The sequence below is a fragment of the Anaerotignum faecicola genome, from assembly GCA_024460105.1.
Lineage (GTDB): Bacteria > Bacillota > Clostridia > Lachnospirales > Anaerotignaceae > JANFXS01.
Genome location: JANFXS010000008.1, coordinates 1 through 57671, shown reverse-complemented (window position 1 = coordinate 57671; position 57671 = coordinate 1). Strand labels below are relative to the sequence as shown.

Genomic DNA, 57671 nt, shown 5'->3' with positions numbered 1-57671 from the left:
ATAAATCTACCCATTTCATCCGGCTCAAGCTTTTTCTGGCCGAGCAGGGCCAAATCATAAAGCTGCGCGCAGATTAAATCTATAAGCCCTTTATCGCCGGCGCCGTCTTTTAATGAAATAAGCTTCTTGACAAGGCCGTTGTTCCTGTTAAGCACAAGCGTATATTCGGGCTTAACGTCGCCGAACATTTTAAGCAGTTCAGGCTGTCCCTTATAATTTTCCATCATATCAAGCATACGCCTTGAATGTTCGCTTAAAAGCATCATTGACGATATATCGCCCGTTTTAAGGCTTTCCGCCGTAACTTTAAGTTTATCGTCGTTTACAACGCTTCTGAAAAGCGTTTCAAGCTGTGCGTTAAGCTCCGTATCGCTTTCGGCGGAAGCGTCTTTGAGCGAATCGGATATGTCCGCGTCAACGCGGGCGAATTTAATCTTGTCCATATGCTTGTATTCAAGGAACGAAACAAAATTAAGGTCTATCCTTTCGTTCAGTATAATGGCTTCCATAGACTGTTCGCGGAGCATGTTTATATATTGAACCTGCTGTTTTTCATCGGTTACATAGAAAACTTTATTTTCATGTTTTTCCTTATTGTCCTCAAGGTATTCGTCAAGGGTTTTAAACTTGCCGCCTGTAGTTTTGAAAATAAGCGAGCCTTTTATTTTGTCATAAAACTTTTCTTCCTTCATGCAGCCGAATTTGACAAACAGGCTGAGGTTTTCCCAGAAACCTTCGTATTCTTCCCTGGAATCCTTGAATATGCCGTTCAGCTTGTCGGCAACTTTTTTTGTTATATACGCCCCCATTTTTGCCGCATACCCGTCGTTTTGAAGCGCGCTTCTCGAAACGTTCAGCGGAAGATCCGGGCAGTCCATCACGCCTTTAAGAAGGAGCAGGAATTCCGGTATTACTTCCTTTATGTTGTCCGCAATATAAACCTGGTTGCTGAAAAGCTTAACCTCCCCTTCAAGGGCGTCCATTTCGGTATTAATGCGCGGGAAATAGAGTATGCCTTTAAGGTTGAACGGATAGTCCATGTTCAAATGTATCCAGAAGAGAGGATCGTTCATATCCGTAAACACTTCATGATAGAACTTTTTGTAGTCCTCGTCGGTAAGATCCTTAGGCGCCTGCACCCAAAGCGGGTTAACCTGGTTGATCGGCACAGGCTCTGTATTTTCTTCTTCAGCGTCCGCCTGTTCGTCCTTCAGCGCATCTTCATTTTTGTTTTCCTCTTCTTTTTCGATAAAATCAAAATATATTTCCACCGGCATGAAAGAGCAGTATTTCCTGAGCGCCTTATATATTTCCGCCTGATCGAGGAACTCTTCGCCGTCCTCTCCTACATGGAGTATAATATCCGTTCCCCTTTTTGTCCTGCCGCCTTCGGATATTTCATAGTCGATCCCTCCGCCGCATGTCCACCTTACGCTCTCGGCGCCTTCTTTGTACGAAAGCGAGTCTATTTCGACAACGTCGGCAACCATAAACGCCGAATAAAATCCCAGCCCGAAATGCCCTATTATTTCTCCTTTTTCGTCAAGCTTGTCTTGATATTTCGCAAGGAAATCGCTTGCGCCGCTGAAAGCTATCTGATTTATATACTGCTTTATTTCATCGGCCGTCATGCCTATTCCGTTGTCGGAAACCGTTATTGTTTTTTCCTGTGGGTCAACCGTAACGTCAATACGGAATTTTTCGTTTTCGGCCAAGTCGGCTTCTCCGATAGAAGATAATTTTTTAAGCTTCGTCACGGCGTCGCATCCGTTTGAAACAAGCTCCCTGATAAAAATATCTTTATCGGTATAGAGCCATTTTTTTATAATCGGCAAAAAATTTTCGCTGTTAATGGACAAGTTGCCTTTTTCATTTGTCATATTTATTCCCTCCAGTAAATTTATACTTCCCGAATTTGGGCGTCTATATATATTTTAGCAGGAAGAAATAAAATGTCAACAAAAAATCAGCACTCATTTAAAACGAGTGCTAACAAAATCAATATTCTTCTTCCGTAAATGAAACTTTATTTTCCGCAAGCATGTCTTTTATATATGAATCCCAACAGTATTCTTCCTTTCTGCTGAGGGAAAATTCTTTCATGGAACATCCGGTTATTAAAGTCACGCCCGTTTCGTCGAAGGTTATGTTAATAAAAAGCGAAGACGCTTTAGGGGCGACGGCGTTTACCAATTCAGGCGTTGCCGATAAAACAAGCTTTATATGTTTAGGCAGTCTGCGCCCCTTTATAACCTCGTATACATAAGGCTTTGCCTCGCTCCAAAAGCAGTATGGACGGTTTGTTTCGTTATCGTCATAGCTTTTGTTTAATATGCCGTTTATGCTGAATGTTGCGAAGGTGGTAATATCCGCATTCACAAGATAATATCCGTCGAACGTGCCCTGTTTTAAAAGGTGCGCCATAAAAAGCTTTGTATTGTTTATTTTTGCCGTAAGCAATATATATCCCCCCTGATTTTGCGCTTATTATATTTTACAGGCTTTTTTGTTGCATTACAAGGCGAAATTATAGTATCATAAAAAAGGCCGTTCAATCCGGCGGTCTGAGCTTTTTCCACAGAGAGGCATTTTGTTTTAGGAGGACGCTATGTTATTCAACAGTTTCCATTTTATAGTGTTTTTTATAGCGGTTACGTTTTTTTACTACCTGCTTCCGCACAGGTTCAGGTGGATACTGCTGCTTGCGGCAAGCTATATATTCTATATGGCATGGCGGCCGGAACTTATAATATTGATTATTTTTTCCACATTTGTAAACTATACCCTAAGCCTGAAAATATATAAAAGCAGGAACGCCGCAAATCGCCGCCGAATGCTTGCGGCAAGCGTCGTTATAAACTTCACGCTGCTGTTCGTGTTTAAATACCTTGTTTTTTTCAACGATACGTTCATTGCGCTTTTTGCGGGCTTCGGCGGCAAATGGCCAATCGAAAGCTTCGACGTCATACTGCCTATGGGCATATCGTTTTATACTTTTCAGGCCGCGGCATATACGATAGACGTATACAGGGGAGATATAAAACCGGTAAAAAACTACGGCAAATTTTCGCTGTTTATAACGTTCTTCCCCCAGCTTGTGGCAGGCCCCATAGAAAGAAGCCGCAACCTTCTGCCGCAGTTTTACAAAAAGCACAGGTTTAATATAAAAAGGGTAATACTCGGCCTTAAAATCATGATGTGGGGATTTTTCAAAAAAGTGGTTATTGCGGACAGGGCGGCGATAGCGGTAAACACGGTTTTCAACTCGGCGCAGCATTATACGGGCCTTACGCTTGTAGTTGCCACAGTGCTTTTTTCCTTCCAGCTTTACTGTGATTTCAGCGGATACAGCGACATTGCCGTCGGAAGTGCAAAAGTTTTGGGCTTTAACCTTATGAAAAACTTTGACAGGCCTTATCTTAGCAAAAGCGTCAGGGAGTTTTGGCGCCGGTGGCATATATCCCTTTCAAGCTGGTTTATGGATTACGTATATATCCCTCTCGGCGGAAGCCGCGGCTCAAAGCTCAAAACATACAGGAACCTTTTTGTCACATTCCTTGTAAGCGGCCTGTGGCACGGCGCAAACTGGACGTATGTAATCTGGGGAGGCATGCACGGCGTTTTTATAATAATCGAACGCATTACGGACGGCGCGCGTACAAAAATCAAAAATCTTTTAGGATATAAAAATAATTCATTCAGCTTCGGAATTATAAATTTATTCAGCGTTATATTTACGTTCGGGCTTGTAACTTTATCGTTTATATTTTTCAGGGCAAACAGCGTCGGCGACGCGTTTTATATATTCGACCATATACTGTGGGGCTTCAGAAGCTGGACAGATCCTCAATATATATATAATACGGCCCTTAACCTTGGCATGAGCCTGTATGAACTTAAAACCGTCATAATCGCCATACTTACGCTTATCGCCGCCGAACTTCTGCTTGGAGGCGATATACACAGGACGCTTATGAAAAAAAATTTCTTTATACGGCTTGCTTTTTATTCGTTTATAGCGGTATTCATATTAACGGCGGGGGTATTTTACAATGCGGGAGAATTCATATACTTTCAGTTTTAAACTGTTCTTAAAATTTATCATATTTGCCGTCGTTGTCCTTTTGCTGTTTGGCATGGCGGGAAAAAAGTACAAAACGGCGGCGGAAAAAAACACCGTAAACGCCTTTACCGAGCAGAGGTTCGACGAGTTTTACAAACAGCCCGAAAATTCCATTGATATGGTGTTTATAGGTTCGTCTCATTCATACTGCACTTTCGACCCTGAAATTATAGACGCGTACCTCGGCACAAACAGCTGGCAGATGGGCACCCCGTCCCAGCATGCGGATACGTCGTATTACGTTTTAAGGGAAATTTTTAATTACCAGAAACCGAAAACGGTTGTCATGGAACTTTATTGGGACTGCCTTGACGATGAATTTGAGCTTAAACAGGCGGAATCGGTTTTTGAAGTTATGGACAATAAAGAACTCGTCGACGAATATATAAACAAAGTTTTTCCGGCCGGGGATAAGGTTAAATACGCCCTTCCCGCTATACGGTATCAGCAGGACTACTTTGCATACGCCGGAACCCTTATGCAGAACGAAATAGAAGAAAAATACGGCGTTTCAAGGTCCCGTCAGGAAGCCTCCGGAGGCTCGGAATACTACCGTTCAAAAGGCTACGTCTACTGCGATATGGTCATGGCCAGCGACGAATACGACAGGACAAACCAGTTCAAATATTTTGACGGCTACGGCTGGGAAATAGACCCGACGCAAAAGGAATATCTTGAAAAAATCATAGAGCTTTGCAGTCAAAACGGCGCCCGTCTTGTATTTGTAACGGCTCCCGTCGCCCCCGTAAGCATGGAGTTCATCGAAAACTACGAGTATGTGCACAGCGCGATAAGCGGCTTTGCCGAAAAAAACGGCATCCCTTATCTGGACTTCAATACCGTCAATAAAACGGAAAACCTATTTGAAAACGCAAATTTCCGTGACGACGCGCACCTTAACCACAGCGGCGTGCAGATTGCCGACAGATATTTTTCAAAATGGATAAGAACTTCCGCCGGCTTTGAACAATAGCGGGCCGAACGCTTAAAAACATCATATTCCCCCATAATCCGGCGGAAAATAAAACCGTTATACAATTTAAAATTTAAGGTATACTAATACTATTATGTAAAAGAACGGCAATGTAATTTAATAGTAAGCCTCATGTAATAGATTTGTAACAATAGTGATGTATAATACTTCCTGTAAAAAATTAATTTTCCAAGCAAATTGAAAGGAGGCTGTGTATACCTATGAAAAAAACGCTGGTATATTTATTGACATTTATAACTGTTTTCTCATTTACTGCCATTATGTACGCAGGCTCTGCATTTGCCGGTGAAGTATCGCTGGAAATAACGGGGGGCCTCGATTTCGACAAAGAAAAATCATCTACGTTCGATTCCTCCAAAACAATTTCCGGAACGGCCGACGAAGGCACTGTCATCGAAATAACCGTTTATAAAAAGCTTTCAAACGATAAGCTTAAAGAAATGGATACCTACACTGTGGAAGTCGGCGAAAGCGGCCTTTTCAGCCAGCCTGTGGAGCTTTATATAGGCGAAAACGTCATTGATTTTTCGGCGGGGCTTGAAGACTGCGAAAATATTGAAATGGAAACCACCGTAACCCGTAAAAATAAGGAAATTAAAGCCAAGCTTGAAAGCAGTATTTATGTCCCCGGCGGGTCATCGGCATATTAAATTAAAAACAGTAAGCGGTGATAAATATGAAACTAGTTAAAATAGGCGGAATAAAAAATATTTTTATCGTTGTTTTAACTATTGCCGCCGTCTATCAAACAGCGTTGTTATGGCTTGAGAATTACTCCGGCCATAACTTTTTTTATTCTTTTTTTTCATCGGAATATAACTATAACGGTCAAGATGAACTGTTAACGGCCCCTATTGATCCAAAAAACGTCATAATCGGCTACGGCAACAAAACCTTCAGCGTAACATATCCCGGTATCGACGAAGGCGGCTTCATAGGCAAAACAAACCTTTTTATTGAAGAAATGCTTAAAAACGGCAGTCCGGAAACAGTCGAAACCGCTTTCGACGAATATATATCCCAAAAATGCATAATCCTGGACTTTTCAATAGACGTGCTTCCAAGCCAATACTTCTTGGGGTTCGGCGGCATCGACAATGAAGAAGGCTATTCGTCGCTAAACGCCATAAACCAGATAATAGCCGTGCCGTCGGCAGGCCGCACCGAAGAAAATAAGCTTTATATCGTCGACAGCGACGGCGGAAAAACATGCGCTGTAACCCTGCGCGGCAGTAAATATGCGGAAAAACTGACAACGGCAATAAATAATGCCGAAATTGCAAACATGGAAAAGCTGAAGTATATTTCTACAAAACAGAACGGCTTTAACATATTTAAGGAAAATGTTTTCGTTCCCCAGTGGTCGCAAAGCGGCTATCAGTATGCCGCCGTAACGCCTGAAAACTCAATAGACAAATTCGGCACAAATACTTTTGCGGCCCTGGAAAACGCCACAAGCGAATTTTTTAACGGCTATTCGGCCAAAACTACCGTTAAAGACAACGACGGGATATATTCCGTAAGCACTAACGATATTATAGTTAAATACTATCCGACCCATGTGCTTGAATATTATAACTATACCCGCTCTGAAAATAATACCGAGCAGAACCTCTCAAGCGCATATTACGCCTGCCGACGGTTCCTGAAAAACGATAAAAGCCTTAATACGGATGTATTTTTAACAGGCGTCGAATTCAACAGCAACGGGCTTTTATTCCGTTTTGATTACAGCGTAAACGATATGCCCGTATTTTTCAGCGATTCCCTTAAAAAAGAACTGAACATGGAGCACGCCATAGAAATTTTTGTGGAAGGCGGCGCAGTAAAACGGTACAGGCGTTATGCCCGCGATTTCGTGCTTTCGCCTTCCCGCACAAAAACTGTTTCCACCGACTTTTTAGGCGCAATGAATACGGTTATGGCCGGTCTGGAAACGCCTGCAAACGAAATAGAAAACCTTGTTTTGGGATATAACGCCGTTTCCGAGGGCGAAAGCGTCTTAATGTGGTATATGTCTGTAGACGGCGCCGAATATATAACGGAAGCGTCCGCCGCCGAATAATGGAGGGATAGCATGGATTGGGAAAAGGTTAAAAGAATATTTATCTACCTTCTTATATGGCTTAACATAGGCCTTTTTGCCGCTAACCATTTTAACGGGCACGATTATAAAATTACAAACGAGCGCGAAAGCGCAATATATAAAGTGTTGGAAAAAAACGGCGTAGGGCTTTATACGGAAATAATAAAGGAAGCCCCTCCCATGCGCGAACTTGCAATCAGCGTAAACGCCCTTGAAATAGACGATTTCCGCGAAATATTTTTTAAAGGCGAAAATCCGAAAATAACATTGGAATTTGACAAGACAATCCTCGCTTCAAACACAAAAAGCCTAATCGTGCAGGATAACAGCATAACGTACCTGAATCCGAACGGAAACGGCAAAATTGAAAATTTCGGCAAAGAAACGGCCATGGCCGCCGCCGAGGATTTCCTTGAACTTTTAAATATAGACGGCCGTTCAAGCCTAAAACTCGAAAGCGCGATACCGGATAACGGCGCCTATGTTTTTGAATATATGGAAAGTTTCCGCGGCTACAAAATATTCAGCAGCCTTAAAAAGATAACCGTATCGGAAAACGGCGTTACAATGGCGTCGGCCAGCTATTATACCGCGCAGGAATTTACGGGGGAAAAGCGCGAAATATATTCGTGCGACGAAATACTTTTAACATTCCTTGAAGAAATAAGAAAAAGCAGTCCGCACGACAGCGTATATATCGAAAAAATCGAGCTAGGCTATGATTTTAAAAACGCGAAAGATATAGACGACGGCAGTCGTCTGCGTCTTGTTCCCTGTTACAGGATATTCGTAGCCGGTTCTCCGGACGCATATACAATTAACGCATATACAAACGAATTGAAAGAGGAATAAAATTAAGCGGATAAAATCTGTCTGCATCATGGATTTTAAGAATATCATAATAAGAAGAAAGCGTTTGCCGAACGTCGTCATTACCGTTTGAATGGAAATGTGGTTTTCCACAAGCGGAACGCTGTTCACCGGCACGTTCTCCCACCGATAGTCAATGCAGGGCAGGAAACACCGGAAGGATTTAACCGACGGCAAGATTACCGTAACGGCTTTTGAGATTTGCCGCGCCGTTTTTATGAGGCGTAATTCATGCGGCATACATTGCGGCGATACACAACAGAAAACTGCGCGCCGCCGCGTCTTTTCGCTGTGAAAAATATCTATACCGCTTACTTTACCGAAATCGGCCGTCATATATACGGCGTAAAATAATCTTAATTCATTTATTCGTCGGTTTTACTGATAAATTTAAGGCGGCCGGCTGTTGGTTTAACCACGGCCGGCCGCCTTATACATTGCATTTTTTCCGTATCAGCTCAAAACCCTTGTCGGCCGGCCTTTTGCCTTCCTTCCGTTTTTTCGCTTTTCGCCGAATATTACCCGCAAAAAATCAATGTTTTTTCATATGGCTTCTAAGCTCTTTTCCAACGCTTTCGGAAAGATGTTCGCTCTGTATCCTTCTCATTGCGTTAAAATGCGGCCTGTTAGCCTGGTTTTCGAGTATCCATTCGCGGGCGAAAGTTCCGTCCTGTATGTCTTTAAGTATTCCCCTCATGGCTTTTCTCGTATCTTCCGTAATTATTTTCGAGCCTGCCGTATAGTCGCCGTATTCGGCAGTATCGCTGATGGAATGGCGCATAAACGATATGCCGTCCTGAACGGCAAGGTCAATTATAAGCTTCATTTCATGCATACATTCAAAGTATGCGCTTTCGGGAGCATATCCCGCTTCGACAAGTGTGTCAAACCCGGCTTTCATAAGCGCCACAACGCCGCCGCAGAGAACCGCCTGTTCTCCGAAAAGATCCGTTTCCGTTTCGTCTTTAAATGTAGTTTCAAGCACTCCGGCCCTTGTGCCGCCGATAGCGTCCGCATACGCAAGCGCCGTGTCCTTTGCATGGCCGCTCACATCCTGATAAACGGCAATAAGCATCGGAACGCCGAAATTGTCAAGGTACTGGCTCCTTACGGTATGCCCCGGCGCCTTAGGCGCAACCATGATAACGTCCACATCCTTAGGCGGCACAATCTGGCCGAAATGGATATTAAACCCGTGGGCAAATGCAAGGGTAGCCCCGCTTTTAAGGTTCGGTTCTATTTCTTCTTTATAAAGCTTGGCCTGTATTTCGTCGTTAACAAGTATCATAACAATATCTGCCTGTTTAACGGCCTCGCCTGTGTTCATAACGTTAAGCCCCGCTTCTTTCGCCCTTTCCTTGCTTTTTGAACCTTCGTAAAGGCCAACCGTAACGTCCGCGCCGCTGTCCTTCAAATTCAGGGAATGTGCATGCCCCTGGCTCCCGTATCCTATAACCGTTATTTTCTTCCCTTGAAGCATGTCTTTGTTTGCATCCTCTGCATAATACATTTTAGCCATTATTCTCATTCTCCTTTATATTAAAAATAATAATACTGCCGTTAATTTATGTAAATCCCGCATACGCCCTAAGCATTTTAGGTTTGAAAGGGCGCGCACGTCCCGCGGCGCAAAAGTTCCCGTTTTCTAGGCGTTGAGTATAAACATATTCCAAAACTTCACGCCTTGAGCACACTCCGGCCGTTTTGCCGCGCCGCGATTGTTAAGACAATAAAATCGCAAGCATACTGCCGCTTAAATCCTCCGCCCTGTCCGGCGCATTTTAAAAACCGTGGCCGCCGCCTTTTTTCCGCTGTCAGGCACGTTGGAAACGCGCTTGAAATATCTTTTATGCCGTAGCCTGCTTTTCGTCTTTGTAAAGGCATGTTTTGCCCCTTTCAACCGCTATAAGCCCCGTACGGCAATATTCAAGTATGCCGTAAGGCTCCACATATTTCAAAAACGCGTTAAGCTTGCTGCTTTCCCCCGTCATTTCAACGCATACGCTTCCCGGCGACATATCGACAACCTTGCTTCTGAAAACATTGGCGGCGTCAAGCACCTCCCGCAGTTTCTCGCCTTCCACGCTTATTTTAACAATCAGCAGTTCCCTTAAAATCGTATTTTCGGGCTTCATCACTTCAACTTTCCTAACGTCGTACAGCTTTGAGATCTGCTTAATAAGCTGATCTTTTTTCCTGCTGTCGCCGCTTGCCGTAATCGTTATCCTGGCATACGTAGGATTTTCCGTTTCCCCCGACGTAAACGTATCAATATTAAAATCCCTCTGGCTGAAAAGAGAAGAAATCCTCGTTAAAACCCCGGCCATATTTGTAACTATTATCGAAACAGCAAATCTATCGTCTTTCATAATATTTACCTCCTGTTATTTTAATATCATATTGTCAAGGGAACCGTTCGGCGGCACCATAGGGAACACATTTTCTTCCGGCGGTATAACGCAGTCTATAACGGCCGGCCCTTCTATGGCAAAAGCGTCGTCAATAGCTTTTTCAAGCTCCTCAACATTAAACGCCCTGAAACCTTTTGCTCCGAAAGCGTCGGCAAGCTTTACAAAATCGGTTTTTCTCTCCAGCACCGTAGCCATATAATGGTTGTTAAAAAACAGGCTTTGCCACTGGCGTATCATTCCAAGCATACCGTTATTTAACACAACAATCGTAATCGGAAGGTTTTGGCTGACAGCCGTCGCCATTTCATTCAGGTTCATTCCGAAACTTCCGTCGCCTGTAAAAAGAACCGTCCTTTTTCCCGTCGCCATACACGCCCCTATCGCCGCGCCCATGCCGTAGCCCATAGTTCCGAGGCCGCCGCTTGTTAAATGTGTCCGCGGCTTTTTAAAAACATAATACTGTGCAACCCACATCTGATGCTGCCCCACGTCCGTTGCTATAACGGTATCGGCGTCGGCCTTTTTGTTCACCGCGCTTATTATGTCCCACGGCATCATATACGGGCCTGCGGCCGTTTCGCGCCTTTTTGCCTTATATTCCTCCATAACGCCGTGCCATTTTGCATTGTCTTTCTGTTTTGTATTTTCAAGTATATACTGTAAGGCTTCTTTGAGCCCTCCTGAAATTTTGACGTTTGCGTCTATATTCTTTCCGTGCTCCGCAACGTCTATATCAATATGTATTATCTTTGCATGCTCCGCAAATTTCGTTTTGTTTCCGGTAGCCCTTTCGGTAAACCTTACGCCGGCGGCTATAATAAGATCCGCCTCCGAAAACGCCCTTGTGGCGGCATAACGCCCATGCATGCCGCTCATACCTAAATACCTCGGGCTTTCGCCGTCCATGGCCGTAAGCCCCATCATACTGAAAGACACATACGCGTCGCACTTTTCGGCAAGGGCCGATATTTCCTCGCTGCATCCGCCGTTTACAACGCCGCCGCCGCAGTAAATAAGCGGCCTTTCGCTTTTTTCAATCAATCTGACGGCTTCGTCCAACAGTTCTTTTTCCGGATGATCGAAAGGCTTTTGAACTGCTTTGCCGCCCCTCTCAAATTCCGTCGTTGCAAGCTGTACGTTTTTCGGTATGTCCACAAGCACAGGCCCCGGCCTTCCGCTTTTTGCCACCCTAAAAGCTTCCCTCAGCGTTTCCGCCAAACTTTCAACATTTTTAACAAGAAAACTGTGTTTTGTAACCGGTATCGAAAGGCCGATTGTATCAACCTCCTGAAAACTGTCCGTGCCGATAAGCTCCATAGGCACGTTGCCTGTAATAGCTATAAGCGGTATAGAATCCGCGTTTGCCGTTGCAAGCCCCGTTATAAGATTTGTAGCCCCCGGTCCCGAAGTAGCGATACATACTCCTATTTCCCCGCTTGCCCTGCCGTATCCGTCGGCGGCATGCGCGGCGCCCTGTTCGTGTGCGGTTAAAACATGTTTTATTCTGTCCCTGTATTCATAAAGCGCATCGTATATATTAAGCACTTGTCCGCCGGGATAACCGAAAACCGTTTTAACCCCCTGTTCTATAAGCACTTCTATTATTATCTGGCAACCTGTCAACTGCATATTAGACCCCCCTGTAAACATTTATCGGGCGGCGTAACTTCTTCCTACCGGCAAAAGACGCGCTTCCCCGAATAATTTTTAATAAAAAAACCCCCGCTGCGATTAGGCTGCGGGGGTTTTAAAACGGCCAGTTCCTGTAAACTAAAGCCTTGCCTCTCTTATCTTGCCGAATCGCTTTTTACCAACACAAATAGCCTCATTAATAATAATGAGGTTAATAATGCTGATAATGACGATTGATAAGAAGTTAAGGTTCATCGTTACGTTCTCTCCCGAATATTCTGTAATAAAAAACTAAATTAAAAAACTCAAACTTAATTCAGTATTATTTTTTAAGAATTTTATACCCTTGGACGTCATTTGTCAATAGTTTTTTTAATTCCAGCTTCATAAATTACAAACTGCAAAACGTTTTAAAAATATCGCGGCGTTTCATCCAAATTTTTTTTAAAAACGGCGGCAAGAAAGCCGCTTTAAATAAATCCGATTTTGTGCGGACGCGCTCCGCGGCGTTTCAGGCGCCAAAACCGTTCTTTTCCCCGTTCCCAAATACAAACTCAATTATTTTCTTCCTACATATTTTCCATTGTGCCGCTCCGCTGCCGGCATCTATGGGCGCTATACATAAAAATGCAAAAACGCTCCAAAGCCGTCCTCAGCCTGAAAATTTGATGCGTCCCGCCGCCGTACATTGTCCACATAAACTCGCCGTATTCCCCGGTTTGTCAACAGACTTATCAACATACGCACTTTTCGGTCATATTTAACTTTTAGGCCGGCTTATTCCGCCAAAACAAATTGTCTGCCGATTACATAAAAATATCTCATATACGTTTGAAGAAAATTATTCAACTTTGCTTTCCCGCGTTTCCCTTTTGTATTCACAGAACATAGTTAGTCAAAGCTTATATATATTTGAAATGGAGCATAAAAAAAGGGGCCGCCCCAAAGTTGAGATAACCCCTTTATATATTATTTGCACCTTCAGTGTATAGGTGTATATACGGTTAAGGACGGCATTATCAGCCCAATAGCGGCGTCAAAAGCATTTAATGTATCTTTAGCTGCGCCTACATGATTTTTACTTGCTCTTAAACCGCTGATACCGCCCTCAGCCTTTGACTCCACATGGGGAATTTTTTTGTTATTCAAGGTACAAATGCGCCTGCCCGGAAGTAATGGCGCGACCGCATAAGAGTCGCGGCGCATAGCGTTTTCCGAAAAAAGATTCGAGAGTTCACAGGCAAGTATTTTCAGCGCCGAAAAACATAAAAATTTACCATATGGAGCGTATATACCTTGTACACTGAGGGCGCTGTTCAGAAATACATAATCAGCTCGCTCCCGCCGCCCCAAAATCCTCCGCTTTGGCGAAACTGCCTTTTTCATGGAGATCAACGCGACATGCCTTATAGCCGACAGTTTTCCTTAAAGCAAACTGTTATACCGTTTTAGCTCTTTCGACGTTCTTTCGGAAACGCCGTCTGCATTTTCCTTTTTTTGTCAACATTAATTTGGTTTTACGTTTCTTCTCTATGTTCAAATACAATCCACTTTTCGTTCATAAAAATCTCTATGGTGTCCTCGGAGCCATATTGATATTCAAAACCTGTTCCGAAGTTGGACTGATTATCCTCTGTCGGCGTTTCTGAACCATCGACAGTTGAAGTTATTTCTCCGTCCGTTACACCGCATCGGCCGTCGACTGTACTTTCTTCCCCCGTATCATAGTAAAGTTTGCCATCTACCATTACCATAGGTATTTTATCCCACCCTAACGCTTCCGGGTCTTGTTCGGAAATATTTTCCCCATCGGTTTTATGTTCGGAAAGAGCAGTATTATTCCCATCGGTACTGCCGTTCGGTTCAGCAGTTCTCTCCATAACGGGACTTTCCCCGCCTCCAGCTTTTGATTGACAGCCTGCAAAAACAAATAACGCCGTTAATATCAATGTTAAAATAATAGCGCTTTTTTTCATCGCGTATACCCCCTTCTGAAATTTTCTTTATTTTTTAGACGAAAAATTCTTCACAATGTTTCGTTTATACGCTGTATAATATTTTCCCGCTTCCTTCAATACTTTGAATGGTGCTGCTTTAATAAAATACACATAATAACAGCCTATTAGTCAAAAAGCGAAAACAAAGACTCTTTTCTCCCTTTTTCCCTTTGGACGGATTTAGTATATAAACGGCCTCTTTTAGCCGAAATTATGGAGGGAGGTATATTTGCAGATAGTATCTCCGCTTTATAAGGCCGCACGTCCCACAAGGAAAAAATTTCCGCATTTCCGTGCTGCATACGCTTGCCAAAGGCTCCTCTATGCCGGCGCATATGCGCCCTAAACTGCAAAAATTTTTCCTTGCGGGATTGCAGAGTTTTAAAGGAGTTGAAAATCATTAGCCCAAATATAAAACGGCGGCTTTTTAAGATCCGTTGACAGGCGCAGATCTCCTTGTTAAAATCTGATAAAAGGGGGAATTTTAATGAAACTGAAAGTCCTTGTAGACAACAACACATATATAGACGAGTATTATTTAGGAGAACCCGGCGTAAGTTTTTATATAGAAACGGTCGGGGCGAAAATACTTTTTGACACGGGATATTCCGATATATTTATAAAAAACGCCGAAAAAATGGGCGTAGATTTGAATTTTGTAACCCATATCGTGCTGTCGCACGGACACTTGGACCATACAAACGGCCTTAAATATCTGCTCGAAAAAACAGATCTAAAAAATGTTGAAATTATATGCCATCCTTCCTGTTTTAACCCAAAAACAAAAGGCGCGCTTTACATAGGCGCGCCGATGAACGAGGATGAAATAAGCGCCGCCGCAAAGTATGCGCCTTCTAAAACGCCGCGTTTTATAACGCCCGATTGCGTATTCCTGGGCGAAATACCTCGCGTAAACGGCTTTGAAAATAAAACTCCCATAGGCCGTAAAAATGAATTTGGCTGCTGGAGCGACGATTACCTGCTTGACGATTCCGCTCTGGCCTTTAAAACCGAAAACGGCATATTTATAGTCACGGGCTGCTCCCACAGCGGTATCTGCAACATTGTTTCCTACGCAAAAGAAATTCTTGGGTGCGATAAAATCGCCGGCATAATCGGCGGCTTCCACCTTCTCGAAGACGACGTCAGGCTTGACAGCACAATAGAATATTTAAAAGACCTCAAAGCCGATAAGCTTTATCCCTGCCACTGCGTATGCCTGAAAGCGAAAGCAAAAATGATAAATTCCATGAAAATCGAAGAAGTCGGCGTAGGCATGGAAATAAACGTTTAGCCTTCCCGTCATTCCATACTTTTTAATAATCTGCCGCAAACCGTGCCGCTGTCCGCAACGATGCCTTTTAACCAAAGTAACGCAAAATACACTCTCTCATTTCCGGCAGTATCCGCATACCTTTGCCAAAACAAAAGCTGTCGCGGCTAAAATGCCTTTTCGTTATAAATCGCCCTGAACGGCCTATAACAGAAAAGGCATTTTATTTTTATAACGGTTACCGTACGCCGTCATAGAGGACGTATTATATTCCGCACACCTCCATACTCAATCCATTACAGCCCGCCAAAATAAAAGCCGCGGGGCGCAACCTCCGCTTTAAAAAGTTCTCCCCGCCCCACGGCCTTAAAAATTGTCCGACGCTCATATCACAGCCGCATATTTATGTTTATCAAAAATTCCGACGCTTCACACAGCCCATATTCCGTAACGCCTATATATGCCGCCTTCCGCTTACGGAAACCATATGCGCCGCGGCCGGGGTTCGGCCGCGGCATAGCCTGCCTGTCTGCAAAAATTTTACCGACGCATTTTCCGTTTCGGATATCCCGCTCCGAAACTCCGTATTTTCGGCCAATAGGGCAAAATATGTATGCATCTTATTTTTATGCGTCGTCCGTTTATGCATTTAAAACGTCATGCTTAAAATACAAAAATTTCCGATACATTACGCTAAAGTATCGATAACATGCGGCATGCCGTCCGACGAAAGGGAAGCGTTCGCCGCATCCACCATATCAATCAGCCCTTCAAGCGACATAGCCGAATCTTCCATTGCCTTTTTTGCAATCGCAATACCGGCGTCCATCTGCAGTTTAGCGGCGCTCATGCTCATACTCATTGCCGCTATAGATTCAACCATAACTGTCCCTCCTTTCAAATTTGCCGCGCACTTTCACTGCAACAGCGTCCTGCCGCTTTAAACGCCCGCGCCAAATATATAAAAATTGTCCGTAAATCCGTGCCTAAAAGCCATATCCGGCGTCTTTTCCCGCCTTAAAACGAGTTTCTTCCAAACCGTTTTCTGACAGCAAAGACGCTTATAAATCACGGGGACGCGCAAACGCGCCCCCTTTATAGGTATTCCCCTGCCGCCGTTTAATTGCGGCCTAACGCTTATTTTTAAAGCCTTAATAACCGCTATACAAGCATATCAAACATAAGCCCCAGTGCGGAATAATTGTTCCTTCCCCAGGAGCCTGAATTTGCAAAAAAGCTCATATTGCCAAGAGGATCGTTAATGGAGCCGTATCCCTGAAGGCTTGATATATCGTTGCTTATAAGGCTCAGGGAGTTAGCGCCCATACCTTTGACAGCGTCGTTGAATGCGCCCTGCGCAACTCCAAAGGAGCCGCCTAGTATATCTTTTGTCAAAGAAGGATCTTTATTCAAGCTTTCTTTAAGCTTGCTTTCATCAAGCTTCAGCGTGCCGTCCTTGTTAACGGTAATACCGATAAGCTCCATGCTTTTTTCGGATGCAGGCGCCATAGCCATATTTCTGATTTGGTTTATAACGCCGCTTCCTCTGGAAGCGTTATCATTAAGAAGATTAAGCGTTTTATTGTAGTTTGCAACAAGATCCTTAACGGCGGAAACAACTTTCCCATCGTCAAGGCCTGTGGAAACGGAAACCTCTCCGGCTTTTTTAAGGGTTGCGGTCATCCTTCCGTAATCGAGGCTTATTTCATTTGTGCTTGATGTATATTCCCTTGTAACGCCTTCTTTCGTAACTTTGTAAACGGCGTCGCGGCCTTCCTGCGCCGTTTCTTTAATGCCTTTTGCCGCGCCTTCGTCACCGCTTACGGTAAAGCCGTTGGCCGCGCCTGTTTTTTCAGACGTAAGTTTAAGGCTTGTTTTGCCGTCGTCAACAACAACTTCGGCCCTTACGCCCGAATCGCCCTTGTTAATTTGTTCGGCGGCTTCTTTCATCATTTGATAATTCGTCTTTTGCCCGCCGTTTTCCTTAACGGAGCTTACATTTACATCAATCCTGCCGCCGTCGGCAGATTCAACAGCAAAATTCATATCCCCGGAGGCAAGCGCGCTTCCGCTTACAAATTCCGAAGAATTTACCTGGGCCGACGCCGTCTGGCTCACTTCCAAATCATATTTTGCCGTTTCCCTAACCGTATAGTTAACCTTAACGTCGGCGACGTCCGTATCGCTGCTTTTTGCGGTCAATTCATTAAGCGGGCTCTTTGAATTAACGTTCCTCAGCGTGTTGGCGGACGACATCAAGCCGGAAACGGCGCTGTTGTACTCCTTAAGGAAATTCTTGGAAGAACCGAGCCCGGCGGAAGATCCGGATTGTTCATACTTATCTAACTTGTCGGCAATAACAGGGTTTTTGCTTAAAGCCTGCGTAAGTCTCGTTTTATTAACGGCCTGCTGGTAATTTATATAGTAGCTCCAATTATTAATTGAATTAATTCCGTTAATTGCCATAAATACTCCCTCCTTCCTCTAAAATAAAAAAATTCGGCAGGATAAATCCCTATATTTATATATCGGCATATATCGCTTTAATTTTAATATATTTTTTCATTTGCGCTTAGAGTTTACAAGCGCATACACGGTTTTAACGGGTCTTGGCAGAGCAATAGCCGTGTTAAAGCCGCTTGCCGCAGTACGGCGGCTCTTTGGCGCCTTTGCCTTTCCCCTACTCTGCCGACGCCTGTTAAAACTTTTCGGCCTCACAAGGGGACAGTTTTTTGCAGTTCAAGTCGCATACACGCCGACTAATATAATCCTGTGCCAAGCGTATACAGCACAAAATTTAGGAAAACTTTATCTTGCAGGGCGCGCGCCCTTGTAAACCGAACCTATATCCGCATATAACGCCAGGCGCTCCCCCTGCTTCAAGGCTATAATGTTATCGGAAACCGGCAAACTCTCTCCTCCGTTTAAATATGCGGCTTTTCGCCGCCGGCATGCCGCCATGAAATTTCGGCGTGCCGCCCATGACCAAATCAATACCAGGCTATACTCATCCTTTGCCGCTTTTTATATTTTAAATTAATTCGGCATGTAAAATAACCGCCTTTCGTCAAAGCAAAGCAAGGCGGCAGCGGCGCGCCGATAAACCGAAATTTGTTAAAATATAGTTTCTAAATGTACTTCAGGCAGGACATCCAATAATGCCGCCGCGTCCGTTACTTCCGCTTTTTCAATCAGTTCTTCTATGCTGTAAAAACTTTGTTCCTTTTGATCGCTCCAAAGAGATACGTTTTTTTCGGAATTACTGCCGGAGAGGAAATATTTCTTTCCTTCAAATGAAAATTCAATTTCTCTCCCATGTTCAATTAAATAAATCAAAGCCGATACAGATCCGGTCCGTTCAAATTCTTTGACAATCAAATCATGCAGGCACATAATTAAGCCTCCTCAACTTCCGTTTTGCCTTTCCGTATATTTTATCAGATTATTCCGCTTAAATCAAAAAGCAGTAAAATTAACGAAACCGCCGCCAGTCTGAAAAGAAAACGGGGCAAATCCTCCGCGCCTTGTTTTTTTCGCCGCAAAACATTATAATAAATATATTCCGCCCATGATAAAATGAAAATAAACGGCGAAAATATATAATCCGCCGTTCGGCCGCGGCCGCCTGTTAATTTAAGCTTTGCTCGGCCGCTTAACAAACTGCATAAGCCGCGGGTTAAAAATTGTGTTCCCTAAAACGGAAAAACAAACAGGAGGCAAATATGAAAATAACATATATAAACCACAGTTCTTTTCTCGTTGAAACGGGCAGTGTCATTATGCTTTTCGACTATACCGACGGGGAAATCCCTTACCTTGACAAAAGCAAACCGCTTTTTGTTTTTGCAAGCCATGCCCACAGCGACCATTTTTCAAAAAAGATATTCGATCTTGCGAAAACGCATACGAATGTAAAATTCATACTCTCAAGCGATATACCGAAAAAAGCGGCTTCCGGAGAAAATGTACAGTTTCTTGCGCCCTACGCTGAATACGAAACGGACGGCCTTAATATAAAAACATTGAAATCGACCGATGAGGGAGTAGCTTTTTTTATAAAAACAGACGGCCTTAAAATATATCACGCCGGGGATCTGAACAACTGGTACTGGGAAGGCGAACCCGACGAATGGAACCGCCAAATGGGAGAAGCGTATATAAACGAAATATCGAAAATTAAGGGCGAAAATCCCGACGTCGCATTTCTTCTTCTCGATCCGCGCCAAGGAATACATTCAAGCCTGTGCATAACCCAGTTTATGGAAACAGTCGGAGCCAAAAATATTTTTCCGATGCATTTTTGGGGCGATTACAGCGTTTGCCGCAAAATAAAAGAGCTTCCGCCGGTTAAGCCGTATGCCGAAAATATATTTGAAATATCGAAAAAAGGGCAATCATTTGAAATATGACGGCATAAATAAATTGCTTATTTGAAAATAAACAAAAAGGAATACAGATGGATAAAAATAATTACGAATACAATACATTTGAAAATATAATTCTTGAAAATGCCTGCCTTGAGGACTTTACATTCGCCGACTGTGATTTTCTGAACTGTAAAATCAGTTCATGTTCAATAATAAGATGTTCATTTTCCAACTGCCGGTTTTATGGCTGCACAGTAACTTCGCTTTCAGCTAAATATTCGCAGTCGCGGTTTTCCCAGTTTACCGACTGCCGTCTTGTAAATATACAATGGCACGAACTGCTTCCAAGCGGCAAGCTTTCGGAACCCATAAGCAAAATTAACCGCTGCTTATTAAAATACAACGCCTTTACCGGCATAAATTTCAGAAAATTTGATTTCTCCGGTTCCGAAATTATATCCTCGATATTCGGCGAATGTCATTTAAACGAAAGCCTGTTTAAATCATGCCGTCTCGACGGAACGGAATTTTACAGCTGCGATCTGAGAAAATCTGACTTCAGGGAGGCTTCCGGCTATAATATCGATATTTTTTCAAACAATCTGAAAGGGGCAAGATTCTCTTTTCCTGAAGCCGTAAGGCTCCTTGACGGCCTCGGTATAAAAATAGAATAGCTTTGTCATCCGACAGCCGCAAGTTTATTTTAAGACGCGACTGTCTTAAAACCGTCCGCGGCAAATTGCTTTTAAAAAATCATTAAATATATGCTTTAAGATTCGTATTCAAATACCGTTATGATTTATTCAGTTCAAATTATCAACGGATTTTTCATATTCCTATCGCTCAACCATAATAAAAACGCGTTCGTGCCTGCCGTTGGCTGTTCGAAACGCGTTTTTTATAATTCGGCTTACTTTATTAAAATTCCAAAACCTCTCCGACGCTCTATCCACATTTAAAAACAGCGCCGGGAGCGTATATTTTGCCGCCGCAGTATTAAAGAACCCCCTCTTTCACATTTATAACTTTAAGGAACCACATCGTCATGGTCGTGCCCTTTCCGTATTCGCTTTCGGCCGTTATCTTACCGCCGTGGGCTTCCATAATTTCCTTTGCAATGGCAAGGCCAAGCCCCGTTCCGCCCATAGCGCGGCTTCTCGCCTTGTCAACCCTATAAAACCTGTCGAATACCCTTCCTATGTCCTCTTTAGGTATGCCGATGCCCGTATCTTTTACGGCGACTTTAAAATAATTTATAGTTTCGCTTACGGAAACAGTGATCGACGCCTCTTCGGGGCTGTATTTAATAGCGTTTGTAAGTATATTGTTAAAAACCTGCGTTATCCTGTCTTTATCGGCGGTTATAAAAATATCGCGCTCAAAAGGCTCAAACGTAAGCTTCTGTTTTTTATTTTCCGCATGTATCCGGCTTTGCCTTATATTTTCGGAAATAAAATTATTTATATTTATCCGGGAAAAATTAAAATTAAACTGCTTGTTGTCAAATCTCGAAAGCTGCAGTAGATCCCGCACAAGGAAACTCATCCTGTCCGCCTCGCTGTTTATAATATCAAGGAATTCCATTGCCATATCCCTGTCGTCAAGCGCGCCGTCCATTAAAGTTTCCGTATAGCTTTTGACGGTTGTAAGCGGGGTCCTCAGCTCATGGCTTACATTGGCCACAAATTCCTTGCGCATGTCGTCAAGACGCTTTTGTTCAGTGTTGTCCTGCAAAACCACAACGGTGCCTTCCATTTCGTCGCCTTTGCTGCCGTAGGCGCTGAACCCGGCGGTAATATATTTTTTGCCTATATAGAAATTAACCACCTTAGACGATTTTTCAATTAAGTCGATCAAAATCCCAGTGCCTATTTCAAACCTGTTTATAAACTCCTGAAATGTAAAGTTAACTTCCGTCAAATCGAGCATTTCCATGCTTGCGCTGTTGTAATGCACTACATTGCCGTCATTGTCGAAGGATATAACGCCGTCGGTCATATTGTGCAGTATAATTTCGAACTTGTTTTTCTCCCTTGAGATCTCTCCCATGGTATTGCTTAATTCTTTAGCCATATAGTTAAAACTTTCGCTCAGCTGTCCTATTTCGTCCGCCGAAAAAACCTTGACGCTTTGATTGAGCCGCCCTTCCGCAAGCTCCTTGGCCTTCCCCGTAAGCGCCTGTATCGGTCCCGTAAGCGTTTTGGCAAAAACGTATCCCATAACGGCCGCAAGAAACAACGCCATTAAAACGGCAAAAACAATGGCCCTCTGCGTTTGGCTTATGCTTTCATAAGTCGCTTCCGCATCCATGCGTGCAAATATAACGTATTCGGCCCCGCCGCTTCCGTTAACAAGCACGGGGCTTGCATAGCAGAAATACCGCGAATTTTCGCCGTTTTCTTTTATATTAATCTTGGCGAACGACGGATTGCCGGCCATAGCGCTTATAATTGCCGAATTTTTATATGAAGGGTAAGGCGGCTTGTTAGTAACGGTTGAGGCTATAGTTTCGCCCGATGCGTTTAAAATATTGCCCTGTATCTGGGTAGTGCTGCCGCCGCTTCTCGTAAACTGCATAAGCCCCGTCTGGAAGCTGGGTTCGTCGTAATACATTACAACCTGCTCGCTTATTTTTTCGGCGTAAAGCTCAAGCTGATCCTGCGCCTTGTCAAGCTCAGAACTTTGAAAGCTTAAAAGTATATAACTCCCGCTTATAATCATAACCACAAACACAAGTCCGAGATACATTGCAACAAGTTTCCATTTAATGCTCTTCATAACCGCACCCGCTCTTTAGTAATATAAAACAAACCAAACAAAAAACGCCCCTTTTATCCTCCAAAATAATATCCCACGCCGCGTTTCGTCATAATATATTTGGGGCTTGACGGATCGGCCTCAACCTTTTCACGGAGCCTGCGCACTGTAACGTCCACAGTGCGGACGTCTCCGTAATATTCGTATCCCCATACTTTTTCCAAAAGCAGTTCCCTTGAAAACACTTGGTTTTTCTGTGTTGCAAGGAACTTTAAAAGCTCGTATTCCCTGATTGTAAGGCTTACGGTTTCCCCGTCTTTTTTAACTTCATATAAGTCAACGTCAATTGTAAGGCCGTTAAAGCTCAGTATATTTTCGCCCTGCCGCTCCCCTGTTTTCGGCGCGGCCGCTTTTTTCCTGAGGTTTGCCTTAACCCTGGCCATAAGCTCCCTCACGCCGAAAGGCTTTGTAACGTAGTCGTCCGCCCCCAGTTCAAACCCAAGCACTTTATCTACTTCTTCCGCCCGGGCCGTAAGCATTATAATAGGCGTATCATACTTTTCCCTTATCTTGCGGCACGCTTCATATCCGTCCACATTAGGCATCATAATATCAAGCAGTATAAGATCTGGGTTTTCGGTGTACGCCTTCAATATAGCCTCCTGTCCGTCGGCGGCCGTTACAACGTCGTAGCCCTCTTTTTTCAAGTTAAATTTGATAATGTCAACAATATTTTTTTCGTCGTCAACAACAAGGACTTTTCTCGTTTCCATATACATGCCTCCCTGATTTATTATTTTGTACCGACAAGTATAATTTCCGGCACAGGCTCTACAGTCGTTTTTTCGCTTACGGGCTTCTGCTCCGTTTCAAAGCCGTTTATCCTGATAATCTGCGTGGTAACCTCTTTCTGCCCGTCGACGCCCTGCTGTATAACTTTTTTGTATGAAACGGGCTTCGTATTGTCCTGCCTGTATTCAACTTCCTTCTCCTGCTTTTCGGTAAAAACAACGTTTTCGGCCGTCCTGACGGAAATAAACGGCACCGTAACTTCAAGGCTCAGTTTATCGCCCGGAGTAATCACCGTGTCTACGGTTATCCCCGGGTTGGCGTTTAGAAGCTCTTCCAAAGTAATACCGTTTTTATCGGCAATTTTTCTGAGGGAATCTCCGCTTACAACGGTATATTCAGCGGCTTCCTTCCTTCCCTCCGTAAGCTTGGCGCGCGCTTCGTCCGCTGATATAATGGTAGAACTGTCTACAAACCTTTCAACTGTTTCAACCTTTTCGACAAACCCTTTTTCGACAATATTGGAACCCTCCGGCACATATTCTTCGATAATGCCGTTTAAAAGCCCGTCGGCTTCCTCTTTGTTGGCAAGTGCGGCGATTTCGGCCCCGTCAACAGTTATAACGGCGGCTTTAACTTTATAAGTAACGGAATTTTTAATTAAAATAAGAGCGTCCTCAACGGGGATCAAATCCCCGCCGCTTTTATGCACGGGTTCAAAAACCACTTCTTCGTTAATTTCAATATCGCTGCCCGCCATATCGGCAATCTGGGCTTTAACGGTGCCAAGTATCTCTTCTTCCGACACGCCGCTTTTTTTTACGCTTGCAATAACTTCCCCGTCAATGGAAATATCAAAAGCGTTGTGCCTTACGTTAATAAATATAACCAATGCCAAAACGATAATTCCGATAAGCGCCGCGCCCAGTTTTAACTGCTGTTTCCTTCTTCTGCGTTTGTTAAAACGCTGCCCTTCCCTTTTTTCCCTGCCGCTTTTGTACACGCCGGGCGTGTTCTTAATTTCCGCTTTGGGGCTGTAAACCACCCTGTCATTATTGTTCCTTCCACGGCCCGCCATATACAGTCCCTCCTTAAATAAAAGTATATTTCAAACGGGGGCGTAATCCCTTTTTTTGCTTAACGCGATTAAAAATCCTCATATAGAATCGCCGTCTGTCGTATATACGGCCTTTTAAGCTCCGCTAAACGGCCGTAATATAACTACGCCGTCCGCTGCCCTCTTCGTGCGCCTGCTTTTTTACAGCATGCAGTTCATGCCGTACAAGCCGTAAAAACCTTCGTTTTTCATTCCGTATCGCCGCTGCGGCTTTTGCCGCTGATTATTATTTTATTCCAAATCGGAAAAATTTTCAATTAAACGGAAAATTCGTAATAAAAATGTTATTTCTTAAGCGATTTCAGTATAACCTGCGTCTGGTGTTCGATATGTTCGGCCATAACTCTGACGCCGTCTTTCTCGTTGCGGTTTTCAATGGCTTCTATTATAGCCCTGTGATGATTTATAACTGCCGTCTTTGTTTCATGAACCTTTAAATATGCGATCCTGTAACGGTACACCTGTGCGCGCATACTGCTTATAATCTGCACAAGCTTATTGTTGTTTGAAGAAGCGAATATTATGTCATGGATCTTCTCGTCAACAGTAGCCACTTTTTCATAATCTCCGTCCTCAAACGCCTGCTCAAACTGGGCGTTAAGCAGTTTAATTTCCCTCAGGCTTTCGCTTGTCATGCTCCTGCATGCATGGCGTATTCCGACCGCTTCAAGCGCGCTTCTGATTTCCAGCACATTTTTTATATCGTTGGCGCTTAAATCCAGCACCTGAGCCCCCTTTCTCGGTATAAGCGCAACAAGGTTTTCCTGTTCGAGCATCCTCAAGGCTTCCCTTACAGGCGTGCGGCTCACGCCGAGCTTGTCCGCCAGCTGGTTTTCCAAAAGCCTCTCCCCGGGAGCCAGCTCGCCTTTTAATATAGCGTCCCTCAAATTGTTAAAAACTACTTCTCTTAAAGGAAGATACTCATTCACGCTTACATTAAACTTATAGTCCATACTTTCCCCTCCCTGAAAAATAAGCGTCATAATTTATGGGTTAAACGTTTCGGTAACCAAAACGTCTTTAAACATAAATTCCTTCTTTGCGGCTTCAGCGGCCGCCCGCGCGTCGGCCTCGGTATTAAAAAGCGCAAAAACAGTAGATCCGCTGCCGCTCATAAGCGCGCCTCCGGCTCCGTGAAGATTTAAAAACGCCTTTACATCATTTATAACCGGAAGCCTTTTTGCCGTAACTTCTTCAAGAACGTTCCCCAGATTATTCAAAACGCCATTTTTGTCGCCTTCATTAATAGCCTTGATAACTTTACGGCTGTCCGGCCGCCATGATATACTGCCTGCGTCAAGGCTCCCGAAAATATCCGCCGTCGAAACGCCCTCGTCGGGCTTTGCCAAAACAACATAAAATTTGGGGCAAGGCGCAAGCCTTTCGAGTATTTCCCCCCGCCCTTTTGCAAGGGCCGTCCCTTCCATTATGCAAAACGGCACGTCGCTGCCAATCTCGGCTCCCATTCTCAAAAGTTCTTTTTCCGTAATCCCGGTTGCGAAAAGCGCGTCCATGCCTTTAAGCACGGCCGCTGCGTCGCCGCTCCCCCCTGCAAGGCCCGCCTCCGCGGGAACCCGTTTTGTAATATTTATTTCAACGCCGCATCCTATCCCGTATTCTTTTATAAAAAGGGAAGCCGCCTTGTATGCGGTGTTCCTCCCGTCCGAGGGTATTCCCGCCGCGTCCGTTTTAACCGTAACGCCTCCGCCGCTTTTTTTTATTAATATATCGTCGCCCAATTCAAGGGTCTGCATTATCATTTCAAGGTTATGATACCCGTCGGGCCTTTTTGATATAACGTCAAGCGTTAAATTAATTTTAGCCCTCGATTTAATTTTAATAGTGTCCAGAAAAATCACCGCCGTTTTATATACTGTATACAATAATATTATACAATCAAATTGTATCTTTTTCAATACAATTTTTGCCGGGCAATCCCCGTCAAAACATCGGCATGAAGATCCCGCTCCGTTTTTCCAAACAATCTTTCCCGCCCTAACATCGGCATTTCATTCCTTCGGCATACTGTTCGCCCGTATTAATCCTTAAAAATTCCTTAATATTTATAATTCGTCATTAAAATTTATGGCAATTTGTCCCGGCCCCTGTTAAAATTATTATATAAAATAAAAGGAGGGGTACAAATGGGAATAAAAAAATTTACGGCTGTGCTTGCGGCGGCGCTTATGGTTATAGCCCCGTCAAACGCGTTCGCCTCACAAGAAGAAGTTTATGACATAGGCATACAGCTTAACGGCGAAGCGCTGGATTTAAGCGGCGAGCAGCCGGTTATAAGGAACAACCGCGTTTTCCTTCCTCTCAGGCCTGTATTTGAAGGAATAGGCGCAGACGTAACATATGACGAAAACGAAGAAGTGATAGTCGCGGAAAAAGACGGTAAAACTGTCGAAATAACCGTCGGCAGCCGTATGCTTAAAGTAACGGAAGGCGCAACGACAGAATCCGTGGCAACCGACGCGGCTTCTTTTGTCGAGGACGGGCGCGCCTATATTCCGGTACGCTTTGCGGCGCAGGCTTTCGGATGCGACGTAGGCTGGGACAACGAAAATATGACCGTTATAATCGTCGATAAGAATACATTGAAAGGCGATGGCGGCACATATAATATAATAAACAACTATCTTAAACAAAATATAGCGTTTTCGGATAAAAACTATGCCCTGACGGGTACGGCCGATATAAGCATATCTGTAAACGACGGCACAATCGCTTTGCCTATAGAAGGCGTATATGAAACGAACGGGCTGGTCGACAGGACAAAAATCAATATGGATACCGTTTTAAAGCTTGATCTTTCAGCCGTGAAGGAGCTCCTGGGCAAAGAACTCGAAAACCCATTATCGGCCGGTTTAGTCGAACAGTTTGAAAATATACCTATAAACTTTATATTTGATATGACGACAGGAAGCTTTTATGTACAAAGCAGCCTTCTTTCTTCCCTTATGGGCGCAAGCGGCGACACATGGTACTATCTTAATTTCGACGCGCTTATGGAAGCAAGCGGCATAAAATTTTCGCAGTTAGTCCAAGACGCATACAATATGGATGATTTCACTCCTTATGCCGACATGCTTCTTGAAAATATCCCTATGGATAATAAGTATGAAAACGAAACGGCCGTATTGACATACAATATGATAAACGGCCTTTATTCCGACAACTCCTTTACGGAGGAGGACGGTTTTTATGTAACAAGCTTTGAAGAAAGCCTCTATGGAATTAACACGTCTTATACGCTTTCATTCCCTACAGATCCGTCCGGCGCGGATTACGGCTTTACTTTTTCATCATACCCGGACGGCCGTAAAGACGAGGAGTTTATGTCAATGGAAATGTCTCAGGAAGGGCTCGTGTCCTCCTTTGAAATTACGATGGATTTCGGAGAGGCCTACAATATGTCAATCAACGGATCAATTACATATTCGGAAACCGATGAAACTCCCGTAATTGCCCCGGCGCCCGGTTCAAATGTAATATCCGTAAATGAAATGATGGGATTAACGGCCATGCCTTAACGAAACCGGCTGCCGTTTCAGAAAAAAATTTAAACTGGATCTATATTAAAAACTAAACCGCCCTGCCGCTTACGGCGCGGCGGTTTTTTGTATGCCGCAAATCCCGCCGTCAAGTTGACGCCTCATGCGCTCTTTCTAATTAAAACTTCCCTCCTACGGAAAAGAAACGTATTTTTGCAGTTACATTGATTAAAAACCGTGCGTCTGTTCCCTGACAGTTACAAACAGGAACCGAATTCTATAAATACGGTTATAATTCAACTTCTGCCGCTTACGCCCGAAGTTCAGTTAAAATCAATAAAACTCCGCTCCGCATAAGCTTTAACCGCCGTCCGTCACATCGCATCCGCGCGTCCGGTATCCTTTTAACATGCGCGGAAAATTTTATTTTATGTCAGCCTTAGCTTCAGTTTGCAATGGCGCAAACGTCCCGCAATAAAAAATTTTCCGCATTGCCGCTCCGCCGCATACGCTTGCCGTAGCGTCTGCCGTGCCGGCGCGTAGAAGCCTTGAACCGCAAAAATTTTTTCCTTATGGAATCGAATAGTTTTAACGGCCGGCATAAGGGCAAAACAAAGGCACGCCTGGTAATACGGCTTTAACGCCGCTATTGCGCGCTAAGGCCCGCAAAAACCGTGCGCGCCCTTGTAAAACAAAACTAATATAATATAAAAGTGCGCCGAAAAGCCGCGGAAAACTAAATCCGCGGCCAAAACAACAATTTAACTGCCGTAAAAAATTATATCTGCGGCATAAATAAACCGATGCAGTAAGCCTACGCTGTAAATTTCCGTTAACTCTTAACTCCCGTTTTTTTAACAAACCAAAGCGCCCTGCTGCACAGGCCGCAAAATACAGCGAAACTTCCGCATTTTATACTGCATTATACTAATTTTAAAGGCCAAAACAAATACTGCTTTTAAAAGCCAAAACATATCTCTCCCGGCAAACTGGCGCAATAAACTCCCCCTCTGGAAAACTACAGGCCGAGCCGCCCGATAAATAAAATCCCCGCCCTTCAGACTGCCGCTGCGGCGTTTGAACGCCGAAAGCCTTATTGTCTGCGCCGACGACTGCGCTTTGCTGCCGCTGGGAATATTAATTTTTCCGAAACCGCCATATGCCTAAACAAAACGCGTTAAAAATAAGCATACGTTCTGCATAAAGAATTATATTTCAGCCGAATAAATATCACGTTACATGCATAACAATATATAACATTGCCGTATCCTCAATTCAAAATATGTCCATACCTACATAAAAACTTAAATTTTATGCTGTTTCAACCCAAAGCTTTAAAAGCCCTAAACAAATTTTCAAATCGGAATACTCCACACATCAATTCGGACATCCGCCGAAACGCTCCCCTATTTAAGCATACGTCCGTATGCCTGTATACGTCTTGGAGCGATAAAAATTATTCTTTGTTTTCCGGTTCCAAAATATTATTAATGTCCTCAACTGCCGAAAGCAGGTTCTTTTTCATGTCCTCAAGCTGATTGTTAACCCGTTCTTTATATGTAGAATCGTCCGCAACGGAATCATGCCCTAAAAGGAAATCCGTAGAAACGCCAAACAAGTCCGCCAGTTTTATCAAATCGTTAAAGGAGGGCTCGTTCTTGCCTCTTTCATAGTTGCTTATAGTCGTGTATCCATAGTCGAGAAATTTGCCAACATCCGCCTGTGTAAAGGAATTCTGCTTTCTTAATTTTTTTAAACGGTTATGAAAATTAGACATATTAAACCACCTTTCTTTTACTTTTAAAACTATCTTAATATTATAACAAAAATGTAGATAAAAATATACAATTTTTTACATAACTAGCGTTTTTTGTTGTTAACATTTTGTGAATACTATAAATCATGGTATAATCCTTGTTTAATTTTATGCCTTTTAAGATTTTTAAGCCTTAAAACAGATTTATCCGACATGCCGCATACAGCAAACTCATGTAAAAACTTTACGCTTAGCCTCCTGAAAAAAGCCCCGGCATACCGTTAAAATCCCGTATAACCCTTAAACGCCAACCCTATCCGCCGCCGTATATAAAAAACATGCCGGCTGCAATGCGATCCTCCTCCTGATTTTTATACTTCCCCTCCATTCCGGCTCCCGCCTAAACGGCGTACATTGAACCGCTTTGTTAACGCGCATAATCATGTCCGCCGCATAATACTGCCGCGGAAATAAGACGCACAAATTTCATTTATTCCGCCTAATTCCAAATCCAAACAGGAGATAAACCTTATGCCGTATAAACATAGTCTTTTCGGCCTTATATGCGGCGCCCCTCCAATAAAACGCCATGAACAGCCGAAATAAAAACAGATACAGAAAAAATCCGCCGCGCCTATCATTACTTCTAAGTTCGGACTGCTTCAAAAAATATAAATAAATACTTCACGTTTAATAATCTGCCAACAAATTAAACCTATCAAACAGCCGCATAATAAGTGAAGTTATACTTAATTTTTTTCATACAAGGCCGTAAAAAGCGTTATTTGTCACATATCCGAAACAACACACTTAACGCTAATCCATATATCCGACGCATAATATGTACAAAATTCCTATAATTGTAAAACTATACTAATACTTCTTAGTTCTTATTTCCCCGATATAAGCTTTCTCCAATTGCAACATACCTTCACGCCAATCCGCCCGATACGTTTCGGCAGCAGGCTAAAATGTCATGCGGTAGGCTTTAAAAAACAGGCGTGCATAAATAAAACCGTTTCCCTTTTACAGGCAGGTCAAAAATAATCCGATACAGCCTTGCCCAAATATAAATATTCGCCAAAAACGGCGGGAAACTTCATAAATAAATTCAGATGGGGAGCAAAGGCCGGACCAAAACTAAAAATTTATAAAAATTACGGCCCTTATTAAAACATTAATGCCAAATGCCCGATCCCTTATTAAATATAATTTTATCATTATTGTCACTATTTGTAAACAAAATTAAATATTTATTATTTTTCCGGATCATTATTTTAGCTATAATTTCAATTCAAATATGCCATAAAATCAGTATATATTTATAATAAAAAAACTATGAAATTTATATATTGCGAATTGCCGTAAATATAACTGTTTTTGCTTATAAGTATAAAACAAATTTGATATTCAATTTGTGACATGTCAAAAATATAAAACTCTATGGTAAAAACCACTGTTTTTTCATCAATAATACTTGTTTCCATTTATAAAGCCTGCCTGAAATCCCAACCGATTTAAATGATGAATAATCTTAAATTATACTTAAATTTATATTTTTCAAATGTCTTTGAATATCTCAAATTTACGAAAATATATTCGTTTTTAAATACCAACGCATATTAATCCTTCAAAATACGTCCTTCCATACCGCCTGTTTGAAACGCCTTATCTTTTTAGCTTCGGTTTACAAGAGCGCACACGGTTTTAACATGCGTCGTCGGTTCAATAACCGCGTTAAATCCGCTTGACGTAAGCTCCGGCGTCTGCGCGTCTTTACATTGTTCTTACGCTGCCGATGCCCGCCAAAACTTTCCCTACTCACAACAGAAAAATTTTTTGCGGTTTAAGGCGCATACCGGCCGGCGCCGCGTAACCTATAGCAAGCATATACAGCATGGAAATGCGGGAAATTTTCCCTGTTGGGCGTGCGCGCACTTGTAAACCGGAGCTATAAACAATATAAAAAACCCCCGGTTAAAATCCGGGGGTTAAACAGATTAAAATATTTTTATGTCCTTTGGCGGAATTATTCAAGCCCGGTATAAACCATAGTCCATTGGTTTAAGCCCATACCGCAAAAACACATACTGTTAATCATTCTTCCGACTGCATCGGAAAACGTCGTTTAAAACCGCCCTTTTCACGCCGTACGGAACCATGCCGGTTTTAAACTTCAGCTTTACGTTTACTTAATTTAAAAAATAAAATTAAATATATCCTGCCGAAAAACGCCTGAAAATTTTTCGGCAGGCAGGCCCTCCGTCCGCTTATTAAATAAACCGGGCCATGCGGCGGCTGACGCGCTACATCATCAGCCGCAAAAAGGTATAAGATATTTTTAAGGAGGCATTATAAGGTAAACTACCTTATGATGTCAATCTCCTGTGTAGCCTGATCCCAAATTACGTTTGCGCCGAGCTGTTCGGCAACGTAGCGCACAGGCACAACCGTCCTGTCGCCGACAATTTCGGGCGCAACGCCCATGCCTTCGATTTCCGTGCCTATCTGCATTGTCATTGTTTTGCCGTCTATAATCATCGTAATAACCTTATCGGCGTCGTCCCACAAAACTTCCCCGCCGAAAGTTTCGACAATATAACGTATAGGAACCATAGTCCTGTCGCCCATAATAATAGGCGCAACGTCGTTATATACTTCAGCTCCGTTAAGCCTCGTAATCTCGGAACCTATTTGGAGATTAATCTTTTTAATATCTTCTTTGTATACAAGAACATATTCCCCTCCCTCGTTTGCTTTGGCCGTAAACTCGCCGTCGCTGTAATTTCCTCCGATATATGTAAGCGAACCGTCGCCGTTTACTTTTGCAAGCGTAAGGAGATTTACGTTTTTGCTTTCAACAGCCGTCTTGTCTACGTCAACAGTAATCTCTACAGGAGTTGAATATGAAAGTATTACGTTTTCTCCGGCTTTAATTTCAATAGCCGCCGAACTTTCCGCGCCACCGATAACTTCAGCCACGCCGTAGTTCTTAGCGGCTTCCTGAGCGGCTTTAACTGTGCCTTCGCTTACTTTTGTCAAAGTAATTTCAAGTTTTTCATCGCTGTTGCCGCTGAGTATTCCGTTTGGTACGACAGCCTGAACGCCTTTATTGCTTACTGTTAAATTTTCGCCGCTGTCCGCTAATTCAAGAACATTCTCAGCCGTAAATTCAGCTTTTCCGCTTTCGTTTACAGATACGTCCGACGATGTTTCGTTGCTGCTGTCATCTTTGTTGGAAGAGCCTCCGCCTGACGGGCTTCCGCCGCCGCCTGACGACGATTTGCTTTTAACATTGAATTCACATGAAGCCGATACGCCGTCGACAGCCGCCGTAACCGTAACGGAACCCGTTGACAAACCTGTCACTGTAGCTGTAAGCCCGTCTTCACTTGCAGTTACAGTTGCGACCTTTTCATCGGAGCTTGTCCAAGTAACGGCTCCTTCCGTATTTTTAACGGAAGCTTTGATTGTCGCTGTATTTGCGCTTATATTATGATAAATAACCGTATCCGACGCCTCAAGCACAATGCTCTTTTCAGGTTCGGGCGTTTCGCTTTTTTTAGTAAGAGTTATTTCCGATACGTCGCTTTTAGCTTCACCTTTTACAGCTACCGCTTTAATTGTCGTTGTTTCCGTTACTGTTATTTCGCTTTCATATTTTGCGCTTTCTTCCGTCGGTTCCGTTCCGTCGTTCGTATAGTAAACAGCCGCTCCTTCTTCCGCTTCTATTTCAACTTTAACCTCTTCTGTAAATTCCGTGTTTCCAGCCACAGCCGCGCCGTTTATCTTAAATATCGGCGCGTCCACTGATTCGCCCGGTTCTTCGCTTTCTTTTGTAAGGGTTATTTCCGATACGTCGCTTTTAGCTTCACCTTTTACAGCTACCGCTTTAATTGTCGTTGTTTCCGTTACTTCTATTTCACTTTCATATTTTGTGCTCTGTTCCGTCGGCTCTGTCCCGTCGCTTGTATAGTAAATTACCGCGTCTTTCTCCGCTTCTATTTCAAGCGTAGCTCCCGTTGCAAATTTCACGTTTCCTGTTACAACTTCGCCTTCTACCTTAAATGTCGGCGCGTCCACTGATTCGCCCGGTTCTTCGCTTTCTTTTGTAAGGGTTATCTCCGATACGTCGCTCTTAATGTCACCTTTTACAGCTATGGCCTTAATTGTCATCGTTTCTGTTATTGTTATTCCGTTTTCATATTTTGTGCTTTCTTCCGTCGGTTCTGTTCCGTCGCTTGTGTAATAAATTACTGTGCCTTCCTCGGCATTTTCAACCTCAATTTTAAGCGTAACTTCCGTTGTAAATTTTACTTCGCCGTCAACAGTTTTTTCGTCAATCTTAAACGTCGGAGCAGTAGTTTTTGTTTCCTCAGCGTTTTCACCGCTAAGCTGAAACATCAGCCTATCCTCTGTTTTGGCTTCCGGCCCATTGTTTTCCCCCGCCGCCATTGCGGCAGACGGTACGGCGCCTACAACCATAGCCGCCGTAACTATAGCTGTAATAAACCTCTTCCACCTTTTTTTCATAAATTTTTACCTCCTATAAACATATTCCTTCCGTTCATTTTATCGCCGAATAAATCCAGACGATATAATTAATTGCCCAGCCATAGATCGCCTCCTTATAACCCCTTCTTCAGCTAAACAACATTATCGTGATTATGTTGTAAAAACGATTCTGTCTTTTTCGGAAAATTCCAAACGGCGCACAGCTATAGGATAAAAACGCACACAAATAAGCCGAAATTAAAAAATCAATCTGTTTTCGGCCTTATTTGCGCGCCGTAAATAAAATTAATTTCCAAATCGCTGTAAAATTTTTAATATATGTTGCAAAATCGATGATATGTATTGTATAATACAGGTTATAAAAATAAGCTTATCTTTTTTGTTACAACATAATCACGATTATGTTATTATAAGCCCCAGCTTTTCAATTTGTTGCGCATGTTTGCGCCCGCTTTCCATAATGTAAATCCTGGTAGTATTTATATTAAAATGCCCAAGAAGATCCGCAAGCTTCACTATATCTTTTTCCATCGAATAATAAGACTTCGCAAATAAATATCTGAAATTGTGCGGGTAAACCTTTTCTCCGCTTACCCCGGCATATCGGCACAGCCCTTTCATTTCCCGCCAAATATTGCTCCTGTTAAGAGGTCTGCCGCTTTTGGAAGTAAATACAGGCCCGGTAATTTTGTTTTCTTCTTTTATATAGTTTTTAAGCAAAGCTCTGAGCTTTTTAGGCAGAAAAACAATCCGCCTTTTTCCCTTGCAGCTGACTTCCGCGCGTCCCTCCTTAACGGCTTCGACAGTAATAAAATTCAGCTCGGAAATCCTTATCCCCGTAGAACATATACTTTGCATCACAAGAGACAAGCGTTTCCTGCCGCTCCTGCACGCCGTCTCCACAAGCTTTCTGTATTCCTCTTTAGTAAGCTCTTTCTTTTCATTCATAAATATTTCTTTCTGCCTTTTAAACGGCTTAATAATAAACTGTTCCCATTCCATAAACCTGAAAAAGCTGTTTGCCGCGGCAATATACGCATTTGCGCTTGAAACGGCATACCTTTGGGAAAGCTGTTGTTTCCATTCCAACAGACTGTTTTTTGAAACCCCTTTCCCTTCCGAATATTCGTAAAGTTTTCCCGCAACCCGTACATACTGCCCTATGGTTGCGCCGCTGCGCTCTGTTATCTTCAAATGCATGTTAAACTGCCGAATATCTTCACGGCTAATAATATAATCCATTTATTCTGCCTCCCGAAAGTTTTATACATATCATTTCATAGTCCCGCCGACTTTATTCTAAAGGATTATTTTATTTAATATGAAATAAGACAAAATAAATTTTTTATTCCGCCGTTTTTGGTTTTGGTTTTACAATGACCAGCGCGTCTTGCAAGAAAAACTTTCCGCGTTTCGGCCCTGCCTGCGCTTGCCGCCGGAACCGCCGCGTATGCGCTTACGCGTCTTGAACATTAAAAAATTTTCTTTGCGAGATCTGAGGGTTTTCAGCAGTATCGTCATAAAAGCAAAGTCGCCGCGAACCCTGAGCCAAGCCGCATTGACGCGGCTATTGCGCCTCTCCCGCCGATTAAAAACGCGTGCGTCCATGTAAGCCGAGATAAAAAATCAAAAAAATATCTTCGGCCTCCGCGCCTTCCAAACCGTTCCGTCCGTCCCGAACCGGTTTATAAAGAAAGCTTTCATGGATAAACATTTCTTTATGGAATCCGTATAAATTCGGACTGTAATTTATAAATGCCCGCCGAAAATCAAACGTATTTGTTTTTCTAAATCAAACGGATGCGCTTTTCGGTAAAGCTCGGAAACAAAAATCTTATGGGAACGCCATGTAAATACGGAAACATAATTTTTCCCGCAAAATATCGGCGGCGTTTTTATTGCAACTGCAATCTTCACGGCTAATATCGGCGGCATTATTATTACAACTGCAACCTTCCCGGCTAATATCGGCGGCTTTTTTATACTCCACACACATTTTATAATATATTCTTTTCCGCCCGCTTCCGTCCTGCACGAAAAACTCCGCAAAGGCATATTTCCGAATAAAACCCCCGCCGCCGATACATATTTCAAGTTTCCCGGCGAAAGATTTAAAATGTCAGGCGCAATATAAAAAACGCCGCCATAAAGACAGCGTTCCTTGCCGTGTCCAAAAACGGACCCGTTTCAATTCTTGCTTAAAAATAAACTATCAAAACAGCTAAAACGCCGCTTAAAGGAGATTCTACCGAATACGGCCGTTTTATACATCCGCTTTCTTTTTAACTTCGGCATTGTTCCCGTTGGTTAAATGGAAAACCTTATTTATTCTTCTGTCTGTGACGGCTTAACGATTTAAATAACCGCGTCCATATTTTCAAAACCGCCTATTTAACGGTTATATCCCTCGGAACCTGAACCTTAAACTTTCTCCCATCGCCTACGCTTGTAACGCCAAAATATGCCGTAAGCGTATATTCCCCCGCCGGCACATATATTTCGGGAATCGAAAAATATTCCTCCCAAAACGCCGCGTCCTCATCGTCAGGGTTCCACATGCCGCCTTTAAGGAGTTCCGCCTTGCGAACCTCGCCTTTTTCCCACAACTCATAAATACCGATTTCGTCCGTAATCCCGCTTATATCGTATATGCCTCCCGCAAGGCCTACGGAAAGGCAAGGATCTCCTCGGCATATATATATGTAGTCTTCAGGTCCGATATACGCCGCCTCGGCATAAGCCGTTATCTCGCTGTCGGCTGTAAACTCCTTCGGGGAATAAATCCGAACCATAAACTCGTCGCTTACAGCTTCAGTATACGCCGCGTATTCCTTAACCTCAAATTCTTCGGAGTTTTCATACCTTAAACGGCTGCGGATATATCCGTCCTCAACTCTTATTGCATATCCGTTTAAAAAAATAACTTTTACAGTTCTTTCCGGGAATTCTTTTCCGCTGTATAAAATGCATCCGTTTCCGTCTTTATATCCGCTATCGTCATACTTAAAAAAATCCCTATCAAAATATGTAAGAACATTTTCCAAGTATTCTTCAACCTTATCCCTGCCGCCGTTTTGAATATCCGTTTTTATAATCGGCATATATATTTTGTCAACGCCGCTTAAATCGTCTATATAACAGCTAAGACTTCCGTCGTTTTCATTATATTCGATTTCCGCGTACTTGCTTCCATATTCCTCTATAAAACTCAGAGGAACCATCAGCTTCCCGTTTATTATCAACGGGGCTTTTTCCAGTCTGTAAACTTCCGAAACCTCGCTTCCGCCTTTACAATCCAATGGATAATCTTTTAAAATTAAGGCCTTGTCGGCTCCAACCGTAATTTTAAGTCTGTCGGCCATATAAGCGGATTTTGTTTCGTCGTTCCAACAAATTATATCATTGTTGAACAATGCCATAAAATCGGCGGCAGGAACCATAACTACGCCTTCCGTTTCCGCCGGCGGAACCGAAAATTCAAAAGGTTTTCCGTTAACCGCGGTTTTGTTTACAGCGCCCTGTGCCGTCACGGCGTATAGTAAGCTTGCCGCTGCGGCCAAAACTAAAAACATTTTCCTCATAACTTCTCCCCCGTTCCAAAACAGATGCGCACTAATCAAAAACTCACTTTTAAGCACAACTGTGCATATGCCCCATATTTTCTCCGTCTGCTTATGAAACCGCCTTTAACTGCCTATTTAACGGTTATGCCCCTAGTCGCGGCGGCTTTAAATTCCCTGCCGTCGCCTGCGTCCGTAATATTAAAGTTTACCGTGAGCGTATATTCCCCCTCCGGCACATATATTTCTGGAACCGAAAAATATTCCTCCCAAAACGCCGCGTCCTCTTTGTCCCAGCCGCCGCCTTTTACAAGATCAAACCTGTAAACCTTGCCTTTTGGCCATGTTTCATAAACCCCTATATTGTCAACTGAACCGCCGATATTGTAAATGCCGCCCTTAAGACTGATTGTAATGCACGGCGCGCTGTGGCATATATATGCCGATCTCTCCGGCCCGATATATTCCGCCTCTGCATATGCGGTTATTTCTTTTCCCACGTCAAAAACTTTATCGGAAAAAAGCCGCACCCTGAATTCACTGTTTGCAATCTCCGTATACTCTTCGTATTCCTTAACCTCGAAACCTTCCGTTCCTCTTTGGCTCACGGCATAATTATAATTATCCTTAACATTTATTGCATAATTGGCTAAAAAAGTAACGGTCACAGTCCTTTGCGGGAACCTTTTCCCTCTGTAAACGATATTGCCGTCTCCGTCCTTGTACCCGCTTTTATCGGCTTCAAAAAGTCCGGCGTCAAAATATTTCAAATATTTTTTCAGGCTTTCTTCCAAGTCCCCCATATCTCCATTTTGAGAGTCCGCCTTTAAAACCGGAAAATATCGGCCGTCTATTTTGGTCATATAACACCTTATATACCCGCTTTCCGCATCGTATGCAAATTCTGCGGCGCCCTGTGCATATTCTTCAAGGAAACTCACGGGAACCATCATTTTCCCGTTTATTATGACCGGGAGCTTTTCAAGTTTATATACCTTTAAATATTCCTCGTTTTCTCCTGGAGTCCAGCCGTATTTTTTTATAACGGCGGCCTCTTCCGTTCCCGCGGTAACTTTTAGCCCGTCGTCCATGTATGCCGATTTAGTTTCACCGTCCCAATATGCCATATTGGTATTAAAAACATGCATAAAATCCATAAGCGGAACCATTACTGCGCCTCCCGTTTCATAAGGCGTAGCGGAAAGTTCTATTTCCTGTCCGTTAACCTCCGCTTTCGGCACGGCCCCCTGTACCGTTGCGGCAGACATTAATCCCACTGTAACGGCCACGGCCAAAAATATTTTCCTCATATAACATCCATCCTCCCTTCACAAAAATACTCGTATATTAAAGCGGCGGCGGCATAAGCCGCATAGTTAATTCAAGCATAACCCATTACTCTTCAAATTTCAACTTTTTGTTCATGCCCTCATATATTTTCTTTATATTTTATGGCTTTTAGTGCCTTGCCGCCTAGCTTTGGGGCCGCGAATTGTATCCACACATTCCCGCATAAAGCGGCGTGCCCTTTCCGTATTTTAAGCCGCGGCTTAAACATCCGCATATACATTGCTCGCCAACCGCTTTTGGCGGCGACCTTAATATGAAGTATACTTCACTTTTTTCTTGACATACAAATCCAACGGTGATAACATGAAGTAAACTTCATACTGTTTGGAAAGAGGGAATATATGAAAACCAAAGTCAGAGAACTGCGTTTGGCAATGAAAATGACACAGCATCAACTTGCCGACCTTGCGCATGTTTCTTCGCGTACAATTATATCAATCGAAAAAGGCCAGTACAGCCCGTCGCTTATGCTTGCATACAGGATAGCCCTGCTGTTCGGCGTGTCCGTTGAAGAGCTTTGCTGCCTTAAAGAAAATAAAGAACTGGAGGACAGAGAATATGAAAATTTATAACAGAAAGACGTTTTATTTCGGATTTTCCTGCATATTATTATCCCTGCTTAATTTAATAACTTCTTTTTTTACGGGAATTGAATTTAAAACCGTTATACTCGCCCTGCTTCTGATGTTTTTCGGATTGGGATCTTTGCGTCGCTGTTTTTCGTCAAAACTGTCGTTTGAAGATAAACTTGACGAACTCGACGAACGAAACCGCCTTATTGACATGAAATCCAAAAGCAAATCGTTTACGCTCACACAGGCAATATCATTTATATTGATGCTTGCGATGCTGATAATGGGGAAATTATCGGGTTATGAAGGTTTTATAGGCATAGCCGTGGGTCTTGCGTTTGCATTTACAATTTCCATGTTCGCCGAAATTGCGGCGTATTTTTATTATGAAAGCAAAAACTGAACAACAGGCCGTGTGTAAAATATGTATTCAGAGCGCAAAACATTATATAAGCTTTAAAGCTCTGTCAAAGGCCTTTTGCCTGTAACTCCGCTCTGCAAAGGCTGAAAATGCACCCGTAAAGCCGCCGCCTTTTCATCATGGCGGCAGTATGGCCTGTACGCATGATTAAAAATATAAAAGGAGGTAAATTTTATGATATTGTACTTTTCAGGCACAGGAAACAGCGAATATACGGCGAAACGTATTGCCAAAGCTAACGGCGGAAAAGCCGTCGATCTTTTTGATAAAATCCGAAACAACGACTTTTCCGAAATACATTCCGACGACCCGTGGGTTATAGTAACGCCCACTTACGCCTGGAGGATACCCCGTATTGTGCACAGATGGCTTGAAAATACGCCCCTTACGGGAAATAATGAAATATACTTTGTAATGACGTGCGGCGAAAATATCGGAGCCGCCGAAAAATACCTTAAAACTCTGTGCCGCAAAAAATGCCTTAAATTTATGGGATGCGCCGCCGTTATAATGCCGGAAAACTATATTGCGCTTTTTTCTACGCCTACGAAAAGCGAATCGCTTAAAATCATAGAAAAATCGGAAAAGGCAATCGGCAACGCCGCTAAATTTATAAAACGCGGCAAAACTTTTCCACGCCCGCATATAACGCTTAAAGACAATATAGAAAGCGGTGTTGTCAATATGCTTTTCTATCCCGCCTTTGTGCATGCAAAAAAGTTTTATGCAAAGGAAAATTGTATTTCATGCGGCAAATGCGTTTCCGTTTGTCCTCTTTTCAACATAAGCCTTAAAAACGGCCGTCCTTCCTGGGGCAATAACTGCACTCATTGTATGGCGTGTATATGCCGCTGTCCCGTTTCCGCCATTGAATACGGAAGACACAGCAAATCCCTGCCGAGATATGTATGCCCCAAAAATATTTAATCCTTTCCCAACGGCATAAGCTTAAGGAATCAATATGGCCAAGCATAAAATACAAAAACAGGCGTACGGTTATCTTAAAATCCGTCCGTACGCACAAAAAAAGGCGTATTCCCATATATATTCGGAATACGCCTTTAGATCTATATGCGCCGCCGCAAAATCCGGGACGTTTTGTACATAAACATTCTTCCGTTAACAAATATCGGCGGCGGCCTTTTTTAACCTGATACCGCTTTTGCCTAAGTTTGATTTTAAATTTCTTTTTCGCTTCACCGGAAATTCTGCCGAACATCATATGTAAAAGCGGCGCGGCAATATGCGTAAGGAATGTAATAGCCGCAAAGCCGCCGGCAATTATAAGGCTCATGCTCCCCAATATTTCGCTTTTGGAGCCTGTTGAAAAAATCATAACTGTACTAGTATTGTCGTAATCGCCGTCATAAGTATATGCCTTGTCGGATAAAACGCCAAAACACCTCCGTCATTTCCATTTCGGTTATAAACACAACATCCGGTATGGTAATTATAAGCATATCCGCTATAACGGCAGGGCTGTCGCACATATATTTTCGCGCTCATCCCTGTTTCGTCAAGCTGTTTAACCGCACTTTCGAGGGATAGCCGCAACTTGATAACGTTTGCGGCAGATTGGCTTGCCAAGGCCGTCGGCCTGTTCTTAGACGCCGGCAGCGATTTTTTGTTTCTTCAAGCATGAACCCTTTGTTCCGTTCCGATTCATTCAGCGTTGCCTAAAGCGGCGGTTATTCGGCCTTGAAAACCGCCATAACTTAAAAACGGTATACAGCCTTTCAAGTCAGTCATTTTCTCCGGCTCCTTCTTTGGAAAGAAGCTTTTTATAAGACATGTCCATTCCGGCGGCTCCAAGCGGCGCCGTTATCAATATCGCCAAAACTGCAACCGAAAGCACAATCTTTCCACATGGCAGGCCCATTGCAAGCGGTACGGAACCTATAGCCGCCTGTACCGTAGCTTTGGGCAAATATGCCGTTATGCAAAAAACGCGCTCCCTGAAATTAAGGTTCGTACCGGCCAGACATATGCACACTCCCGCGGCACGGAATAAAAGCGCCGTAAAAATCATGATTACGGCGGGGATTCCCGCGGACAAAGTGTACCGTATGTCAACCGCCGCCCCTACAAGCACAAACAGAAGTATTTCGGCGGCAATCCACAGCTTGCCGAATTTTTCGGAAAGCCGCCGCGATACGGACGGCGCGCATTTGATTTTCAGCATGCATGCCGAAGAAACAACAGCCAATAACCCCGATACGGGTATAGTTCCTTTAAGCCATGTTTCAGCCGCCATGAGCAGGAATGACACCCCAAGCACAATTATTGTTTTCGTACTGTTTCGTATATAATTTTTGCCGGCATATGCCGTTTCAAAGAACGTCCCGAGCATGTATCCGGCGGCCGCCCCTAATGCCGCGCCCAGCAAAACGGAAACGGGTATGTTTATAAAATCCATAATGCCGGCCCGGCCTCCCTGCGCCATGGCCGTGAATGTCGAAAACAGGACTATCACAAATATATCGTCACATGACGCGCCGGCCAGAATCATCTGCGGTATGCTTTTGTCAACACCGTATCCCTCATCCATAAGCCTAACCATACGAGGTATAACGACGGCAGGCGAAACGGCCCCCAGAACAGCTCCCATAACGGCGGCTTCAATCCTCGTAACGCCAAGCAAATAAGGCGCAAATATAAAAAACGCCAGTATTTCAAAACTCGCCGGCAAAAACGACATTAAAACCGCCGGCCTGCCAACCCTTTTCAAATCCGAAACATTAAGGGTAAGCCCAGCTTTTATGAGTATAATAATCAGCGCCATCTGCCTAAGCTCGGAAGATATTGAAAGTATCGAACCGTCAAGCAGATTAAGAACGTAAGGCCCCAGTATCGTTCCTACGGCAAGCATGCCTATAATCCGAGGCAGTTTCACCTTTTGGCACAAAGCGGCCGCCGCAAGCCCCGCAAGAAAAATAAATGCGAGCGATGTAAGCATTTTAAATCCTTCCTTTACAATTTATTTTATTCCGTATCCGGATATTATTTTACGCCGTATCCCGATAACGGAATTACAGCCCATTCCTCTTTATAATACCAATTTGCACCGGTTCATCAGAAGTTTTTAGATACGAGCGGTATTCCCTGCCACGCTCTGTACAGACTCTTGAATTTTAAAAGACGGCCGCATAATTTTAAAATCTTTTTTACGGAATTTATTTTTCATTTCTCCCGTCCGCATGCCTGAATGGCAAACCCGGCGGGAAACGCAAAAATATGTTTTGTCCAGGCATATTTTTAAGACTGTTTTCCTAGTTTCCCCCTCTCCCATTTGCCCGTCTGTTTCAAGCCCCTCATGGTAAAAATATTTAACAGTCCGTATCAGCCCGTTTTTGCCGCAAACCGCCGTAACAGCCCCGCAGTTAAAAACTATTTTCGGTTTTTAACCTAAAAAAAGCCGACGATCCCTACGGTAAATCCGTAGAAGTCATCAGCTTATCAAAAGCGGTTTTGGCTACCCAAGGGAGAACTTCATTCCCGTTTGTATATTATATACTATTTCAAATTATTTGTAAATCCGATATTTTTAAGATAAAAAAGGCTTCAAAAATTCAGGCAGTTGAAATTCTTTTCTGAATTATGTATTTTTAATCGGCTTAATAAAACAATCCCTTTTTAAATCCCTAAAAACAAATTATACGTTTTTATTTCGGTTTCCGTAAACGCCGTCATTTTATCGGCCAAGTAAAGATATGGCCGCTCTGAAAAGCCTTTTGTACGCCTCAGTGCAGACAGTAAACAAAACCGTCCCAAAAATACACAAAAAATAACACGGCTTTAAACCATTTTAAAACCATAGGAATTCCCCCAACGAAAAAACCCTTCAAACTTCGCCGTTTGAAGGGGCTCTATGCAAAAAATTCAATATTCGGCTTCAAGTTCGCCTTCTCCGTTAAACGCCAAGTCGAAAGGCTCTCCGGATATAATTTCAATGCGGCCGCTTTTTTCCGCTTCTTCCGCCATTGCTTCGGAAATTAAGATATTTTCGATTTCCAGCGAGTTCTTAATAATTATGATCCTCGGATTGTCATAGTCGATATTAAGGGCGCTTGCAACGCAGGCTTTCATAACTTCCTCTTCGCTGTCGACAATAATAGGTATCCTAAACGCCATTGGATCATAGCTTGTAATAAAGTTCGGATATGTATCGTCAAAGCTTAACTGTTCAAAAAATTTCCTTGTGGCAAGATCCGCCCTGCCCATTCCGGTTGCGTTTCCGTGGGACTCCGCGCTCAAACCGAATATGCCTATCCGCTGTGCGTCGATGCCCATTTTGAGTTTTGTGTTCACGCACCTTCCGACAACATTCGGGTCCATTCCCGCTCCCGTAAAATTTTTGCCGATTTCTTCAACAATAAGCACATCACAGCTGTCAAACCATATGCGGCCCATGGATTTTTTTGCTTTTTGAAGTATTTCGGGCTCCTTCAACGGTATCTCTTCCCCAGGCATCACAAAAACGCCGTTTGTTTTGTCAAAGGCATTTTCTAAAAGGGCCACTCCCATAACGACATTTGCATGTTTTATAACTTCCCTGCCGTTAAGGCCTATGCGTTCCGACATGTTGTCGTCGCCGCCGGCATGGCATATATGCGCGCCGTACTGCTTGCCGAGGCCGATTGTGAGCATTTTCATAAGCCCGCTTTCATAAGGCCCCTGAAAACTTGTATGCGCCTTCACCCTGTTTAAAACTATAATGCCGTCGGCTTCAAAGGCGTTTTTATCAATACATACGTCAAAGCCTTCCATACCTTCGCGGCCTTCCGCACGGCTTATTTTCACGGTTTCCATGGACGAAAGCACAGGACATCCTATACTTTCGGCCGTAATACCCAAATTTTTAAGTATTTCAACCTGTCCTTCGGCCGTAGCGCCGCCGTGGCTTCCCATGGCCGGTATCAAAAAAGGCTCGGCCCCCATGGATTTAACATAATCCGCAAGGGCTTTTGTAACAAAGGCCATATTTGAAACGCCCCTGCTGCCGCATGTAATGCATATTCTCTGCCCCGGTTTGATCCTGCCTTTTATTCCTTCTTTTTCAAAACCTTTTTTCAGTTCTTCCGATATTTCGGCCGGCGTCATTTCGGTCTTGTCAAAAACCTGACGCGCCTTTACAAATTTCGGCAGTTTTATATGCCCGATAAGGTTTGTAATTCCGGACACTCAAAAACCTCCTTTCGCACGGCGGCATATTAAACCGTTTCCGCCGCCCCTTCGGGAAACAATGCCAGCACGGCTTCCGCCATATCCCTGCTTATGCCGTCCAGATCCTTATTCTCCGCATACGCCTTCAAAAACGCCGCAAAAGCGGCTTTCGCCTCCACAAAAGGCCCGGGCACATTTATAACGTATGTGCCGCCTTTCTTTCCGCAGAAAAGCTTTGTCCACATATGGCCGTTTTTTCCGTAAATCTCATGCGAAGAATATTCATCCAAATACTTTTGGAGTGCGGAATGTGTAAAATCCTTCCCCAACGTCGGGCTGAACCTGTGTCCGCCGCCGCTTCCGCCGATAAGGGCTATTAAATCCGGTTTTTTATCCGCCGTTTCGGATATTTTGTCAAGTATTGCATTTTCGTTGTCTATAATAGGGGCCAGTCTTGTTATTTCGGTTTCAGGGTATGCGGCCACAGCCTGCCTTATCATTTCCGGCGCGTCCAAGTCAAGCACGACTCCGTTTTTTATCTCGTCGCCTGTAGGCAGTATATATATTTTGTTCATCAATACTCAATCCACCTTTCCATGGCGCAGCTTGATTTCGGCTCGTCAGGTATGGAGTTATAATCCACGTTTACAATTTTGTCGCTGCACGCCATTTTCGCAAGGTCGGTAACGGTTATGCCTTCGGCAAGGGCTATGCTTTCCATAAGCCCTTTTTCGTCGCGGCGTATCTTTTCAGGCTCTACGCCGTATACGTCCATTTCTATGCCTTCGCCCGTAACGCCTATAACGCGCACAAAAGTTTTTAATTTTTCCGTCAGTATGTCTTCAAGCATTTTAGTGTTGAGCCCTTTAACCTCAAGGCCCGATATTTTTAAAACAAGCTTGTCGGCATGAGCAATAATATATTCGCGTCCCATTTGTTCGCCCCCTTATGCCATTTTAAACCGTCGGCGGCCGCAGGGATGCGCTCCCCATTTCAGCCGCGGCGGTTTAAAAATTGATTTTTGCCTTATGATTTTTCGCTTAATCGTATAAACCCCTTAAATCAAACAGCCTGAACCCATGCGCCTTTAATACCGCAAAACATATGCGAAAACGCCTCCGCTCTCTCCATGCGCCGCGTCTTTCCTTTACTTCCGCAGAGTTTTGCGCCGTTATTTGTGAATCTAAGGCGCGGCGGTTTAAATTTCGGCAAAACGGATTTCCGTTATGTCTTTAACCATAAACTTCTTGCCGTCGGAAATACCGGGCACAATCTCGTCTGCCCTTGCGATAATTTCTTCCCTTGAAAGGGGCTCGCTCTTTTCTTCAAGCCAGCTGCGCTTAATGCCTACGCTTTCAAGTTCAACCCACGCGCGTTCTTCAATGTTTTCAAAAGCGATTTCACTGCCGAAAGCCTTTGCAATGCTCAAAACTGCAGGCGAGCATCCAATGTCACGTCCCGGCACAAGGCCTATTTCAAGGGCGCGCAGAGTATATTCCGCCAAAACGGCTTTCGTGCCGGCAATAGCCGGATAATCGCTTTTAACCGTTTTTGCATATACTCCGGAATTGTGGGCCGTTTTTCCGGCACCGTAGGAACGGTTGAAAATACGCCCGTAAGTTTCAAAAACAACCATGCCTATGCCGACGGATACTTCAGGGCCGGAAAGGCCGATTAAAACTTCCCCGTCTTTCATAATTTCAAGGGCGCCGTATGCGGGTATGAGTATTTCCGTCATATCGACAACGTCCATAACCTCCGAGCCCGTGTTGTTGTTGGCGATTTTTCCTGTGATTGTCTGCGTTTCGTTATGAGGCACGCGCGGCCATCTGTCCTCAAAGTTAGGCCCCCTGTAAAGGCGTTTGCCCCTGTAGGCGTCTATAGCGTCCCACTGCTTCATATGAGGTTCTTCTTCCAAAAGCTTTTCGGAATACGGCTGTTCCGAAACCTGAAGGAAACCGAAATCCCTGTTTACCATTCCGTAATCGATCGACGCAAACGCCACAACCGCAAAATCCACAACAATGCCGTCGCTCGTAACGGTAATCGAATCCATGTCTATAATGTCTATTGCCGCCGGTTCCTTAAATCCCCTTGCAATAGCTTCGCAAGCTTCGCGGTATGTAATACCCGCCGCCATAACGTCCTCTTTGTCAACAAATATTAAGTTTATAGGCACCCTGCCTTCGGCCGCGCCCTTCGGCACGAGCTTATATTTCAATTTATTCATCAGAAATTCCCTCCCGTTATTAATAAGCCTGTTTTATGCAGTCCTCGCCTGACGTCAGTCGTAAGCGACCCTGCGGTCGTCCACAACTTCGCTGTCATGATAGTAACATTCCGGCGCTGGGGTAGTGATGAACATGCTTTCAAGTATTGTTTTTTTGCTTGTGCCGTCTTTCTGCACTCCCTTAATAACCACGGTGTGTATTGTTTCCGGTATCTGGGGAAGAACCGTAACTTCAACCTTAGCGACGTTCGGATCCTGTGTAATTTCAAGAATTTCTTCTTCAATGCGTCCCACCCTGAGCGACGCAAGCTTTGCGCTTTCCATGTTTTCAAGCCCGACAAGTTCAACTTCCGTTTCGCTCCTGAGCTTTTTGCCGGCTTCAATTACTTTCTTTTTGAAGTCCGGAAGCTTTGTATGCATAAATTTCATAATTAAAACCCCCATTCATATTCTTTATTAAAACCGCCCCTTTCCGGGGCGGCAGACTAATTTCCGCAATCAGGCTTCTTCATCGGCAAAGAAAGATTTGTCCATTTCCGTAGGCCCTTTGTAAGTAGCTTTTGAAACGAAGTATAAAAGCAGTACGGAAACAGGGATTGCAAATATCGCGCTGGCGATACCGTTAATAGGCTTGCCGGAAAATTCGTTCACTAAAGTAATAACGGTTCCGGAAACAATCGAAGCCACAGCCCCCTGTTTTGTCACTCCCTTCCACAGCAAAGCCGCGAAAAGCGCCGGCGTAATAGCCGAGGAATACAGCGCGTAAACATAGTTCTGTATTGCAAGCACGTTCGGGAAGAAACGGCACATTACAAAAGCTATCACGGCAAAAATAACAAGGCACGCGCGTATATACCATACTTTCCTTTTTTCAGTTGCGTTTTTGTCAACAAACACAAGCCATAAGTCCATAACGCCGCTTGTTGTTGCCGAAAGAAGATAAGAATTTGCCGTTGTAAGTATTAAAGCCGCGCCGCACGCTACCATAAGCATTCCAACGATAGGAGAAACTGCCGAAGCATATGTGAAGAAAAGCAGGCTTGATTCCAAATCCGGGTAATATACCCTTAAAACCCAGCCCAATGTTGATGAGCAAATCATAACTGCAAGTATAATTCCGACAAAGATAAATATTGCTTTTTTGAGTGTTTTATCGTTTTTACCCGACGAAAGCCTTTGGATAAAGTTCTGATCGCCGATTATATTCATTGTTCCGCCGAACGTGAGGGCAAGCCATGCCAAAGCTGGCATATTTCCCAACGGGAAACTTGCCGTGCCTTCCGCAGCCCTTTCAACCACGCCTTCAAACCCGTTCAAAGCCCCAACTGAAACCGTAAGCGCAATCACCATTGCGAACACAACGAATATAGCGCTTATACAGTCCGTTACGGCAACGCTTCGCATACCGCCCATCATAGCGATGCTCGTTATGATTATAACGCCCACAACCATTGCAACGTCTATGTTCATGCCCGTGCAGACATAAATCGCATTGCCGAAAGCCTTAAACTGGTACGACGCCGTTCCCACATACGCAAGCACAATTACAACCGCGCTGAAATATTTTGCAAACTTGCCGTACCTGTCTTCAAAAATACTGCCTACGGTCATAGCGCCGCGCCGGTTAACTTTCTTTGCAATAACATATAACAAAAGCGGAGCCAGACAGGAAAAAAGAGTATATCCCAAAGCCGGGAACACACCGTAATCCGCGCCTACCGCGAGGCTTCCTCCGGTAATCGTGCCGCCGCCTACCCATGTGGCCGCCATTGTGCCGCCGAGGACTATCGGGCCAAGCTGTCCGCCCGCAAGAACCATATCTTTTGTATCCTTGGCCGGATTCCTTTTGCTTGCGACAGCTCCTACGCAGATAACAACACCTATATATACGACAACAGCTCCCAATAACATCCAGTTAATATTCATTTTAAGCCCCCTCTCAACCTCGGCGGGCGGTTCTCCCTTTTCCGCCCGCCGCCCTGCATGAAAACAGCAAACCCTTTATTCGTTTTCCGCGTCTACAGCCGCCATTCCTTTTAATATGTAAGCCAGTGTTTTGAGGTCGCCGCAGAGTATATCCTCTTTATCGTCCACAGGACGGATAATTCCCTGCCTGTTTACCCATATAGTCCTGTAACCGAGCTTATTCCCCGGCACAACGTCGTATTTAAAGCCGAAGCCTGCATGCATCATTTCGTCAACTGTAAGGCCGAGGCGTTTCCTTGAAAGGTCGAACCCATCTGTATGAGGCTTATAGCATCCCGCCATTTCAGCCGTTACAATGTCGTCAACCTCAATGCCGGCGTTTTTCAGACAAGCGTCGATAATATCGTTGTCTGTGTTTGTAAGAGCGACAAATTTTGTAAGCTTCCTTATTTCCTTTATAGCTTCAACGGAGTCTGGGAAAGCTTTCCATGTTGACATTGAGTTTGCAAAAGCCGTGCAGTCCTCTTCCGTAAATTTGAAGCCGAATTCCTCGCATGTCATAGCCATTGTATCGTAAAGGACTTTGCGGTAAGGCTTGTATTCCTGTATGTAATCAAACTGGATTTCCTCCCACCTTTGCTGAACAGTTTTCGGATCAACGCCGGTTATGCCGTATTTCGCCATTAAGTTTTTAAAAAACTCCTGAATTTCGCCTTCCCAGTCGATAACAGTTCCAAAAATGTCAAACGTAATTGCCTTAGGCACCAATTTATTCATATAAATGCTCCTCCCTTGCTTTTCCGGTTATGATAAAATTAAAATACCGCCGTAAGCGTTATAAATTCAGTTCTCCGCTTACATCTGTGATGTTAAAAGGTTATATATTGTTACTGCCGATTTTAAATTATAAAATCCTGTTCTCAGTTCCGCGCGCACCGAACTCTTAATTAAAATTATATTTATTTTTATCCAACTGTAAAACGCCACTTTACAATTAAAAGTATGTCAAACTTTCATGTATTGTATATTATTGCCAAATAATCTTTGTTATAATAAGCATCCTAACGTTTATATTGGCATTACTGCACATAAAATGCAATCAAAAAAAATATAATACATATATTTTTTACAATAAAAAACGCGGCTCCCGAAAATGCCGCGCTTGTTTTCGGGAGCCGCGCCCAACGCCGTATATTATAAAACCGTTTTTAAATTGAAACAATCCGATATTAATGCTTCAAGTTATATTCTTCCAAATATGTAATCGCTTCCATAAGCTTTTCCCTTGTGACTTCATACGGTACGTTGTGTATATCCTCAACGTCCAAACATTTGTCTATAACGGGAGTAAGTTCTTCCATTTTAACGTCAATATCGGCAAGCTTTGTAGGCAGACCTATTGATTTATAGAACGGATAAAGTTCGTCAAGGCGTTCAAGCTGGTTGTCATAAATAAGCAGCACGAGCACGCCGTATGAAACTACTTCCCCGTGAAGGTGATCCTTCTCAATCTGCGGCAGGACAGTCATACCGTAGAATATAGAATGGGCTATATTCGAATTAAGGGATGAATTTATAAATCCCGAAACAAGCCCCGTCGTTACAATATTGCACAGGCAGATCTGCTCAAGATCGTAGCTTGAAACATTGTTCTTACAGTCGTCCAAAGCTTTTTTGCTGTATTTTACAAGCGGTTTGTAGCACATGGAACCCATCTCGATTCCGAGCGCTTCTCCATGGGAAAGCTCCTTTCCGCGCCCGGCCAAAGACGTTTCAAAATGTTTTGCCATAGTGTCGCCGATACCGGTCCATAAATAAACCTCCGGAGCTTCGGCGATAATCTTTGTATTTATAAATATATGTACGGCCGGCCTGCCTGTTTCAACCGTTTCGCGCATAACGCCGCTCGGATAGTACATTATCGCCTCGGACGACGCCGCCGCGCATGTCCCGGCAATAGTTGGGAACGTAAAGACAGGCTTTTTTGAAACATATGCCGAATATTTGCATGTGTCAAGCGCTTTGCCGCCTCCGAAAGCGAAAATCATATCGGCCTGTGCAAATTTGTCAAGCGCCATTATATTTTCCGCATTTTCAAAGGACGCTTCTCCGCCGTACCATACGAAATCAAGTATTTCAATGCCGCTTCCGTTCAAAGCTTTTTCAAGTTCGCCTTTCGCCGCCGCCAAAGCCCTCTTGCCGCCTATAGCAATAGCTTTTGTACCGTACTTGCCGCATACTGCGGCTACGTCTTTATATGCCTCCGGCCCCACCGTATAATCCGGCAGGAACTGCTGTGAAAATCCATCTGATTTGTTTTTCATGCCACAATCCCCTTTCTTAGGTCCTCTTCGCAAAATACTCCCTCTTGAACTTATTTATAAACCATATTATAATTGTTATAGTCCGGCAGTAAAATCGCCGTTTTATAATGCCTGTCATGCCAAATTGTCATTCATTTTGTTTTTCGGGGGAGGTGCAGTGGTACGGAATCGTCTTTTTTAAAAGTTCTTATTGAAATTGCCAAATGCGGCAACATCACAAAAGCCGCCGCAAAGCTCGGATATACCCAAAGCGGGCTCAGCCATACTCTCAACCGCGTTGAGGACGAATTGGGCTTTAAGCTTTTCATGCGTTCCAAAAAAGGCGTAACCCTGACAAGCGAGGGCGCCGCAATACTTCCCATTGCGAAACAGATAGAAAGCGGCATGGAAAAGCTGCGTGAAACAATTACAAGCATACAGGGCCTGGAACACGGCAAAATAACGGTTGGCACGTTTACAAGCATTTCGACAAATATCCTTCCCCCTGTGTTAATGGCCTTCGGAAAGGACTACCCGGGCATTAAAATAGAACTGCTTGAAGGCTCCGTAACGGAAATACAGAACTGGATTATGGATCATACCGTTGACATAGGCCTTACAAGCCTTCAGGAAAATGAAGAGTTTGAACATAAAATCTGGTTTGAAGATCCGCTTTTGGCTGTTCTGCCGACGGATTTCGAAACTGAAAACGAAAATTATTTCGACATAAAACTGTTTGAAAAATATCCTTTTATAATGCCTGCAAATGAAAAAGGCTGTGATTACGATATTGAAAAATTTTTAGAATCGAACAACATAAAAATTAACGTCAAACTTTCATCCACAAGCACAATGGCAATCATAAAAATGGTTGCGCGCGGTCTTGGCGTCACTATACTGCCGCGTTTAATCACGCTGGGGCATACAAACGGCGTTAAAACGCTTCCTCTGCGCCCATACTGCTGCAGGAACCTGGGAATGGGATATATATCGCTTAAAAGCGCGTCGCCTGCAACTAAGAAGTTCATTGAATATGTTCAGCTAATTATCGACGAACGCAGAGGCAAAGAGCAAAACTACTTTTCATAGCCTTGCACATGTTTCTTCTGCGAAGCCGAAACGTTATAAACGCCTGTAACATATAGGCGACGGTTTGTGAAAGTTTTATATGCGTCCGCCGCTTTTGTTTACAGCGTCACGCACGCTTTACAATGAAAATTTTCCGCATTTTGCCGCGGCATGCTTTTTCCGCATGGTCCGATACGTCTTAAACGGCAAAAATTTCTTCCTTATAAAGCCGGGGAACTTTAACCGGCAGATGCGGCCTAAAAGCAAGGCAAAGTCAGGCACGCCGCCTTATCCAAGCGGCTTTAATGAGGCTGTTGCGCCTCTTATGCCGGTTAAAACCGTGAAACCGTAAAATTTATAACAATAAAAAAACACGCCAAATAAAGGCGTGTTTTTCGTTTCCGTTCTTTTAACCTGATAAGCGGACGCCATGCATATCTTTCACTGAACCCCATGCCGCCTTAAAAAAATACTTTAAATACCGCTTTATATAAAACAAGGCCTTGCGGGGTTTTCCTGCCGTAACGTCCTGTCCGGCGATCATGCAATATTCAGATATTTATTAACCTTCAATATCGTCGGCATCTAAATCACATTTGTATGTAAGAAGGAATACCCCGCCGTATTCGTCTTTGCATGACGTTTTTACTAGCAGGTACGGTTTTAAGTTTTCGTCTAATTTTTTTAGAACTTCCTGCCATTCCATTACGGCGTCATCGGGCACCTCTTTCGCCGCCTCTTTTTTCGCTTTTTCTATTTCTTCTTCAAAACCGTACTCCGTGAACTTCAACGGCGCTGTATTAAATTTTTCCATATCCTCTTTTTCAAAAGATACAACATATTCTATGGAATCATCTTCTACAAATACCGTTATGCCAAACGGCGTATCAAATCCATTTATTTTAAGGCCGTATAAAATCGTATAATAATCCTTTTTGTCAACCGAATTATTTATTAATTCTACCTCAAACTTATCGGGAGCAAATCCTTCCACATGCTCTGCCAAATACTCCGTAAGTTCATCCAAATCGCCCTTTGCACAGTCAATATTAAGCTTTTTGTCAACTTTAATAAAGCCGTATTCCCCCTTAATTCCATTGCTTTCATCTTCATAATTTTCCTTCGATTCAACAGCTTTTTCTTCGTCAGCAAAATTGCCGGCATCTAAATCACATTTGTATGTCAGAAGAAATACCCCGCCGTATTCGTCTTTACATGACGTTTCTATATATAGGTACGGTTTTAAGTTTTCGTCTAATTTTTTTGTAACTTCCTGTCCTTCCATTACGGCGTCATCGGGCACCGCTTTCGCCGCCTCTTTTTTCGCTTTTTCTATTTCTTCTTCAAAACCGTACTCCGTGAACTTCAACGGCGTTGATTTCAGTTTTTCTATATCTTTTTCATCAAAAAATACACGGTAACTTATTTCTTTATCGTCTTCCACAGAAACAGATATCGAATAAGGCGTTTCGAAACCGTTTATTATAAGTTGATATAAAATATTATAAAGATTTGCTCCGTCTGCATAGTTATTAATTAATGTAATCTCAAATTTTTCGGGGTCAAATCCTTCTATATTATTTGCAAAATATTCCGTAAGTTCATCTACGTCGCCGTTTGCACAATTAATATCAAGCTCTTCATCAACCCACATAAAACCGTATTCTTCCATTATTTTTCTCAGTTTTTCTTCATAACTTTCTTGAGAGCCTTCATTTGATGATCCATAAATGCTTTCCTGCTTTTCTTCTCCATATTTAATTTTATTATCATTTCCCGATTTATTTTTACTTCTCAATGCCGCCGTTATAGCCCTCTCCTCTTCCTCCGAAGGAAGTCCCAACTCCTCGTCCGAAACCGCATGCCAGCCCTCCGGAATATCGGCTCCAAAAACTGCAACGGAGCTTCCTGCACATAAAGCGGCGGCAACAAGCAAAGATATAAATTTTTTCATAAAACGCCCTCCTTTTTCTCCTAAAAATAAAATCACATCATTTTCCATCATAACGTCCATATACAGCGTTTGAATTATAATCGTTACTGCATATACCGCAATTAAAAATCATCGCCTCCCCGCCGAATACAACCTTATAAACAACAACCGTATTTACACCCCCTATTTAAAACATATCGGCGGCCGCCAATTTATTTTTCAGGGATTTAAAACAATTTTAGATAATAAAGATACGCATAAATATAACATGTTAAAACATTTTTATATAATTTTATATTAAAAAGAAACTTAATGATTGTATCTGCTTTTTATATCAAAATATACGTTAATGCCTAAACCGCAACAGAATTTTAACTTGCCATATTTTTTACAACCATTTTAAGCCACAATTGATGAACTTTTTATCCAAACCATTAATCGTCTATTTTTAATATAAATTTAATATACCATTTGCAGTTTAATCATATTCCTTTTATATTTATTTGTCAATATGTTACTAACAAATATATTTATTTCAATTAGTGGTATTAAAATATTATATATTCAAGTGTGCAATTATTTAGCTAACACGATATGCAACATAACGCCGCTAAATCACTCATTAAACTATGTCCTGCATAAAATGTGTTTTTAATTTTTGTTCCGTCAATATGGCAAACTGCCGCCGTGCCATATCCATTCCTGAATCTCCTGCCGAAAATTTGTAAGCAAATTACAAAACTATTCTTTTAGTTTTATCCGCATCTTAAACATAAACCACATCTTTCATTCAGAAGCAATATATGATGGGAAGTTTATTTTATAGCTTTAATTTATAAAGGCACACATGCCCTCAAATGAAAAATATTCCGCACTTCTGTGCTGCATACGCTCTCCATAGGTCCGCCGCCTTACTCTTACGCCGCTAACGCCCGCTAAAACCGTATGTGCTTTTCCAAAGTTAATAAAAAGGGCAACCAAACGCCCCCATCTAATTGATATACTTCCTTTAATACATAAACGACTTTTAAAGGAGGAATATAATTGATTAACGCAAGAAAAAACGACGACGTCTTAAATCCCGTGCATTATGAGTTTGCCAAAAGCCGTGAATATGTACGTTGGGAAAGCGAAGCAAAGAAAAATACATGTTATAACTGCAAAGCCCGTAATTTCAGAATATATTATATTCAGGAAATATCAGAATACTGGCCCGCGCATCAAAACTGCCGATACACTCTGACCGATTCCGTTTGCATAAATATGGATACCGCAACAATAAACGCCCCGCATAGCGTTCAGCCAAAATATATAATAAAGAATGAAAGTTACCGCAACGCTGTTATGCATATATCGAAAAAATACAGCAATGCAAACCATATGCTTCCGGAAAAAGACGGCAGAGAATACTACCAGGCGTCTGCGAACAGCCTGGACGGCCATTATATAATTTTTTCTAACGACAGTCTTTGTTTTATTACATATAATAATTTTAAAACCATTTTTCCCATAGAAGATATTGAAACATCCAAAAAAAGGCGGCCGAAAAAGAATTAAATTTTTTCGACTTTTTTAAAACAGAAATAGAGTTATACAATCAAAATAATATGGCTCCAATGGCTTATACTTATATTATGCATAATATTTACGATTGGTATTTATCTGACAGCCCGGCTGAGAGGGCTATGATTGAACGGCGGCTCAATATTTTCAAAGACACGGGATATAAGATAACGGGAATTGACTTTTATGACAACGGCATTAATTATCTGCCGGAAAAACCGAAAAAATCAATTGATTCCGAAACGCATTATTTTAGGAATGAACTGAATATCGAATATGAATGGGATGACTTTAATTTATTGAACAAAAAATTGCCCCAACAATATAGATGGGAAGAAATGACGTGTCCTGGAAATTCAATGCACCAAAATACAAGTTCATTTATTAAACCAAACAGAAAATATGTGTCTTTTGACGGTTATTTTGAAATCATATATTCATATGATAATATTTTGCCGAATGAAAAAAACGTGCCTGAAGATATGGGTACATATAATTACAGCCCTTCAACAGCTGATAAAGATTTTGCATACTTAAAACATTTTAAAGACGATGTGATGCCTTATAACAAATATAAAAATACGGAAGAAGAAATTTATCCACATTATGGAAAAAATAGGACTAAAAATTCACATTCATATAATTAAAATTAAATGCCTTATATCTTTACGCCGGAAATAAACAACAGAAACATTTATAAATATACCGTTTATACAGCATAAAAATCAAATACCGTTTCAAACTGCTAAATTATATCCAAATAATAATAAGCGTCTGCCATTCCAGATAAATTATAAATGAAATCTACAAATATTATTATTCTTTAATTAACTAAACAAAATTTCCCAAAATAATTATACTTTTGCAAAATCAAAAACCCTGTAAGTATGCATCTTACAGGGCTTATATAATTGCGGGAGCTGGATTTGAACCAACGACCTTCGGGTTATGAGCCCGACGAGCTACCGAACTGCTCTATCCCGCGACATCATTCAACTATAATTTATAAATAAATATAGATTCACTATAAAGCCGATGAACGGACTCGAACCGTTAACCTGCTGATTACAAGTCAGCTGCTCTGCCAATTGAGCCACATCGGCATATCAACTCAACAAAAATATTATACCACCAAACATATAAAAGGTCAACCCTTATGCCAGTGGTAATTACTGTTATATTAAGTTAACATTTCCTATACCTTCAAAACCGAATAAAGTATTCCTTAGTCTTCCAATCGTAATAAGTTTAACTTAAGCCTTCTACAGCTCTATGCCTTTATTGCCTCCTGGCTTTCCTTTCTTTGGTCAAGCCCTCGACCTATTAGTATCGGTCAGCTTAATACATTACTGCACTTACACCTCCGACCTATCTACCTCGTAGTCTTCAAGGGGTCTT

At 43.0% G+C, this 57671-nt stretch carries 47 protein-coding genes, 2 tRNA genes, 1 rRNA gene and 1 riboswitch (1 of these 51 running past the window's edge); of the genes, 15 read left to right on the top strand and 35 right to left on the bottom strand.

The window, feature by feature from the left end; genetic code table 11:
* Nucleotides 1-1880, bottom strand: the 5' portion of a protein-coding gene (htpG, locus tag NE664_12095) for a molecular chaperone HtpG (protein MCQ4727384.1). It extends 46 nt beyond the left edge of the window; 1880 of the gene's 1926 nt are visible here — the first part of the coding sequence; its start codon is at nt 1878-1880; the stop codon falls past the left edge of the window.
* Between the two features lie 118 nt (nt 1881-1998).
* Nucleotides 1999-2460, bottom strand: a complete 462-nt coding sequence (locus tag NE664_12090; protein MCQ4727383.1) for a DUF5721 family protein — start codon at nt 2458-2460, stop codon at nt 1999-2001.
* A 148-nt stretch (nt 2461-2608) separates the two neighbouring features.
* On the opposite strand from NE664_12090, the gene NE664_12085 reads away from it, so the two are divergent.
* The 5 genes from NE664_12085 (at nt 2609) to NE664_12065 (ending at nt 8055) form a co-directional block, all read left to right on the top strand.
* On the top strand, nt 2609-4084 hold the full coding sequence (locus tag NE664_12085) for an MBOAT family protein (GenBank protein MCQ4727382.1): 1476 nt from the start codon (nt 2609-2611) through the stop codon (nt 4082-4084).
* A complete protein-coding gene (locus NE664_12080; protein MCQ4727381.1) occupies nt 4053-5096 on the top strand; it encodes a DUF1574 domain-containing protein in 1044 nt (347 codons plus the stop codon). Before NE664_12085 ends, NE664_12080 begins: the two co-directional genes overlap by 32 nt.
* Nucleotides 5097-5317: 221 nt before the next feature.
* The gene (locus NE664_12075; protein ID MCQ4727380.1) at nt 5318-5767 is read left to right on the top strand and encodes a hypothetical protein; all 450 of its coding nucleotides are present in this window, start codon (nt 5318-5320) and stop codon (nt 5765-5767) included.
* 26 nt (nt 5768-5793) lie between these two features.
* Nucleotides 5794-7182: a hypothetical protein gene (locus NE664_12070; GenBank protein MCQ4727379.1), complete on the top strand. Its 1389-nt coding sequence runs from the start codon at nt 5794-5796 to the stop codon at nt 7180-7182.
* A gap of 12 nt (nt 7183-7194) precedes the next feature.
* Complete coding sequence (locus tag NE664_12065; protein ID MCQ4727378.1) at nt 7195-8055, top strand: hypothetical protein; 861 nt, start codon at nt 7195-7197, stop codon at nt 8053-8055.
* A gap of 550 nt (nt 8056-8605) precedes the next feature.
* On the opposite strand, the gene ilvC is transcribed toward NE664_12065, so the two are convergent.
* The 5 genes from ilvC to NE664_12040 all read right to left on the bottom strand — a co-directional run bounded on the left by ilvC (nt 8606) and on the right by NE664_12040 (nt 14092).
* Nucleotides 8606-9592, bottom strand: a complete 987-nt coding sequence (ilvC, locus tag NE664_12060; GenBank protein MCQ4727377.1) for a ketol-acid reductoisomerase — start codon at nt 9590-9592, stop codon at nt 8606-8608.
* A gap of 328 nt (nt 9593-9920) precedes the next feature.
* Nucleotides 9921-10442, bottom strand: a complete 522-nt coding sequence (ilvN, locus tag NE664_12055) for an acetolactate synthase small subunit (protein ID MCQ4727376.1) — start codon at nt 10440-10442, stop codon at nt 9921-9923.
* Between the two features lie 15 nt (nt 10443-10457).
* Nucleotides 10458-12113 carry a biosynthetic-type acetolactate synthase large subunit gene (gene ilvB, locus NE664_12050; protein MCQ4727375.1) on the bottom strand — a complete coding sequence of 552 codons (1656 nt, stop codon included), beginning with the start codon at nt 12111-12113 and terminating at the stop codon, nt 10458-10460.
* A 984-nt stretch (nt 12114-13097) separates the two neighbouring features.
* Nucleotides 13098-13265, bottom strand: coding sequence for a hypothetical protein (locus tag NE664_12045; GenBank protein ID MCQ4727374.1), 168 nt, complete (start codon nt 13263-13265; stop codon nt 13098-13100).
* A gap of 368 nt (nt 13266-13633) precedes the next feature.
* On the bottom strand, nt 13634-14092 hold the full coding sequence (locus NE664_12040) for a hypothetical protein (protein ID MCQ4727373.1): 459 nt from the start codon (nt 14090-14092) through the stop codon (nt 13634-13636).
* 508 nt (nt 14093-14600) lie between these two features.
* On the opposite strand from NE664_12040, the gene NE664_12035 reads away from it, so the two are divergent.
* Nucleotides 14601-15407, top strand: coding sequence for an MBL fold metallo-hydrolase (locus NE664_12035; GenBank protein ID MCQ4727372.1), 807 nt, complete (start codon nt 14601-14603; stop codon nt 15405-15407).
* Nucleotides 15408-16074: 667 nt separating this feature from the next.
* Here the strand turns inward: NE664_12035 and NE664_12030 are convergent.
* The 3 genes from NE664_12030 to NE664_12020 form a co-directional block, all read right to left on the bottom strand.
* Nucleotides 16075-16269, bottom strand: coding sequence for a putative motility protein (locus NE664_12030; GenBank protein MCQ4727371.1), 195 nt, complete (start codon nt 16267-16269; stop codon nt 16075-16077).
* 278 nt (nt 16270-16547) lie between these two features.
* Nucleotides 16548-17852 carry a flagellar filament capping protein FliD gene (gene fliD / locus NE664_12025; protein MCQ4727370.1) on the bottom strand — a complete coding sequence of 435 codons (1305 nt, stop codon included), beginning with the start codon at nt 17850-17852 and terminating at the stop codon, nt 16548-16550.
* A gap of 648 nt (nt 17853-18500) precedes the next feature.
* Nucleotides 18501-18779, bottom strand: a complete 279-nt coding sequence (locus NE664_12020) for a hypothetical protein (protein ID MCQ4727369.1) — start codon at nt 18777-18779, stop codon at nt 18501-18503.
* A gap of 329 nt (nt 18780-19108) precedes the next feature.
* On the opposite strand from NE664_12020, the gene NE664_12015 reads away from it, so the two are divergent.
* Nucleotides 19109-19795 carry an MBL fold metallo-hydrolase gene (locus NE664_12015; GenBank protein ID MCQ4727368.1) on the top strand — a complete coding sequence of 229 codons (687 nt, stop codon included), beginning with the start codon at nt 19109-19111 and terminating at the stop codon, nt 19793-19795.
* Nucleotides 19796-19842: 47 nt separating this feature from the next.
* A complete protein-coding gene (locus tag NE664_12010; protein MCQ4727367.1) occupies nt 19843-20427 on the top strand; it encodes a pentapeptide repeat-containing protein in 585 nt (194 codons plus the stop codon).
* 322 nt (nt 20428-20749) lie between these two features.
* On the opposite strand, the gene NE664_12005 is transcribed toward NE664_12010, so the two are convergent.
* From NE664_12005 to ispE, 5 genes are all read right to left on the bottom strand, one after another.
* Nucleotides 20750-22531 carry a cell wall metabolism sensor histidine kinase WalK gene (locus NE664_12005; protein MCQ4727366.1) on the bottom strand — a complete coding sequence of 594 codons (1782 nt, stop codon included), beginning with the start codon at nt 22529-22531 and terminating at the stop codon, nt 20750-20752.
* A 53-nt stretch (nt 22532-22584) separates the two neighbouring features.
* The gene (yycF, locus tag NE664_12000; GenBank protein ID MCQ4727365.1) at nt 22585-23283 is read right to left on the bottom strand and encodes a response regulator YycF; all 699 of its coding nucleotides are present in this window, start codon (nt 23281-23283) and stop codon (nt 22585-22587) included.
* 20 nt (nt 23284-23303) lie between these two features.
* The gene (locus NE664_11995) at nt 23304-24377 is read right to left on the bottom strand and encodes a G5 domain-containing protein (protein ID MCQ4727364.1); all 1074 of its coding nucleotides are present in this window, start codon (nt 24375-24377) and stop codon (nt 23304-23306) included.
* A gap of 323 nt (nt 24378-24700) precedes the next feature.
* Complete coding sequence (locus tag NE664_11990) at nt 24701-25369, bottom strand: GntR family transcriptional regulator (protein MCQ4727363.1); 669 nt, start codon at nt 25367-25369, stop codon at nt 24701-24703.
* Between the two features lie 33 nt (nt 25370-25402).
* Nucleotides 25403-26332: a 4-(cytidine 5'-diphospho)-2-C-methyl-D-erythritol kinase gene (gene ispE / locus NE664_11985; GenBank protein ID MCQ4727362.1), complete on the bottom strand. Its 930-nt coding sequence runs from the start codon at nt 26330-26332 to the stop codon at nt 25403-25405.
* 228 nt (nt 26333-26560) lie between these two features.
* Here ispE and NE664_11980 point away from each other — a divergent pair, with 228 nt between their 5' ends.
* Complete coding sequence (locus NE664_11980) at nt 26561-27952, top strand: copper amine oxidase N-terminal domain-containing protein (GenBank protein MCQ4727361.1); 1392 nt, start codon at nt 26561-26563, stop codon at nt 27950-27952.
* A gap of 1417 nt (nt 27953-29369) precedes the next feature.
* Here NE664_11980 and NE664_11975 read toward each other — a convergent pair.
* The 6 genes from NE664_11975 to NE664_11950 form a co-directional block, all read right to left on the bottom strand.
* Nucleotides 29370-29690 carry a helix-turn-helix domain-containing protein gene (locus NE664_11975; GenBank protein MCQ4727360.1) on the bottom strand — a complete coding sequence of 107 codons (321 nt, stop codon included), beginning with the start codon at nt 29688-29690 and terminating at the stop codon, nt 29370-29372.
* A 2343-nt stretch (nt 29691-32033) separates the two neighbouring features.
* Nucleotides 32034-34202, bottom strand: a complete 2169-nt coding sequence (locus NE664_11970; GenBank protein ID MCQ4727359.1) for a chitobiase/beta-hexosaminidase C-terminal domain-containing protein — start codon at nt 34200-34202, stop codon at nt 32034-32036.
* A gap of 381 nt (nt 34203-34583) precedes the next feature.
* Nucleotides 34584-35426, bottom strand: a complete 843-nt coding sequence (locus tag NE664_11965) for a tyrosine-type recombinase/integrase (protein ID MCQ4727358.1) — start codon at nt 35424-35426, stop codon at nt 34584-34586.
* Between the two features lie 507 nt (nt 35427-35933).
* Nucleotides 35934-36239: a hypothetical protein gene (locus NE664_11960; protein MCQ4727357.1), complete on the bottom strand. Its 306-nt coding sequence runs from the start codon at nt 36237-36239 to the stop codon at nt 35934-35936.
* A 332-nt stretch (nt 36240-36571) separates the two neighbouring features.
* Nucleotides 36572-37765, bottom strand: coding sequence for a copper amine oxidase N-terminal domain-containing protein (locus NE664_11955; protein ID MCQ4727356.1), 1194 nt, complete (start codon nt 37763-37765; stop codon nt 36572-36574).
* A 113-nt stretch (nt 37766-37878) separates the two neighbouring features.
* Entirely contained in the window at nt 37879-39054 is a 1176-nt protein-coding gene (locus NE664_11950) for a copper amine oxidase N-terminal domain-containing protein (protein ID MCQ4727355.1), read from the bottom strand.
* A 381-nt stretch (nt 39055-39435) separates the two neighbouring features.
* On the opposite strand from NE664_11950, the gene NE664_11945 reads away from it, so the two are divergent.
* The 3 genes from NE664_11945 (at nt 39436) to NE664_11935 (ending at nt 41014) form a co-directional block, all read left to right on the top strand.
* Nucleotides 39436-39666 (top strand): helix-turn-helix transcriptional regulator, encoded by a 231-nt coding sequence (locus NE664_11945; GenBank protein MCQ4727354.1) that lies wholly within the window; start codon nt 39436-39438, stop codon nt 39664-39666.
* Nucleotides 39653-40069 carry a hypothetical protein gene (locus tag NE664_11940; protein MCQ4727353.1) on the top strand — a complete coding sequence of 139 codons (417 nt, stop codon included), beginning with the start codon at nt 39653-39655 and terminating at the stop codon, nt 40067-40069. The genes NE664_11945 and NE664_11940 overlap by 14 nt, the downstream gene beginning before the upstream one ends.
* A gap of 192 nt (nt 40070-40261) precedes the next feature.
* Nucleotides 40262-41014 (top strand): EFR1 family ferrodoxin, encoded by a 753-nt coding sequence (locus tag NE664_11935; GenBank protein MCQ4727352.1) that lies wholly within the window; start codon nt 40262-40264, stop codon nt 41012-41014.
* A 405-nt stretch (nt 41015-41419) separates the two neighbouring features.
* Here the strand turns inward: NE664_11935 and NE664_11930 are convergent, their stop codons facing one another.
* From NE664_11930 to NE664_11885, 10 genes are all read right to left on the bottom strand, one after another.
* Nucleotides 41420-41674 carry a hypothetical protein gene (locus NE664_11930; GenBank protein MCQ4727351.1) on the bottom strand — a complete coding sequence of 85 codons (255 nt, stop codon included), beginning with the start codon at nt 41672-41674 and terminating at the stop codon, nt 41420-41422.
* Between the two features lie 154 nt (nt 41675-41828).
* Nucleotides 41829-43043 carry a cation:proton antiporter gene (locus NE664_11925; GenBank protein ID MCQ4727350.1) on the bottom strand — a complete coding sequence of 405 codons (1215 nt, stop codon included), beginning with the start codon at nt 43041-43043 and terminating at the stop codon, nt 41829-41831.
* A gap of 476 nt (nt 43044-43519) precedes the next feature.
* A riboswitch (Fluoride riboswitch) is annotated at nt 43520-43593 on the bottom strand.
* A 373-nt stretch (nt 43594-43966) separates the two neighbouring features.
* Entirely contained in the window at nt 43967-45268 is a 1302-nt protein-coding gene (locus tag NE664_11920; protein ID MCQ4727349.1) for a DUF362 domain-containing protein, read from the bottom strand.
* Between the two features lie 29 nt (nt 45269-45297).
* Nucleotides 45298-45825 (bottom strand): molybdopterin-binding protein, encoded by a 528-nt coding sequence (locus tag NE664_11915; GenBank protein ID MCQ4727348.1) that lies wholly within the window; start codon nt 45823-45825, stop codon nt 45298-45300.
* Nucleotides 45825-46184 (bottom strand): hypothetical protein, encoded by a 360-nt coding sequence (locus tag NE664_11910; GenBank protein ID MCQ4727347.1) that lies wholly within the window; start codon nt 46182-46184, stop codon nt 45825-45827. The genes NE664_11915 and NE664_11910 overlap by 1 nt, the downstream gene beginning before the upstream one ends.
* Nucleotides 46185-46448: 264 nt before the next feature.
* A complete protein-coding gene (locus NE664_11905) occupies nt 46449-47480 on the bottom strand; it encodes a hypothetical protein (protein ID MCQ4727346.1) in 1032 nt (343 codons plus the stop codon).
* 54 nt (nt 47481-47534) lie between these two features.
* Nucleotides 47535-47909: a hypothetical protein gene (locus NE664_11900; protein MCQ4727345.1), complete on the bottom strand. Its 375-nt coding sequence runs from the start codon at nt 47907-47909 to the stop codon at nt 47535-47537.
* A gap of 69 nt (nt 47910-47978) precedes the next feature.
* A complete protein-coding gene (locus NE664_11895; protein ID MCQ4727344.1) occupies nt 47979-49406 on the bottom strand; it encodes a sodium:solute symporter family protein in 1428 nt (475 codons plus the stop codon).
* 75 nt (nt 49407-49481) lie between these two features.
* The gene (locus tag NE664_11890; GenBank protein ID MCQ4727343.1) at nt 49482-50183 is read right to left on the bottom strand and encodes an HAD hydrolase-like protein; all 702 of its coding nucleotides are present in this window, start codon (nt 50181-50183) and stop codon (nt 49482-49484) included.
* A 452-nt stretch (nt 50184-50635) separates the two neighbouring features.
* The gene (locus tag NE664_11885) at nt 50636-51730 is read right to left on the bottom strand and encodes an iron-containing alcohol dehydrogenase family protein (protein ID MCQ4727342.1); all 1095 of its coding nucleotides are present in this window, start codon (nt 51728-51730) and stop codon (nt 50636-50638) included.
* Between the two features lie 189 nt (nt 51731-51919).
* Between NE664_11885 and NE664_11880 the strand changes: the two genes are divergently transcribed.
* Nucleotides 51920-52798 (top strand): LysR family transcriptional regulator, encoded by an 879-nt coding sequence (locus tag NE664_11880; protein ID MCQ4727341.1) that lies wholly within the window; start codon nt 51920-51922, stop codon nt 52796-52798.
* 541 nt (nt 52799-53339) lie between these two features.
* On the opposite strand, the gene NE664_11875 is transcribed toward NE664_11880, so the two are convergent.
* A complete protein-coding gene (locus NE664_11875; protein MCQ4727340.1) occupies nt 53340-54731 on the bottom strand; it encodes a hypothetical protein in 1392 nt (463 codons plus the stop codon).
* A gap of 1023 nt (nt 54732-55754) precedes the next feature.
* Here NE664_11875 and NE664_11870 point away from each other — a divergent pair.
* Both NE664_11870 and NE664_11865 read left to right on the top strand, forming a co-directional pair.
* Nucleotides 55755-56267, top strand: a complete 513-nt coding sequence (locus NE664_11870; protein ID MCQ4727339.1) for a hypothetical protein — start codon at nt 55755-55757, stop codon at nt 56265-56267.
* A 59-nt stretch (nt 56268-56326) separates the two neighbouring features.
* Entirely contained in the window at nt 56327-56920 is a 594-nt protein-coding gene (locus tag NE664_11865; protein MCQ4727338.1) for a hypothetical protein, read from the top strand.
* A gap of 264 nt (nt 56921-57184) precedes the next feature.
* Here NE664_11865 and NE664_11860 read toward each other — a convergent pair.
* The 3 genes from NE664_11860 to NE664_11850 all read right to left on the bottom strand — a co-directional run.
* A tRNA-Met gene (locus NE664_11860) sits at nt 57185-57258 on the bottom strand.
* Nucleotides 57259-57303: 45 nt separating this feature from the next.
* Nucleotides 57304-57376 (bottom strand) — tRNA-Thr (locus tag NE664_11855).
* A 200-nt stretch (nt 57377-57576) separates the two neighbouring features.
* Nucleotides 57577-57671, bottom strand: a 23S ribosomal RNA gene (locus NE664_11850); the annotation flags it as partial.

Excerpts from the sequence above, each read along its gene's own strand:
- NE664_12085 (MCQ4727382.1), top strand. The coding sequence starts at position 2,609 with ATGTTATTCAACAGTTTCCATTTTATAGTGTTTTTTATAGCGGTTACG.
- NE664_12080 (MCQ4727381.1), top strand. The coding sequence starts at position 4,053 with ATGCGGGAGAATTCATATACTTTCAGTTTTAAACTGTTCTTAAAATTT.
- NE664_12075 (MCQ4727380.1), top strand. The coding sequence starts at position 5,318 with ATGAAAAAAACGCTGGTATATTTATTGACATTTATAACTGTTTTCTCA.
- NE664_12070 (MCQ4727379.1), top strand. The coding sequence starts at position 5,794 with ATGAAACTAGTTAAAATAGGCGGAATAAAAAATATTTTTATCGTTGTT.
- NE664_12065 (MCQ4727378.1), top strand. The coding sequence starts at position 7,195 with ATGGATTGGGAAAAGGTTAAAAGAATATTTATCTACCTTCTTATATGG.
- ilvC (MCQ4727377.1), bottom strand. The coding sequence starts at position 9,592 with ATGGCTAAAATGTATTATGCAGAGGATGCAAACAAAGACATGCTTCAA.
- ilvN (MCQ4727376.1), bottom strand. The coding sequence starts at position 10,442 with ATGAAAGACGATAGATTTGCTGTTTCGATAATAGTTACAAATATGGCC.
- ilvB (MCQ4727375.1), bottom strand. The coding sequence starts at position 12,113 with ATGCAGTTGACAGGTTGCCAGATAATAATAGAAGTGCTTATAGAACAG.
- NE664_12040 (MCQ4727373.1), bottom strand. The coding sequence starts at position 14,092 with ATGAAAAAAAGCGCTATTATTTTAACATTGATATTAACGGCGTTATTT.
- NE664_12035 (MCQ4727372.1), top strand. The coding sequence starts at position 14,601 with ATGAAACTGAAAGTCCTTGTAGACAACAACACATATATAGACGAGTAT.
- NE664_12030 (MCQ4727371.1), bottom strand. The coding sequence starts at position 16,269 with ATGGTTGAATCTATAGCGGCAATGAGTATGAGCATGAGCGCCGCTAAA.
- fliD (MCQ4727370.1), bottom strand. The coding sequence starts at position 17,852 with ATGGCAATTAACGGAATTAATTCAATTAATAATTGGAGCTACTATATA.
- NE664_12020 (MCQ4727369.1), bottom strand. The coding sequence starts at position 18,779 with ATGTGCCTGCATGATTTGATTGTCAAAGAATTTGAACGGACCGGATCT.
- NE664_12015 (MCQ4727368.1), top strand. The coding sequence starts at position 19,109 with ATGAAAATAACATATATAAACCACAGTTCTTTTCTCGTTGAAACGGGC.
- NE664_12010 (MCQ4727367.1), top strand. The coding sequence starts at position 19,843 with ATGGATAAAAATAATTACGAATACAATACATTTGAAAATATAATTCTT.
- NE664_12005 (MCQ4727366.1), bottom strand. The coding sequence starts at position 22,531 with ATGAAGAGCATTAAATGGAAACTTGTTGCAATGTATCTCGGACTTGTG.
- yycF (MCQ4727365.1), bottom strand. The coding sequence starts at position 23,283 with ATGGAAACGAGAAAAGTCCTTGTTGTTGACGACGAAAAAAATATTGTT.
- NE664_11995 (MCQ4727364.1), bottom strand. The coding sequence starts at position 24,377 with ATGGCGGGCCGTGGAAGGAACAATAATGACAGGGTGGTTTACAGCCCC.
- NE664_11990 (MCQ4727363.1), bottom strand. The coding sequence starts at position 25,369 with ATGGACTATAAGTTTAATGTAAGCGTGAATGAGTATCTTCCTTTAAGA.
- NE664_11980 (MCQ4727361.1), top strand. The coding sequence starts at position 26,561 with ATGGGAATAAAAAAATTTACGGCTGTGCTTGCGGCGGCGCTTATGGTT.
- NE664_11975 (MCQ4727360.1), bottom strand. The coding sequence starts at position 29,690 with ATGTCTAATTTTCATAACCGTTTAAAAAAATTAAGAAAGCAGAATTCC.
- NE664_11970 (MCQ4727359.1), bottom strand. The coding sequence starts at position 34,202 with ATGAAAAAAAGGTGGAAGAGGTTTATTACAGCTATAGTTACGGCGGCT.
- NE664_11965 (MCQ4727358.1), bottom strand. The coding sequence starts at position 35,426 with ATGGATTATATTATTAGCCGTGAAGATATTCGGCAGTTTAACATGCAT.
- NE664_11960 (MCQ4727357.1), bottom strand. The coding sequence starts at position 36,239 with ATGCCTTTGCGGAGTTTTTCGTGCAGGACGGAAGCGGGCGGAAAAGAA.
- NE664_11955 (MCQ4727356.1), bottom strand. The coding sequence starts at position 37,765 with ATGAGGAAAATGTTTTTAGTTTTGGCCGCAGCGGCAAGCTTACTATAC.
- NE664_11950 (MCQ4727355.1), bottom strand. The coding sequence starts at position 39,054 with ATGAGGAAAATATTTTTGGCCGTGGCCGTTACAGTGGGATTAATGTCT.
- NE664_11945 (MCQ4727354.1), top strand. The coding sequence starts at position 39,436 with ATGAAAACCAAAGTCAGAGAACTGCGTTTGGCAATGAAAATGACACAG.
- NE664_11940 (MCQ4727353.1), top strand. The coding sequence starts at position 39,653 with ATGAAAATTTATAACAGAAAGACGTTTTATTTCGGATTTTCCTGCATA.
- NE664_11935 (MCQ4727352.1), top strand. The coding sequence starts at position 40,262 with ATGATATTGTACTTTTCAGGCACAGGAAACAGCGAATATACGGCGAAA.
- NE664_11925 (MCQ4727350.1), bottom strand. The coding sequence starts at position 43,043 with ATGCTTACATCGCTCGCATTTATTTTTCTTGCGGGGCTTGCGGCGGCC.
- NE664_11915 (MCQ4727348.1), bottom strand. The coding sequence starts at position 45,825 with ATGAACAAAATATATATACTGCCTACAGGCGACGAGATAAAAAACGGA.
- NE664_11910 (MCQ4727347.1), bottom strand. The coding sequence starts at position 46,184 with ATGGGACGCGAATATATTATTGCTCATGCCGACAAGCTTGTTTTAAAA.
- NE664_11905 (MCQ4727346.1), bottom strand. The coding sequence starts at position 47,480 with ATGAATAAATTGAAATATAAGCTCGTGCCGAAGGGCGCGGCCGAAGGC.
- NE664_11900 (MCQ4727345.1), bottom strand. The coding sequence starts at position 47,909 with ATGAAATTTATGCATACAAAGCTTCCGGACTTCAAAAAGAAAGTAATT.
- NE664_11895 (MCQ4727344.1), bottom strand. The coding sequence starts at position 49,406 with ATGAATATTAACTGGATGTTATTGGGAGCTGTTGTCGTATATATAGGT.
- NE664_11890 (MCQ4727343.1), bottom strand. The coding sequence starts at position 50,183 with ATGAATAAATTGGTGCCTAAGGCAATTACGTTTGACATTTTTGGAACT.
- NE664_11885 (MCQ4727342.1), bottom strand. The coding sequence starts at position 51,730 with ATGAAAAACAAATCAGATGGATTTTCACAGCAGTTCCTGCCGGATTAT.
- NE664_11875 (MCQ4727340.1), bottom strand. The coding sequence starts at position 54,731 with ATGAAAAAATTTATATCTTTGCTTGTTGCCGCCGCTTTATGTGCAGGA.
- NE664_11865 (MCQ4727338.1), top strand. The coding sequence starts at position 56,327 with ATGGCTTATACTTATATTATGCATAATATTTACGATTGGTATTTATCT.